Origin of the sequence: Corynebacterium sp. HMSC30G07 (genome assembly GCF_001806945.1) — a bacterium.
GTDB lineage: Bacteria > Actinomycetota > Actinomycetes > Mycobacteriales > Mycobacteriaceae > Corynebacterium > Corynebacterium riegelii.
In genome coordinates this window covers 1-57,671 of sequence record NZ_KV786461.1, presented here as the reverse complement: position 1 = coordinate 57,671, position 57,671 = coordinate 1, and the positions used below count along the sequence as shown (strand labels likewise).

The 57,671-nt window shown below is 59.6% G+C and carries 51 protein-coding genes and 1 tRNA gene (1 of these 52 running past the window's edge); 38 read left to right on the top strand and 14 right to left on the bottom strand.

Annotated features, from left to right (window positions below):
• The 5 genes in view from HMPREF3104_RS05475 to HMPREF3104_RS05455 are tightly spaced (at most 21 nt apart) and all read left to right on the top strand, a layout consistent with a single transcriptional unit that may run on beyond the window.
• Positions 1-1,053: the 3' portion of a DAK2 domain-containing protein gene (locus HMPREF3104_RS05475; protein ID WP_070494721.1), read on the top strand. It extends 516 nt beyond the left edge of the window; the window shows 1,053 of its 1,569 coding nt (coding positions 517-1,569); its start codon lies off the left edge, out of view; it ends in the stop codon at positions 1,051-1,053.
• A gap of 5 nt (positions 1,054-1,058) precedes the next feature.
• Positions 1,059-3,161, top strand: coding sequence for an ATP-dependent DNA helicase RecG (locus HMPREF3104_RS05470; RefSeq protein WP_070494720.1), 2,103 nt, complete (start codon positions 1,059-1,061; stop codon positions 3,159-3,161).
• A gap of 21 nt (positions 3,162-3,182) precedes the next feature.
• Positions 3,183-3,788 (top strand): 16S rRNA (guanine(966)-N(2))-methyltransferase RsmD, encoded by a 606-nt coding sequence (rsmD, locus tag HMPREF3104_RS05465; protein WP_052204507.1) that lies wholly within the window; start codon positions 3,183-3,185, stop codon positions 3,786-3,788.
• 1 nt (position 3,789) lies between these two features.
• Positions 3,790-4,293, top strand: coding sequence for a pantetheine-phosphate adenylyltransferase (gene coaD, locus HMPREF3104_RS05460; protein WP_070494719.1), 504 nt, complete (start codon positions 3,790-3,792; stop codon positions 4,291-4,293).
• Positions 4,290-5,042 carry a sulfite exporter TauE/SafE family protein gene (locus tag HMPREF3104_RS05455; protein WP_070494718.1) on the top strand — a complete coding sequence of 251 codons (753 nt, stop codon included), beginning with the start codon at positions 4,290-4,292 and terminating at the stop codon, positions 5,040-5,042. Before coaD ends, HMPREF3104_RS05455 begins: the two co-directional genes overlap by 4 nt.
• Here HMPREF3104_RS05455 and HMPREF3104_RS05450 read toward each other — a convergent pair.
• From HMPREF3104_RS05450 to HMPREF3104_RS05430, 5 genes are all read right to left on the bottom strand, one after another.
• Positions 5,039-5,812: an amino acid ABC transporter ATP-binding protein gene (locus HMPREF3104_RS05450; RefSeq protein ID WP_070494717.1), complete on the bottom strand. Its 774-nt coding sequence runs from the start codon at positions 5,810-5,812 to the stop codon at positions 5,039-5,041. The two genes, HMPREF3104_RS05455 and HMPREF3104_RS05450, sit on opposite strands and share 4 nt — an antisense overlap.
• A 6-nt stretch (positions 5,813-5,818) precedes the next feature.
• Positions 5,819-6,796 carry an amino acid ABC transporter permease gene (locus tag HMPREF3104_RS05445; protein WP_070494716.1) on the bottom strand — a complete coding sequence of 326 codons (978 nt, stop codon included), beginning with the start codon at positions 6,794-6,796 and terminating at the stop codon, positions 5,819-5,821.
• 37 nt (positions 6,797-6,833) lie between these two features.
• The gene (locus HMPREF3104_RS05440; RefSeq protein WP_070494715.1) at positions 6,834-7,742 is read right to left on the bottom strand and encodes an ABC transporter substrate-binding protein; all 909 of its coding nucleotides are present in this window, start codon (positions 7,740-7,742) and stop codon (positions 6,834-6,836) included.
• 90 nt (positions 7,743-7,832) lie between these two features.
• On the bottom strand, positions 7,833-8,453 hold the full coding sequence (locus HMPREF3104_RS05435) for a hypothetical protein (protein ID WP_070494714.1): 621 nt from the start codon (positions 8,451-8,453) through the stop codon (positions 7,833-7,835).
• A 50-nt stretch (positions 8,454-8,503) separates the two neighbouring features.
• Positions 8,504-10,594 carry a metallophosphoesterase family protein gene (locus HMPREF3104_RS05430; protein ID WP_070494713.1) on the bottom strand — a complete coding sequence of 697 codons (2,091 nt, stop codon included), beginning with the start codon at positions 10,592-10,594 and terminating at the stop codon, positions 8,504-8,506.
• Positions 10,595-10,798: 204 nt separating this feature from the next.
• On the opposite strand from HMPREF3104_RS05430, the gene HMPREF3104_RS05425 reads away from it, so the two are divergent.
• On the top strand, positions 10,799-11,134 hold the full coding sequence (locus HMPREF3104_RS05425) for a DUF2314 domain-containing protein (protein WP_201820435.1): 336 nt from the start codon (positions 10,799-10,801) through the stop codon (positions 11,132-11,134).
• 101 nt (positions 11,135-11,235) lie between these two features.
• A complete protein-coding gene (locus HMPREF3104_RS05420) occupies positions 11,236-11,667 on the top strand; it encodes a hypothetical protein (protein WP_070494738.1) in 432 nt (143 codons plus the stop codon).
• Between the two features lie 144 nt (positions 11,668-11,811).
• Here HMPREF3104_RS05420 and HMPREF3104_RS12040 read toward each other — a convergent pair whose 3' ends face one another.
• The 3 genes from HMPREF3104_RS12040 to dcuC all read right to left on the bottom strand — a co-directional run bounded on the left by HMPREF3104_RS12040 (position 11,812) and on the right by dcuC (position 14,490).
• On the bottom strand, positions 11,812-12,387 hold the full coding sequence (locus tag HMPREF3104_RS12040) for a hypothetical protein (protein WP_083278947.1): 576 nt from the start codon (positions 12,385-12,387) through the stop codon (positions 11,812-11,814).
• Positions 12,388-12,863: 476 nt separating this feature from the next.
• Positions 12,864-12,940: transfer RNA gene (locus HMPREF3104_RS05415), tRNA-Leu, on the bottom strand.
• A 92-nt stretch (positions 12,941-13,032) separates the two neighbouring features.
• Entirely contained in the window at positions 13,033-14,490 is a 1,458-nt protein-coding gene (gene dcuC / locus HMPREF3104_RS05410; RefSeq protein WP_070494712.1) for a C4-dicarboxylate transporter DcuC, read from the bottom strand.
• Between the two features lie 270 nt (positions 14,491-14,760).
• Here dcuC and HMPREF3104_RS05405 point away from each other — a divergent pair, with 270 nt between their 5' ends.
• The 3 genes from HMPREF3104_RS05405 (at position 14,761) to polA (ending at position 19,309) form a co-directional block, all read left to right on the top strand.
• Positions 14,761-15,852 (top strand): single stranded DNA-binding domain-containing protein, encoded by a 1,092-nt coding sequence (locus HMPREF3104_RS05405; RefSeq protein WP_070494711.1) that lies wholly within the window; start codon positions 14,761-14,763, stop codon positions 15,850-15,852.
• 63 nt (positions 15,853-15,915) lie between these two features.
• Complete coding sequence (locus HMPREF3104_RS05400) at positions 15,916-16,653, top strand: PAQR family membrane homeostasis protein TrhA (RefSeq protein WP_070494710.1); 738 nt, start codon at positions 15,916-15,918, stop codon at positions 16,651-16,653.
• Positions 16,654-16,663: 10 nt separating this feature from the next.
• Entirely contained in the window at positions 16,664-19,309 is a 2,646-nt protein-coding gene (polA, locus tag HMPREF3104_RS05395; protein ID WP_371441040.1) for a DNA polymerase I, read from the top strand.
• A 276-nt stretch (positions 19,310-19,585) separates the two neighbouring features.
• Here polA and HMPREF3104_RS05390 read toward each other — a convergent pair whose 3' ends face one another.
• Positions 19,586-20,320 carry a class I SAM-dependent methyltransferase gene (locus HMPREF3104_RS05390; RefSeq protein ID WP_070494737.1) on the bottom strand — a complete coding sequence of 245 codons (735 nt, stop codon included), beginning with the start codon at positions 20,318-20,320 and terminating at the stop codon, positions 19,586-19,588.
• A gap of 196 nt (positions 20,321-20,516) precedes the next feature.
• On the opposite strand from HMPREF3104_RS05390, the gene rpsA reads away from it, so the two are divergent.
• The 6 genes from rpsA to HMPREF3104_RS05360 all read left to right on the top strand — a co-directional run bounded on the left by rpsA (position 20,517) and on the right by HMPREF3104_RS05360 (position 26,199).
• Positions 20,517-21,986 carry a 30S ribosomal protein S1 gene (rpsA, locus tag HMPREF3104_RS05385; RefSeq protein ID WP_052204477.1) on the top strand — a complete coding sequence of 490 codons (1,470 nt, stop codon included), beginning with the start codon at positions 20,517-20,519 and terminating at the stop codon, positions 21,984-21,986.
• A 67-nt stretch (positions 21,987-22,053) separates the two neighbouring features.
• On the top strand, positions 22,054-22,647 hold the full coding sequence (gene coaE / locus HMPREF3104_RS05380; RefSeq protein WP_052204475.1) for a dephospho-CoA kinase: 594 nt from the start codon (positions 22,054-22,056) through the stop codon (positions 22,645-22,647).
• Between the two features lie 124 nt (positions 22,648-22,771).
• Complete coding sequence (locus HMPREF3104_RS05375) at positions 22,772-23,125, top strand: DUF4259 domain-containing protein (RefSeq protein ID WP_070494708.1); 354 nt, start codon at positions 22,772-22,774, stop codon at positions 23,123-23,125.
• 18 nt (positions 23,126-23,143) lie between these two features.
• The gene (uvrB, locus tag HMPREF3104_RS05370) at positions 23,144-25,234 is read left to right on the top strand and encodes an excinuclease ABC subunit UvrB (protein WP_070494707.1); all 2,091 of its coding nucleotides are present in this window, start codon (positions 23,144-23,146) and stop codon (positions 25,232-25,234) included.
• 34 nt (positions 25,235-25,268) lie between these two features.
• Complete coding sequence (locus tag HMPREF3104_RS05365; RefSeq protein ID WP_070494706.1) at positions 25,269-25,727, top strand: universal stress protein; 459 nt, start codon at positions 25,269-25,271, stop codon at positions 25,725-25,727.
• Positions 25,728-25,752: 25 nt separating this feature from the next.
• Positions 25,753-26,199 (top strand): universal stress protein, encoded by a 447-nt coding sequence (locus HMPREF3104_RS05360; protein WP_052206366.1) that lies wholly within the window; start codon positions 25,753-25,755, stop codon positions 26,197-26,199.
• Between the two features lie 20 nt (positions 26,200-26,219).
• On the opposite strand, the gene HMPREF3104_RS05355 is transcribed toward HMPREF3104_RS05360, so the two are convergent.
• The 3 genes from HMPREF3104_RS05355 to HMPREF3104_RS05345 all read right to left on the bottom strand — a co-directional run bounded on the left by HMPREF3104_RS05355 (position 26,220) and on the right by HMPREF3104_RS05345 (position 30,278).
• A complete protein-coding gene (locus tag HMPREF3104_RS05355) occupies positions 26,220-28,418 on the bottom strand; it encodes a HelD family protein (protein WP_070494705.1) in 2,199 nt (732 codons plus the stop codon).
• A gap of 78 nt (positions 28,419-28,496) precedes the next feature.
• Positions 28,497-29,621, bottom strand: a complete 1,125-nt coding sequence (locus tag HMPREF3104_RS05350; RefSeq protein ID WP_052204467.1) for a DoxX family membrane protein — start codon at positions 29,619-29,621, stop codon at positions 28,497-28,499.
• A 66-nt stretch (positions 29,622-29,687) separates the two neighbouring features.
• Positions 29,688-30,278, bottom strand: coding sequence for an MBL fold metallo-hydrolase (locus HMPREF3104_RS05345; RefSeq protein WP_052204465.1), 591 nt, complete (start codon positions 30,276-30,278; stop codon positions 29,688-29,690).
• Positions 30,279-30,367: 89 nt separating this feature from the next.
• Here HMPREF3104_RS05345 and uvrA point away from each other — a divergent pair, with 89 nt between their 5' ends.
• On the top strand, positions 30,368-33,217 hold the full coding sequence (uvrA, locus tag HMPREF3104_RS05340; RefSeq protein ID WP_070494704.1) for an excinuclease ABC subunit UvrA: 2,850 nt from the start codon (positions 30,368-30,370) through the stop codon (positions 33,215-33,217).
• Here uvrA and HMPREF3104_RS05335 read toward each other — a convergent pair.
• On the bottom strand, positions 33,182-35,212 hold the full coding sequence (locus HMPREF3104_RS05335) for a DUF2339 domain-containing protein (protein ID WP_070494703.1): 2,031 nt from the start codon (positions 35,210-35,212) through the stop codon (positions 33,182-33,184). The genes uvrA and HMPREF3104_RS05335 overlap by 36 nt on opposite strands.
• 343 nt (positions 35,213-35,555) lie before the next feature.
• Between HMPREF3104_RS05335 and infC the strand changes: the two genes are divergently transcribed.
• Genes infC through rplT form a run of 3 tightly spaced genes read left to right on the top strand, consistent with a single transcriptional unit; the run spans position 35,556 to position 36,780 of the window.
• Entirely contained in the window at positions 35,556-36,119 is a 564-nt protein-coding gene (infC, locus tag HMPREF3104_RS05330; RefSeq protein ID WP_083278946.1) for a translation initiation factor IF-3, read from the top strand.
• Positions 36,120-36,147: 28 nt separating this feature from the next.
• On the top strand, positions 36,148-36,342 hold the full coding sequence (rpmI, locus tag HMPREF3104_RS05325) for a 50S ribosomal protein L35 (protein WP_052204458.1): 195 nt from the start codon (positions 36,148-36,150) through the stop codon (positions 36,340-36,342).
• A gap of 51 nt (positions 36,343-36,393) precedes the next feature.
• Positions 36,394-36,780 (top strand): 50S ribosomal protein L20, encoded by a 387-nt coding sequence (gene rplT / locus HMPREF3104_RS05320; RefSeq protein WP_052204456.1) that lies wholly within the window; start codon positions 36,394-36,396, stop codon positions 36,778-36,780.
• A 265-nt stretch (positions 36,781-37,045) separates the two neighbouring features.
• Here the strand turns inward: rplT and HMPREF3104_RS05315 are convergent, their stop codons facing one another.
• On the bottom strand, positions 37,046-38,014 hold the full coding sequence (locus tag HMPREF3104_RS05315; protein WP_141738142.1) for a hypothetical protein: 969 nt from the start codon (positions 38,012-38,014) through the stop codon (positions 37,046-37,048).
• A 78-nt stretch (positions 38,015-38,092) separates the two neighbouring features.
• Here HMPREF3104_RS05315 and HMPREF3104_RS05310 point away from each other — a divergent pair, with 78 nt between their 5' ends.
• The 18 genes from HMPREF3104_RS05310 to tyrS all read left to right on the top strand — a co-directional run bounded on the left by HMPREF3104_RS05310 (position 38,093) and on the right by tyrS (position 57,491).
• Positions 38,093-38,905 carry a TrmH family RNA methyltransferase gene (locus tag HMPREF3104_RS05310; protein ID WP_070494701.1) on the top strand — a complete coding sequence of 271 codons (813 nt, stop codon included), beginning with the start codon at positions 38,093-38,095 and terminating at the stop codon, positions 38,903-38,905.
• A 59-nt stretch (positions 38,906-38,964) separates the two neighbouring features.
• On the top strand, positions 38,965-39,780 hold the full coding sequence (locus tag HMPREF3104_RS05305; RefSeq protein WP_070494700.1) for a class I SAM-dependent methyltransferase: 816 nt from the start codon (positions 38,965-38,967) through the stop codon (positions 39,778-39,780).
• Positions 39,781-39,798: 18 nt separating this feature from the next.
• Complete coding sequence (locus HMPREF3104_RS05300; RefSeq protein ID WP_070494699.1) at positions 39,799-40,152, top strand: cupin domain-containing protein; 354 nt, start codon at positions 39,799-39,801, stop codon at positions 40,150-40,152.
• Positions 40,153-40,326: 174 nt separating this feature from the next.
• Positions 40,327-41,376 carry a phenylalanine--tRNA ligase subunit alpha gene (gene pheS, locus HMPREF3104_RS05295; protein WP_198147782.1) on the top strand — a complete coding sequence of 350 codons (1,050 nt, stop codon included), beginning with the start codon at positions 40,327-40,329 and terminating at the stop codon, positions 41,374-41,376.
• A gap of 33 nt (positions 41,377-41,409) precedes the next feature.
• Positions 41,410-43,926, top strand: a complete 2,517-nt coding sequence (gene pheT / locus HMPREF3104_RS05290; RefSeq protein ID WP_070494698.1) for a phenylalanine--tRNA ligase subunit beta — start codon at positions 41,410-41,412, stop codon at positions 43,924-43,926.
• A gap of 76 nt (positions 43,927-44,002) precedes the next feature.
• Positions 44,003-45,046, top strand: coding sequence for an N-acetyl-gamma-glutamyl-phosphate reductase (gene argC, locus HMPREF3104_RS05285; protein ID WP_070494697.1), 1,044 nt, complete (start codon positions 44,003-44,005; stop codon positions 45,044-45,046).
• 31 nt (positions 45,047-45,077) lie between these two features.
• Positions 45,078-46,238, top strand: coding sequence for a bifunctional glutamate N-acetyltransferase/amino-acid acetyltransferase ArgJ (gene argJ / locus HMPREF3104_RS05280; RefSeq protein ID WP_070494696.1), 1,161 nt, complete (start codon positions 45,078-45,080; stop codon positions 46,236-46,238).
• Positions 46,239-46,250: 12 nt separating this feature from the next.
• Positions 46,251-47,195 carry an acetylglutamate kinase gene (gene argB, locus HMPREF3104_RS05275; protein ID WP_070494736.1) on the top strand — a complete coding sequence of 315 codons (945 nt, stop codon included), beginning with the start codon at positions 46,251-46,253 and terminating at the stop codon, positions 47,193-47,195.
• Positions 47,196-48,410 (top strand): acetylornithine transaminase, encoded by a 1,215-nt coding sequence (locus tag HMPREF3104_RS05270; protein ID WP_083278945.1) that lies wholly within the window; start codon positions 47,196-47,198, stop codon positions 48,408-48,410.
• A gap of 4 nt (positions 48,411-48,414) precedes the next feature.
• A complete protein-coding gene (gene argF / locus HMPREF3104_RS05265; protein ID WP_236587290.1) occupies positions 48,415-49,356 on the top strand; it encodes an ornithine carbamoyltransferase in 942 nt (313 codons plus the stop codon).
• A complete protein-coding gene (locus HMPREF3104_RS05260) occupies positions 49,353-49,853 on the top strand; it encodes an arginine repressor (RefSeq protein WP_070494694.1) in 501 nt (166 codons plus the stop codon). The genes argF and HMPREF3104_RS05260 overlap by 4 nt, the downstream gene beginning before the upstream one ends.
• A gap of 65 nt (positions 49,854-49,918) precedes the next feature.
• Positions 49,919-51,130 carry an argininosuccinate synthase gene (locus HMPREF3104_RS05255; RefSeq protein WP_052204434.1) on the top strand — a complete coding sequence of 404 codons (1,212 nt, stop codon included), beginning with the start codon at positions 49,919-49,921 and terminating at the stop codon, positions 51,128-51,130.
• Between the two features lie 9 nt (positions 51,131-51,139).
• On the top strand, positions 51,140-52,579 hold the full coding sequence (argH, locus tag HMPREF3104_RS05250) for an argininosuccinate lyase (RefSeq protein ID WP_070494693.1): 1,440 nt from the start codon (positions 51,140-51,142) through the stop codon (positions 52,577-52,579).
• Between the two features lie 33 nt (positions 52,580-52,612).
• Entirely contained in the window at positions 52,613-53,815 is a 1,203-nt protein-coding gene (locus HMPREF3104_RS05245; RefSeq protein ID WP_070494692.1) for a hypothetical protein, read from the top strand.
• The gene (locus tag HMPREF3104_RS05240; protein WP_070494691.1) at positions 53,815-55,404 is read left to right on the top strand and encodes a VWA domain-containing protein; all 1,590 of its coding nucleotides are present in this window, start codon (positions 53,815-53,817) and stop codon (positions 55,402-55,404) included. Before HMPREF3104_RS05245 ends, HMPREF3104_RS05240 begins: the two co-directional genes overlap by 1 nt.
• Complete coding sequence (locus tag HMPREF3104_RS05235) at positions 55,391-56,014, top strand: hypothetical protein (RefSeq protein WP_052204427.1); 624 nt, start codon at positions 55,391-55,393, stop codon at positions 56,012-56,014. Before HMPREF3104_RS05240 ends, HMPREF3104_RS05235 begins: the two co-directional genes overlap by 14 nt.
• A complete protein-coding gene (locus tag HMPREF3104_RS05230) occupies positions 56,011-56,193 on the top strand; it encodes a Trm112 family protein (protein WP_052204425.1) in 183 nt (60 codons plus the stop codon). The genes HMPREF3104_RS05235 and HMPREF3104_RS05230 overlap by 4 nt, the downstream gene beginning before the upstream one ends.
• 20 nt (positions 56,194-56,213) lie before the next feature.
• Positions 56,214-57,491 carry a tyrosine--tRNA ligase gene (tyrS, locus tag HMPREF3104_RS05225; RefSeq protein WP_052204423.1) on the top strand — a complete coding sequence of 426 codons (1,278 nt, stop codon included), beginning with the start codon at positions 56,214-56,216 and terminating at the stop codon, positions 57,489-57,491.
• Positions 57,492-57,671: the final 180 nt, after the last annotated feature.

Here is a 57,671-nt window from a genome sequence, read left to right as displayed (position 1 = left end):
GTTGCCCTGGCTAACACGCCGTCCCAGCTGGAGGTGCTGCGCGAGGCTGGTGTGGTGGACGCTGGCGGTACCGGGCTTGTGGTGCTTTTAGAGGCATTGGATGAGGAGTTGGGGGATGGGGTTGACGTTGGCGTCTATAAGCAAAAGCCCCAGCCTGTGACTGAGGGAGTACACCACGGTGCGGTGAGCAACCTGGAGGTCATGTTCCAGTTTGCGGGTGACGTGGACGCACTTGAGGCAGCGATTGGGCCTATGGGGGATAGCTTGGTCACCGCGCGGTTGAGCGAAACCCAAGCCAAGGTGCATATTCACTCTCGGCGCGCAGGTGACGTGATCCAGGAGGCCTTCGCCCGCGGCGAGGTGAGCGATCTACGCCTCGAGGTGTTGCCCGCGGAGCCGACCACGGCGGCGCCGGAGCGCATGATCTTGGCGGTGACCCCGCCGGGCTCTTTGACGCAGCTGTATCGCGAGGCCGGTGCGGTAACAGTAGCGCCCGGCAAGGACGTGGTTGCAGATATTTTGGGCGAGATTCGCCGGGGTGATGCCAGCGAGGTGCTGCTTTTGCCCAACGGCCTGTTGGGCGGGCGTGAGATGGCGTCTGTGGAGAAGGCTGCGCGTGCCTTTGAGCAGCAGGTGACGTTGCTGCCTACGGTGCGTTTGGTCTCCGGCATTGCTGCGCTTAGTGTGCACGACCCGAACCAGCCGCTTGCCACGGCCGCTTTCGCCATGTCAGAGGCCGCAGGCGAGATGCGCACGGCGGTCGCGTACCGGGCGCCACGGGCGGGTCTGTTGCAAGGCGGCGCCGTTGCCAAGGGGGACGTGGTGGTTACCGCGCACGGTGAGACCGTGTTTATTGCAGATAACCCCAGGGAAGCCATTGAGGGCGTGTGCTCGCGCTTTTTGGAGCACGGCGGTGAGCAGGTCACGGTGTTCTACGAGCCGGGGGCGTTGGATGAGGATTCGCTTGCGTCGATAGAAGCAAAGCTTGCGGTAAGCGTCTTTGCCTACCCGGCTGACGGGTTGGGTGTTGTTGCTGAAATTGGTGTGGAGTAGCCGAAATGCTTGGCTTCGATGACACGCGTCCGCTGAACCTGATCATTCCGTTGAAGCAGGCCCGCGCGATTTCGAAGCATTTGGGGATTGACACCTGCGGGGAGCTGTTGCGCCACTACCCGCGTAGGTACGTCCACTATGGCTCTGGGGAGAGCCTTTTCGGGATGCAGCCAGGGGATACGGTGACGTTGATTGGTGAGGTGGTCAACACCCGCGTCTTTCCCAACCGTAAACAGCCAAGTCGCAAGATCTTCAAGGTGGAGATCCATGATGGTGATCAGATGTTTGACGCCACCTTCTTCGGCTCAGAATACGCAATGCGGGTGCTCTGGCCAGGTACGCGGGCGATGTTCACGGGCAAGTACTCGCTGTTTCAAGAGCGTCCCCAGCTGCAGCATCCGGACTTCGTGCTTTTAGACGGCCCGACGCAGGCAACCGGCTCACTTCGCCAGCTTTCCTACTTCGGCGATTTGGACGAGATTTTAGGCGGCCGCAAGTGGCTGCCGCTGTACCCGGCTACCAAGAATGTGAGCACGTGGACGATCATGGGGGCGGTCCACATGGTGTTGAAAAACTTGCCGAAGATTGAGGAACCGCTGGGATTTACGCCCATTGGGTACCTGCCGTTGAATGCTGCGATACGCCAGATCCATGATCCGGGGATTAAGGGGCCGAAAGCCGCGATTGAGCGGTTGAAGTATGACGAGGCGCTCTCCGTTGCCCTTGCCATGGGGGTGCGCCGCGCCGATACCGAAAACCGCAGTGCCAAGCCGCTACGTCCCAGGGCTGAGGGCCACCAGGCGACGCTTCTGGAGCGCTTGCCTTACTCGCTGACGGACGGCCAGGACCTCGTGCTGCGTGACATCAGCGCGGATATGGCTCGCTCGATCCCCATGAGTCGCTTACTGCAGGGCGAGGTCGGCTCCGGCAAGACTATTGTTTCTTTGCTGGCCATGCTGCAGGCAGTCGACGGCGGGGCACAGGCGGCGCTGCTTGCACCCACAGAGGTGTTGGTGATGCAGCACGCGCGCTCGCTGACCACCACGTTGATGAACGCCGGGGTGCCGGCCACGGTGGTGGCGCTGACCGGGTCCATGCCTGCTGCGGCAAAACAGGAGGCGCTGCTGAAGATTGTCACCGGTGAGGCGGACATTGTGGTGGGTACCCACGCGCTGATTCAAGAGGGCGTGGAGTTTTTCAACCTTGGCCTTGTTGTGGTGGATGAGCAGCACCGCTTCGGCGTGGAGCAGCGCGACAAGCTGCGCGCCAAGGCCGGCCAGTACACCCCGCACCTGTTGGTGATGACGGCAACGCCGATCCCGCGCACCATCGCCATTACCGTCTTTGGCGATCTGTCTGTGTCCACGCTCAAGGAGCTGCCGGGTGGGCGCAAACCCATCCAGTCTTCCGTGGTGCCGGAGTTCAAACCCGCCTGGGTGGCGCGCGCCTGGGAGAAGATGCGCGAGGAGATCGCCATCGGCCACCAGGTGTACATCGTCTGCCCGCGTATCGACGGTGAAGGCGGCGTCACCGAGACCGCCGCCTGGCTATCGGCCACAGAATTCCCGGGCTTGAACGTGGACGTACTGCACGGCCGCATGAAGGGCGCGGAAAAAGACGAGGTGATGAGCGCGTTTGCCGCGGGCAAGATCGACGTGCTGGTGTCCACCACGGTTATTGAGGTTGGCGTGGACGTGCCCAATGCCACGGTGATGATGGTGCGCGAGTCCGAACATTTCGGCATCTCCCAGCTGCACCAGCTGCGTGGGCGCATTGGGCGCGGTGGCAATGCCTCGCTGTGTCTCTTCCACACCACAGCAGCTGAGGACAGCCCCTCGTTTGAGCGTGTGCGCCAAGTGGCAGCCAACATTGACGGCTTTGCGTTGGCAGAGCTTGACCTGCTGCTACGCCGCGAAGGTGACGTCTTAGGCACTGAGCAGTCCGGTATTGCTCGCACGTTGAAGCTGGTGAACCTGGTGGATGATTTTGCCGTGGTGCAGCGCGCGTATAACGACGCGGCGGGGATTGTTGCAAACAACATTGAGTTTGCCCGTGCCGCAACGGCACGGTTTGTCCCTGAGGACTTTGAATACTTGGATAAGAGCTAGGTTAGGGTAAATACCATGTCAATGACCCGAATCATTTCTGGTGAGGCCCGCGGCCGCAAGATTAAAGTGCCGCCGGAGGGCACCCGTCCAACTTCGGATCGCGCACGTGAGGGCCTGTTCTCTTCGCTCCAGGTGCGCTTCGGGTTTATCGGTGAGCGAGTGCTTGACCTTTTCGCTGGCTCCGGCGCGCTCGGCTTGGAGGCAGCCTCGCGTGGTGCGGAGTCTGTGGTCTTGGTGGAGCAAGACGCCAAGGCCGTGGAGATTATCAAGCACAACGCTGGTGTGGTAGGGCATCCGAATGTGACCATTGAGCAGGCCAAGGTGTCTGACTACGTGGCGCGTGCCCCGCGCAAGCACTTCTCCATGGTGCTGGCGGACCCGCCCTATGACCTGGCTGATGAGGCGGTGGCGGAAATGGTTGAGGCGCTTAAGCCTTTGCTGGTCGACGGCGCCGTGGTAGTCATCGAACGCCACCGCGAAAGCCCTGAGACCGACTGGCCTGCGGAATTTACCCCAACTGGGCAGAAGCTGAAGAAACGTCTCTACGGCATTGCGCGTATGGATATGGCTGTCTACACCGACCCTGATGCACCCGAAGCACCTGACACGTCTGAAGGAGAAGCCTAGGATGACCACCGCGGTTTGCCCCGGCTCGTTTGACCCAATCACCAACGGACACTTGGACATTGTTACTCGCGCCGCGCGCCACTTTGACAAGGTCATCGTGCTTGTTACTGGTAATCCCACCAAAAAATCGGGGCTTTTTAGCATTGAAGAGCGTGTAAACCTCATCCGCGAAGTTACCCAGCATCTGCCTAACGTCGAGGTGGATAACTGGGGCGGGCTGCTGGTGGATTACACCACGGCCCACGGTGTGACGGCGTTGGTGAAGGGGCTTCGCACGGCGCTTGATTATGAGTACGAGCTGCCCATGGCGCAGATGAACCGCAGGCTCACCGGCGTGGATACGTACTTTTTGCTCACGGATGAAAAGTACGGCTACATTTCGTCTTCTTTGACCAAGGAAGTGGCCAAGTACGGCGGCGACATCACGGGTCTTGTCCCTGATCACGTGCGCGAGGCGATGGTGGAGAAGCTGCGTCCGAGTGAGGCGCCGGGTGAGGCGCAGTGACGGCAATCCTTGTCGGTATTTTCTTTGCCATCTTCGGTGGCGCCGCACTGCAACGAATCTCAGGCATGGGTTTGGGACTTATCGCAGCGCCTGCGCTGTCGGTGTTGCTAGGCCCGGTCTCTGGCGTGCTGATGGTCAACGTGTTGGCCACCATGAACGCCGTGGCCAACACGTATTCCATGCGGGAGCGTGTGGATTGGAAGCGGTTTGCGCCAATTGCCGCTGCGCTTGTGTTGGGGGCGGTGCCGGGTGCTTTTTTGATCCGTGCGATTTCCACAGACCTGCTGCTGATCATTGTGGGCGTGTTGCTCTTGATCGCGCTGAGTACCGTAACCCTGGGCAAGCGCTACATCCCGAATATTGAGGGCACGGTGCCCTCAGTAATTGCCGGCACTGTCGGCGGGTTTATGAACACACTTGCCGGTGTAGCGGGGCCTTCGATTACCGTCTACGCACACGCGGCGCGGTGGCCGAAGGAGATCTACGCGGCAACGCTGCAGCCGATCTTTTTGGTTGGCGGGGCAGTGTCCTTTGCCATCAAGGAAGCGACGGGTGCCGCCAATCTCGCCGCTGTTACCCCAGAGACGTGGGTGGTTGGCATCATTGCGATGGTGCTGGGCATCATCGTTGGCACCCGTGTGGCGCCGCGCGTGCCGGTGAACCTGGCGTACCGCATTGCGTTGTCGCTTGCTATCTTCGGCGGGTTCACCGCGCTTGTGCGCGGCCTGGTTGGGATGCTCAGCGCTTAGAACAGGGTGGACAGGAACGCCTTGGTGCGTTCCTCCTTCGGGTTATCCAGCACCTCATCGGCTGTGCCCTGCTCAACAATCACGCCATCGGCCATGAAGACGATGTTGTCTGCAACCTCGCGGGCAAAGGCCAACTCGTGGGTAACTACCAGCATGGTCATGCCATCATCTGCAAGCTGGCGCATGACGCGCAGGACTTCGCCGACGAGTTCGGGGTCGAGGGCGGACGTTGGCTCGTCGAAAAGCATGAGCTTTGGATCCATGGCAACCGCACGCGCGATAGCCACACGCTGCTGCTGACCACCTGAGAGTTGGATGGGGTAGGCATCCGCCTTGGACTCCAAACCGACCATCCTGAGCAGTTCCATCGCGCGGGCCTTTGCCTGTGCTGCGGGCATGCCCTTGACGTGGACTGGGGCCTCAATGATGTTGTCCAGCACCGTGCGGTGGCCAAACAAGTTGAAGTTTTGGAACACCATGCCAATCTCACGGCGCTGCTTGGCGGCGTCCTTTTCGCTCATCTCATGCAGCACGCCGTTGCGCTCGCGGTAACCAATCAGCTCAGCATCCACATACAGGCGGCCGGCCGTGACCTTCTCCAAGTGATTTACGCAGCGAAGCAGCGTGGACTTACCGGAACCAGACGGGCCGATGATGCAGGTGACAGTACCCGGCATAACCTCCAGATCAATGCCCTTGAGCACATCCAGATTGCCGAACGACTTCCAGACATCCACCGCCTGGACCATGGGTGTGTGTTTAACGGTCATGGTGTGTTAGCGACCTTTCTTCTCGGGAGCTTCGATGATCTGGACATTGTTCGGGATCGTGCCCTCAGCGTCAGCAAGGCTAGCCAGCTGACGAGCGGTGAGCTGGCGAGTCACACCACGGTCAAAGTAGCGCTCCAAGTAGTGCTGGCCAACCATCAAAATCGAGGTGATGACCAGGTACCAGGTCGCCGCAACCAAAAGCAGCGGCACCGGCTCAAAGAGTGCTGCAGCAATGTCCATCGAGCGGCCGTAAAGCTCATAGGAGTAAGGCACCGCAACCACAAGAGAGGAGGTCTTGAGCAGGGAGATGAACTCATTGCCGGTTGGCGGGATAATGATGCGCATAGCTTGGGGTAACACGGTGCGTCGCATAGTTTGAGACCAGCCCATACCCAGCGCCTTAGATGCCTCAATCTGGCCCTCTGGCACTGAGGAGACACCGGAGCGGACAATCTCGGCCATGTACGCCGCTTCATTCAGACCAAGGCCGACTACCGCCAGCATGAACGCCGAAGAGGTAAACGGATCAAGGGAGATCTGGGCGAAGCCAACATTGATGGAATCATAGATCGCGCCGATCAGACCCCAGAACATCAACTGCACATACACCGGGGTGCCACGGAAGATCCAGAGGAACAGCCACGCGATGGACTTAAACACCGGGTTCGGGCTCATACGCATCACGGCCAGCACCACGCCGCCTACCACACCGATCAGCATGGCCAGCACCGTAATGGCGATGGTGTGCAGCGCCGCCGTAGCAATGCGGGTATCCAGCAGGTAGGCGAAGTAAGTGGACCAGCCGTAGGCCTCGTTGCGTGCCGCGCCGATAACAAACCAGATAGCAAGCGCCAAAAGCACCGCGGCTAATACCCAACGGCCCGGGTGGCGAAGCGGCTTTGCCTCAATGCGCTGCGGACGCTGCTTTGTTCCTGGCTGTTGTGATCCGTCCCCGCCGGTGGGCAGTGTTACTTGATTACTCATTGTCTAAAAATCCCTGTCTTTACCGTTGTCTTTACGGCTACTGCCTAATCGGCTCTTCATTAATCAACGCTTCTTCAAGGTGCCCGTTGTCCACACCCCACTGCGCAAGAATCCGGTCATAATCGCCAGTGTCAATGAGATGCTGCATAGCTGCCGCAAGCGCAGGTGCGAGCTCCGAGCCCTTTGGCACCGCAATGCCGTACGGGGCTGCATCAAACATCTCACCGGTCAGCACAAGCTTGCCGTCAGAACGCTGGACCGCCCACGCTGTCACGGGGGAGTCAGCGCTGACCGCATCAGCACGCCCAACAAGTGCTGCAAGTGAGGCGTTATCCGCGGTATCAAAAGACAGCACCGTGATCGGTTCCTCGCCAGCTTCTTCGCAGGCCTCGCTCTTCGGGCGTACGTCGTCTGTCTCAGAGACTGTCGTGCGCTGTACCGCGACCGTCAAGCCGCATGGGTTGCTCGGGTCAATATCCGTACCGGGCTGCGTTGCCCACTGGATGCCGGCGTAGAGGAAGTTGACAAAGTCAAAGGTCTTGCGGCGTTCCTCATTATCGGTAAACCCGGACATACCAGCATCAAGGCTGCCGGCTTGAACTGCGGGCAAGATGAGTGAGAAGTCCATCTCCTGCGGGTCAAACTCAAGCCCCATGATGCTGGCTAGTGCGCGTCCAAGGTCAAGCTCTAGGCCAATGAGCTTGCCTTCAGAGTCTTTGAACTCAAATGGTGCAAATGGGGGATTGGCGCCGATGGAAAACTTGCCGTCCGCACTGACCTCTGGCGGCACCATGGCTGCGATCTCCGGAACGGTGTCGGGCTCAATAGCCTCCCAGCCCTCCGGGTTGCCGCCCTCATGGTTGGTCACGCAACCTGCAAGGCTCACCGTTGCTGCAAGGGCGACAACGGCGGCCGAGGCGCGTTTGATGTGTTGTGAAATGTGCATAGGTCTTTCGGGTTAAAAATTACGCTCCACTGCATAATAAACCTTGCGCCCATGCATGCGGGAATCCTCCCGGCGCGCCCTGCGGGCGGATTAGAAAGTAAGCGTCGGGATTTCCACACCTGCGTAGCGAAGCCCACGCATCACCAACTCAGTCACCTGACCGATGACCAGCAAGCCGAGCAGAACCGGGATGATGACAGACGTTGCCTGGCTGGAGCCGCGGGAGCTTTGCGCCCAATCGCCGGTGAACATGCCGGAAGACATCATGGAAGAACCCTGCAGCTCCTGCTTGAACAGCTCAACAGGGTTTGCCGTATCAGGGATGGCGGAGCCGACCGCCCATGCCTGGACGAAGTCCTTGCCTTCACCCTCTGGCATGTCCTTGGTCCAGTCCAGGAACATGTCGGAACTGGAGACCTTCTTCAGCGGGTTCTTGTCTGGGTCGATGTACATCGGGTCGGTGTACGGATCCGGGTTCAGCTTCTCCAGGGCCGGGGAAGGTGCGCCCAGGGTTGGCCGCGGCGGAACATTCTTCGACTCATCACGAGTGGAGCCGGCCTTCTCGGCAGAGGATTCAGCGTCCTGGTTGTCCGTCTTATCCGTCTTATCCGAGCTCGAAGTGGTGTCACCCTCAACCGCCACTGCGGATACAGCGGTAGAGCCGGTGAAGATGACAGCAGCAGCAAGCGAGGAGGCAAGAATTTTACGCATGACGGAGATAATAACGGTTTACGCAGGCTACGACCAACGCTTGCGGTTTACTAGATGTTGAATGCGCTGCGCGCTTGCTCGATTGCAGCCTTTACTGCGGGTGGCAGCGGCAGTGCGTCAGCGTTGAGAGCGACGAAGCCCAGTGCTCCCAAGAGTGCTGCGAGCACGCCAACAGCGATTCCAACGCCTGCCAGTGCAGATGAGGAGCTCGAATCTTGCTGCGAGCTGCCCGATGCCGGATCACACTTCACGTCACGCTTCGTGGGGCGGCCGTCCTTGTCCAACAGGATTTCCTGGACGTCGTTGTAGACGCGGCGCTCCACACGAACAAGGTCGTAGTTGGAGTCCAAGACGGGGAACAGGTACACCGGCGTGGTTGTTAGCTTCGCTGCGACGTTGTTGGAGCACTTGAGCGGCTCCAGATCCATCTGCAGGTGGCCATAGTGCTTGCCGCCGTCCTTGAGCTGGCGCACACCGTTTTCGTCGTCGATCCACATTTCCGGCTCATCGGACTGTGCCATCCACTCGCGGTAGGTGTTGAAGTCAATAGGCGAGTAGGTCCCGTCCTCATTCTTGACCCGGTAGTCGCCGCGCAGCCCGTCGGCGGCCACACCCACGTCGAAGTTGTGGAAGCCGATGCCGTCGCCGTCATCATCAATGAAGGACCGCTCGAACATCTCGTCGTGGCCGCTGATTACCGCGGTGACACCGTACTTCTCAAAGAGCGGGGTGTACACACGCATCGGGGTACCTGGTTGTGCATCCGGGGTAGCGGACGCGGTTGCCGTGCCATGCACGCCCGAGGAGTACGGGGTGTGGTGGAACTGGACAATGATGTACTGGCCTTTTTCGCGAGCATCTGCAAGCTGCTTTTCTGCCCACTTCCACTGCTCGGAGCCTTCGCTGAAGTCTGGCTGGCTGGTGCCGCCTGCAGCATGCATGCCTTCCATGGTGAAGGAGGTGTTGGTGTCTTTGCCCCAATCGCCTTTCTCAGCAAAGAACTCCTTGTCATTGCCAGGAATGGCCTTTTCCTTCTCCTCCTTGGCATTCTCATCCGGCAGCCCCTTGGTGGAGTCCAGCGTGATCACGGTGACTGGACCGTGATCAACGCGGTAGTAGGAGTCTTCGTGCTCTGGGGTGTCAGAGCCAAACGTGTCGAAGTACGTCATGTAAGCGTTTCGGCCCTTGGCGGCACCCCAAGCAATACCATCTGCATCCTGGTAGGAACCGTTGGCTGCACCAAACGTCTCCCAGTTGCCCAGCGCAGTCAGCATTGGAGTGGAGCCTGCCAGATCACCGTGCTCACCGGCGACATAGCCGAAGTACTCATCCCAGCCAGGCTGGTAGCCGCCACCTTGGCCCAAGTCACCCGCAACGAGAAGCAGGTCTGGCTTCTGCTTGGAAATCTCGCCAATGTTGTACTTCATCGCTTCATCCTGGGTGAGCGGGTAGCGCGGCTCGGGTACACCAAGGCGAGTGTTGCTGCCGAACTTTTCAAACCAAGCGGAGCCTTCACCAGGGCGGTCCAGGGAACCTTCTGCGAAGGAACGGTTGCGCTCCCACTCGCGAGCACCGTCGATCTTCGGGCGGCCAGCGGGCTCCGTTTCGGTGTCAGAGAACGCCACGATACGAATGTTGTCCCAAGTATCTGCAGTTGGTGCCGTAGTAAACGAGTTCGTCTTGGAAACACCGTCGAGAGTAACCGTGTACTCATAGGTGGTTGCCGGCTTCAGTTCGGTGAAGGTCACCGAGTACTTGTAGTTGTTGTTGGACTTCAGCCAGGAGCCCTTCTCAAGGCCCTTGATCTCCTGGTCACGCTCCTTGACGGTGTAACGCAAGTGCTCCTGCAGCTCGCCCTTGATGGTCTCAGACTTGACCTCCTTGCCAGCTTCCTTGAGTACTACGGTCGCGTCGGTACCAAGTTCGCCGAAGAAGTTCAGCGTCATTTCGTCAGCGGCAGGCTTCTGCAGGTAGGGCAGGACACGGAAACCCGGCTGGGGCGCACGCGGATGCTCATTGATATCGAGGTAGGTGTAGTTCGGAGCCTCTGCAGCGTTAGTTACCGGTGCGGCAATAGCGGAGGTGAAGGCAGCTGCAGCGATGACGGTGGCTGGGATTAGGCGGTGAGAGCGACGAGACATGGGAAAACCTTTCCTGGAGACTGGCTGGGGTTTCTCTGATTAGAGCCCAGCGAAGTAAACGAAAGGTGAGGAGTAGCGAAAGAGTGGGTGAACCTTCTCAAGGTGCAGTGCGTGTACCGACGGTAGCTTCCTAGGCGGTTCCGCAGACTGAATTAAAGGCAAAGTTGATGGGCTGCAGTGTGAGAAAAGTGTAAGAATATCTGCATGACTTTTGACGATTTCGAAATGCCCAAGCCCGTTGACTACCACCTTGAAAACGGCGAGGAACTTCATGCTCAATACCCGGATACGTTCGGCCTCCCGAAACGATCCGCACGTGAGAACCTCAAGGTGGGGGACATAGTCAAGCTGATCTTCGTGCTGAATGATCCTGACCCCAGCATGCCAGGCGCTGAACGCATGTGGGTTACCGTTTCGGCAGGGCGAGGGAGTAACTACGTCGGCGAGCTGAATAACGAGCCCGCTCTGGTGCAAGGCGCAAAGGTCGGGGACTTCATCGAATTCGGGCCGGAGCACGTCATCGATATTTACGAGGAGTGACGTAGTGGCGGCACGGGATGCTTCGCCCCGACGAAAGAATCGAGATCGTCGGTAGCATTTACGACATACAGCGAGAAGCATCCACGAGGAGGTCGAACTCCATGAACGGAAATATTGAAGCTTTACTGTTCTTCGGCGGGGCGATTCTATTTATGGTTCTCTGTTGGACCTTCTACCTCCGGGTCGTTCGGAAAGTACCTCAAGATGAGGAATGGTATGACGCATCCGAACCAGAGGGTGCAGACAGTGATGGCGCGCTCTTCATCTTTCCTTACGGCTCGCTAATTCTGGGTGCTCGCGGTATCGAGGGCCTGGTAAGAATGGCCAACTTTCCCGATCCCGTCCAGACCGTGCTGCTTGTTCCGCCCGTTGTACTTCTGATCATCGGATTCATTGGATTTACGGGTGCGGTTGGCATTCCGCTGCCGTGGCCTTTTGTCCCGCGCTGGGTCGTGGACATCCGTAAAGCCAAACGCGCGAGAAGGCGGGAACGCTGGCAAGGCGGGAAAACGAACAAAAGCCCCGAGACATAACTGGAAGCGTTGTCTCGAGACTTCACCTGGGTCCTTGAGGGAGAGTCGCAGTAGTTATTGCCGAACCTTGAAATGGCTACTCGGGTGCCTCTCTCTCCGATACTTAGGTGCTGTTGGGCGCGAGGACGATGCCGCTTTGATTTGCTATTGAGATTTTGAAACAAAATCCAAAACATCTTTCCAACCATCGTCTTCTGTCCCATAACCCCAAAGTTTTTCCGAAATATCCTCCAATTTTCCTATTTCAGTCTTATATTTTTTGCTAACTATTTTTCTATCTTCCAAACTGATAGAATTTAATTTTTCATCTTCAACTTTAAATCTAGGGTTACTTAAAACGTTTATTACATCGTAGTGAGTCTTTTCATTCGTTTCCTTTTCAAAATTAAGAAACTCAACTCCTACATTTCCAAAATATTCATTTAGCCAGGCGATAGTATTGTCGAATTGATTTTTTAATTCTATCAATCCTAACTCATTCAATGTGCCTGTTACATGCGGCAATATGGCGTAACCTTCTGTAAAAATATAATTCCAGCCATCAGATTTCCAGCCCCCTATCAGATTGACAATTATATGAAACGTGAAAGTTTCATATCCAACTTCTTTTTTGATTTCCTCTAATGAGCCAAGTCTCCAAATGTCATCTGAGATACTTGCAAATTTTGATTCATAATCCAGATCATCATATTTCGCCAATAATGGTGTTAAATCATTCATAGTTATAAACCTCTATTCCCATTCTTTTATCTGCCACGATTCTTTATCTACATAGTGGCTTCTTTTATCTTTGTAATGCTTTTCTGTCTTGACGTTGACTGCATCGCCACAAGGGCCTGACCCCTGAGAGTAGCCACCATGAGATGGTGAACTTATGGTGTGTACTTTAGGGCAACGTTATGCTGTGCGCGCTTTGAGCTTTGTGTGTGCTTCGTACTCTGCAGGGGTGGGGTACTTGCGCTGGGAGTGTATTCAGTCTTCGGCTGGTGTTGTAGCGCACGCACCACGAGAAGACTTCCCTCCGACAGACCAGATGAACGAAGAGATCGTATTGTCGAATTGGCTTGGCGTTCCTTTGCCCCCAAATCCACACGAAATGTCCCTTAACCCTTTTAGGAATTGCTGCACTGTGAAAGTGGGGGTGCGGAGGTCGTTGTAAAGCGGAAGGCCTCGGAAAATTCCGAGGCCTTAGTTAGTGGTGCCCCAGGTGAGACTCGAACTCACACTGGACGGGTTTTGAATCCGTTGCCTCTGCCAATTGGGCTACTGGGGCAACGTCAGGAGAGTATATAGCAGGGATACTCCCCGACGTGAATCGCGTGGTCACCGCACTAGAACAAGACGATGAACCAAGCGTTGACAGACCTACGCGATAAACAGGAACGCGAAGATCACAGAAGCGATGGTGCCAGCAAGCATCGGCACCATGGTGCGACGCACCAGGTCGATTGGGTTGACGTTGAGCGCACCCGCCACAATGATCACCGCGGCGTTGACCGGGGATCCTTGGCGCATCAGGTTGGATGCGGACCAAATGGAGGTCAGCATCTGCGGTGCGTGGATAGAAGTCTCGGCTGCCAGTCCCGGAACCATCTCAGAAAACGCGAAGTAAGGGGCCACACCAGAGCCGGTAACCAGCGCCATAAGTGCGGTGGCCGCAACGAACACGATCACCATAAGTACCGCGGCACCGGAGGACTTCTGTGCCAAGTTGGTCAGGCCCTCAATCACGCCCATCTGGGTGATGCCCTCAACCAGAACAGCTGCAGCAACAATCAGGGCGACAACGCCTGCGGCAGCTTCACCAAGTCCAGCGAAGAACTCTTTCAGAGAATCCACGGCGTAGTTGATGTTCTTTAGGCGGATTGCCTCAATGATCATGGTCAGCATCAAAGACACCACGGTTACCGGCAGAATGTCAGCCTCAAAGCTGATTAAGTCCATGCGGTTGAGGATCGCGGAAACAATGATCAGCACCAGCGGCAACAGGGGCAGCACTGCGTAGAAACCAGGCAGGCCCTCGGCGCGCTCCACGGCCTCGCGCACACGGCGATCAGACTCGGACTCTTGGAGTTCGGCGGCGGTGTGGGGGGCGTCGTCAAGCGAGGGTGCCCCTACCTTGGCTGTAAGCTCTGCCTGTTTCTTGGCTGCATCCTTGATATCGCACCGACGCTGCCACCACATGTGTGTAAACGCAATCACGATCAGGGCGGGGATGGTGGACTTGGCCACGTTGTCAAAGACAAACTCCGTGACAGTCATGTCTGTGAGTGCCGCACCCTGGATCAGACCTGCCTCCAGAGGAGACGGCGCGATGGTCGACGAGGTCACGATAATCGCGCCCACCGTCAGCGGGGACAGGCCCGCGGCAATAAGTGCCGGCATGAGCGTTGCCACCAACAGCAATGACAGTGCAGACGCGGACGGCACGACCAATGAGAGCAACGTGCCAACGAGGAAGCCGAGTGGTACGAGCCAGTAGGAGCCGTGGAACCTGCGCAGCGGCTTGGACAGTGCAACCACCGTCTTCGCATCGGCGCCGATGTGACGCATGTATCCCACGAAACCGAACAGGACCATAATCGCCATGCCGGTGCCGGCGTAGCGGGACTTGAACAAAGACTCAATGATCAACAACTCGTCATAAAACGCGTTGCCGGACGGATCAAACTTTGCACTGGAGTACTCAATGCGGCCAGTGGCAGCCGCGATCATGAGAAGCAGCACACCAACCGCGAAGATTGCGGACGCGGCATGCACCTTCTTAAAAATGAAATAGCCGACAGCCGCAATCGCGGCCACGGCAAGCAGGATGTAAAACATCTACAGTTTCCCTACGCTTAGTCTGGTAATGCGCTGTTAAACCTATAACGGCATGCACCTGATCGCGGAACTCAAAGCGACGAAAACTATAAATGTGTGAAGGAACTCACCGTGTCCAATAATGCATGGGGACAACACCCTCGGCAGCCATATGTAGCCCAGTTCGCACAAGGTCCACAGTCTGGTGGTCAGCCTGGTGTACCGGGCGGGAGTACGCAGAGGAAGCGCGGAGCGAACCCGGAGACGTTACAGAAGGTTTTCCCGGTTGGCATGCTCACGCTGTTCCTGCTGACTATCGCTTCGGGCTTCCTGCGCTACCACACACTGACCGGATCGCTGTTGGGTGATGAGTTCTTCGCAGTTCGAAACCTGTACGGGTATGAAAAATATTTTGACTCAGATGGCCTCACCGAGACAGGCTTTGACTTCAAGATGACAATGCAGGGGGAGACGTTCAACCACTGGACAGCGATCCCTCTCGCGGCAGCAGGCGTGCTCGGCTTGTACCTGACTGCGGTAATCCTTACTCGGAGCGCTCGCTCATGGTGGGCCACACCAGTCTTTGGGTTGGTCGCCTCGCTTACTCAGTTCTTCTGGGTGATGCATCTGGCTAACTTCAAAGTGAAGTGGATATTTGATGATGCAGACGTCGAGCGGAAGTTCGACCTGTTTGGTGAAACTGGGTTCACCATTGGGCTCGGCGTCTGGTGCTGGATGGCGTTGGGCCTTATCGGGGCCGCTATCAGCGTGTTCGAGCTGATACGGATGCGGCGCAATGGCCAAGCGCAGGCGCTTTTCGGCCCTGTTGCTCCGGCTTCCAAACACTGGATCATGATGGCTGCAGTAGCCGCAGCTACCTTGCTGTTTGCCCTGCTTGCTCAGGATGCGGCGCGAGCAACAGCAAGCAGGTGGAACCCAACGTGGTTTTACGGCTTTGCCTACTGGGCGTTCATTGTCTCGATTGGTGTTGCGGTTCTGGTGGGGTTGCTGAAGCGCTGGACGCTGGCGTGGGTAATCACCGCAATTGTTTCCTGGTGGTTGTTCGCATGGTTCTTCATCAGTGACATTCAGACGGAAAACGCACTGTGGCAGAACAACCCAGGGGGCGTTGCGGTGTGGATCATCTGCGCTCTGGTTGGCATTATCGCCTCCGCGCGCGGATTGCGTTTGGCAACGCGTTCGCCGCAGTCGCCGGCTCAACCTAAGAAACCAGCCCAGCAGCAGCAAACCTGGGGATCACCGCAGCCACAGCAAACCTGGGGTTCGCTGCAACCGCAGCAACCACAGCCGTGGGGCTCACCGCAGCAGCCGTACCAGCAGCGTCCTTCCCAGCGCCCTTCACAAGGGCCGTTTAGCCGCTAAGATCTCGTCTACACTGCAACAAACACTGCAACAAACCTCGGGCCCACACGAGAGGCGGAACGCATGGCAGTAATCACTGAAGGCACAGTAGAGACCGTTGAGCTGCAAGACGGTCAGATCCGGCGTACCTGGATCGTCGCGGACCGCGGCGAGCGCCCGGCCACGCGCGGCTGGTTCCACGTCGGCGCGGCCTTCGGCTTTGCCATTGCTGCAGCGGTGCTGATCACGTTTGCGTGGATGACCTTGCCGTGGCTGCCCGCACTCGGGGTGACGGTCTACGGTGCGGGCCTGATTACGCTGTTCGGCGTTTCCGCGATGTATCACCGCTGGCCGTGGCGCTCTGCAAGCGCGGTCCAGTGGTGGCGCCGTGCTGATCACGCCACGATTGCCGTCTTCATCGCCGCTACCTATACGCCTTTGTGCCTGATCCTGTTTCCGCCGCGTACGGCCGGCATCATGCTGGCCGTGGCATGGGTGGGCGCGATCGCCAGCGCAATCCTCAACCTGGTGTGGATTGACCACCCACGCTGGCTGGACGTGGTGGTTTACGTTGCGTTGGGCTGGATTATCGTGCCGTTGGCGCCCGCGCTGTGGGCAATGGGCGGCATCATTCAAGCGGTGTTCATCCTGCTGCTGATCGGCGGCATTATCTACACCCTCGGCGCGGTGGTGTACGGCTTCAAGTGGCCGGGACGTTCAGCGCGAATCTACGGCTACCACGAGCACTTCCATACTGCGACGATCGTGGCGGCCATCCTGCATTTGGTGGCTATCTGGCTAGTGGTGGTCTACGCCGGGTAGCTTGGAGGCCGTGAGACGCCTTTTGCTTATCGACGGCCACTCGATGGCCTTCCGTGCCTTCTACGCGCTGCCCGTGGAGAATTTCTCCACGACTGGCGGCCAACACACCAACGCGGTCTACGGGTTCCTATCCATGCTCGCCAACATCGTGGCCGAGGAAAAACCCAGCCACATGGCGGTGGCGTTTGACGTGGGCCGCAAGACGTTCCGCACGGAGCGTTTCCCGGAGTACAAGGCACAGCGTGAATCCGCGCCGCCGGAGTTCAAGGGCCAGGTGCCGATTATTGAGGACGTGCTGGAAACACTTGGCATTGTCACCTTGAGCAAGGAGAACTTCGAGGCCGACGACATTGTGGCCACGCTGGTGACTGAGGCCCGCGCCGAGGGGGATTTTGAGATCGTCTTGGTCAGTGGTGACCGTGATTACATCCAGCTTGTGGACGATTCGACGACGCTTCTGTATCCCACCCGCGGCGTGTCCACCCTGACGCGCTTTACCCCTGATGAGGTGGTGAACAAGTATGGGCTGACGCCTGCGCAGTACCCGGATTACGCGGCCTTGCGTGGAGACCCGAGCGATAACCTGCCGGGCATTCCGAAGGTAGGGGAGAAGACCGCGCTGAAGTGGATCACGCAGTACGAAACCCTTGATGGCTTGATTGCCAATGCCGAGGAGATCGGCGGCGTTGTCGGTCAAAACTTCCGCGAGCGCATTGACCAGGTGCGCCTTAACCGCGAGCTGACTCAGATGGTCACCGACGTGGAGCTTCCCGTAGGCCCGGAGAATCTGGAGCTTCAGCCTGTCGACGTTGGCGATGTCGCCCAAAAATTCGACGATCTCGAATTTGGCGCGAACCTGCGCGAGCGCGTGCTCGCCGTCGTAGCAACCACCGGCGACGCTTCGGCAGATGCTGCTGATCGGGTGGTGGAGTTGGATGACGTGGTCGTCGATAAGGATGCCCTGGATGCGTGGCTGCAAGCGCGCGAGGGTGAGGGCCTGGCGCTGTACCTGACTGGTACTGCGACACCTGCAGGTGGTGACTGTGGTGGGTTGGCGATTGTGGATAAGCAGCGCCACGCCGTAACCCGCGAAACCAGCGAGCTGACCCCGGCTGAGGACGCGGCGCTGAAGGCGTGGATTGAGTCCGATTCGCCGAAGTACCTGCACGAGGCGAAGGCCGCCTTCCACATGCTCAAGGGCCGCGGCATGACGCTGCGTGGCATTGCGCATGACACGGCCATTGCCGCCTACCTGCTGCGTCCCGGTCAGCGTACCTATGCGCTGGAGGACGTCTACCAGCGCCACTTGAAGAAGCAGCTCACGCTTGGTGGGGACCAGTTGAGCCTGCTGGGAGATACCTCGCTGACCGATGCTGCGGCAGCAATCATGGAGCTTGCGGCGGCCCTGTCGGTGCAGCTGACAGAGATTGACTCCTATGAGCTGTACACCGACCTTGAGCTGCCGCTGGTTACTGTGCTGGCGGAGATGGAGCACGCTGGCATCGCCGTTGACTTGGACGTGCTTGAGGGGCTACGCAAGGACTACACCCACAAGGTGGCCCAGGTGGAGGAGGAGGCGCGGCAGCTTGTAGACGAGCCGACGCTGAACCTTTCCAGCCCCAAGCAGCTGTCCGTGGTGCTGTTTGAAAAGCTACAGCTGCCGAAGACGAAGAAGACCAAGACCGGCTACTCCACGGCAGCTGGTGAGATTGAGGCACTGGCGGAGAAGAACCCGCACCCGTTCCTGGACCACCTGCTGGCACACCGCGAGTACCAGAAGATGAAGACCACTATTGAGGGTCTGATTAAAACGGTGCAGCCGGATGGGCGTATCCACACCACGTTTAACCAGACGGTGACGTCAACTGGTCGTTTGAGCTCCGCGGAGCCGAACTTGCAGAACATTCCGGTGCGTACGGATGCGGGCCGAGTCATCCGTTCAGCCTTTGTGGTGGGTGAGGGCTATGAGTGCCTGCTGACCGCGGACTACAGCCAGATCGAGATGCGTGTGATGGCGCACTTAAGTCAGGACGCTGGCCTGATTGAGGCGTACAAGGCAGGCGAAGACCTGCACAACTTTGTGGGCTCACGCGTGTTTGAGGTGCCTATTGATCAGGTCACACCTGAACTGCGCCGTCGTGTCAAGGCGATGAGCTACGGCCTGGTCTACGGGTTGTCCGCCTATGGCCTGTCCAACCAGCTGGGGATTCCTGCGGGTGAGGCGAAGCAGATTATGGAGAGCTACTTCGTGCGCTTCGGCGGCGTCAAGCGCTACTTGGATGAGGTGGTGGAGCAGGCGCGGCGTGACGGCTACACGTCTACCATCTTCGGTCGCCGCCGTTACCTGCCAGAGCTGAACTCCGATAACCGCGTCGCCCGAGAAAACGCTGAGCGTGCTGCGTTGAACGCGCCGATCCAGGGCACGGCCGCCGACATTATTAAGGTGGCCATGCTGCGTGTGGACGCTGCGCTTGCCACCAAGCGCTCCCGCGTCCTGCTTCAGGTCCACGATGAACTGGTTGTGGAGGTAGCGCCCGGGGAGTTGGACGAGGTACGCGAGATTGTGGAGCGTGAGATGGACGACGCAATCGAACTGCTGGTGCCGCTTGAGGTTTCCGCTGGTACGGGCAAAAACTGGGACGAAGCAGCGCACTAGCCCGCCTATCGCTGTTCCTTCTCCTTCTTTGCAAAGCTTGCCTTTGCAAAGGGAGCGGGTGGCTGGAATTAGTTTCGTTGGTGACCAGCCACCCGCTCCGGAAACGGCATCCCCGTCTGCCGCGACCCCGCCCGTTTTCTGTTGAGTTGGTATTAAGTTATTCCTCTTCCCCCTAGAGGGTGCTTTCCCTAAGTGGAGGGATAGCCGTGAATTAACTTAACAGAGGCTAAGGGGTGAGCGGGGATTAAATTCATGGGGGTGTAAAAATGGGGGTAGTTAGCTAGCCAAAAATGCTACGAAAATGGCGGTGCCTGGGAAGATTGCGCCGCGCTTGGGGGACCATTGGCCCCAGGTGATGTTCAGGTTGGCAGGCCATTCGGGCTCGACGACGTCCGCGAGCCAAAAGCCAGCTTGCCCAAGAGCGCGAACCCAGTCGCCGAAGGTGCGGTGGTATTCCGCGTATGTCAGTTCCCCCTGGTCGTTGTGTTCAAGGTATTCGCGTTCAAAGTAGCTAATCTCCGCAGTTAGCTCGTCCGGGTCGTCTGGGAAGACCCAGCGCATCGGATGGTTGACGGAAAACACGAAGCGTCCACCCGGGGCGAGTACGCGCGCGATCTCCTCGAAGGCTGTATTGATGTCGGCGACAAACGGCAGCGCACCAAATGCGGAGAAGGCAACGTCAAAGCTGTGATCGCGGTAGGGAAGTGCCAGAACATCGGCCTGTGTAAGTGGCGCGGGGCCGCTCGCTCGGGAAAGCATGCCTGACGAAATGTCAAAGCCTGTCACCAGGCGGGCGCCCGCATTCTGCGCCAACCAATTGGCGCACGGGGCACTGCCGCAACCGATTTCTAGGATGGTGGCGCCGGAGACGTCGCCAAGCAAACGGCCCTCTTGCTCCGAGAGCATTTCTGGGCACCAATAGAAGCCGTTGAGGTACTCGGGGTGGGCGTCGTGATAGCGCTGGGCGTCACTGTCCCAATGGTGTCTGTTTGCTTGCGATGGAGTGGTCATAATCATTTGCTTTAGCTGGGTAAAGGCAGTATTGTTGGGCGAGCGTGTCGCAGCGTCGGGGCGAGTGGTGCCGTAAATAGGAGGGCCTGCCCGTCAACGCCGTGAGATCAAAACCCAACTTAAGCACGTGCTTCCGGTTTTTGAAAGACATGCCCATGTACATTTCGACCTCCTATTTTTCGGAGCACATACACATATGCGCACTTCCAACGCACCCCAGGTAGCCATCAATGACATCGGTGGCCCTGAGGAATTTCTCGCCGCAGTGGACGAGACCATCAAGTACTTCAACGATGGCGATATCGTCACCGGCACCGTTGTTAAGGTTGACCACGATGAGGTCCTCCTCGACATCGGCTACAAGACTGAGGGCATCATCCTCACCCGCGAGCTGTCCATCAAGCACGACGTTGACCCGGAAGACGTGGTCGAGGTCGGCGATGAGATCGACGCACTTGTCCTGACCAAGGAGGACAAGGAAGGCCGCCTGATGCTGTCCAAGAAGCGCGCTCAGTACGAGCGTGCTTGGGGCACCATCGAGGAGCTGCAGGCCAACGACCAGCCGGTTACCGGTACGGTCATCGAGGTTGTCAAGGGCGGCCTCATCCTGGACATCGGCCTGCGCGGCTTCCTGCCGGCATCGCTGGTGGAGATGCGCCGCGTGCGCGACCTGGATCCGTACATCGGCCAGGAGCTCGAGGCAAAGATCATCGAGCTGGACAAGCACCGCAACAACGTGGTGCTGTCCCGCCGCGCTTACCTGGAGGAGACCCAGTCTGCGGTCCGCTCCGACTTCCTGCACCAGCTGCAGAAGGGCCAGGTGCGCAAGGGTGTCGTTTCCTCCATCGTCAACTTCGGCGCATTCGTCGACCTTGGCGGTGTTGACGGCCTGGTTCACGTTTCCGAGCTGTCCTGGAAGCACATCGACCACCCGTCTGAGGTTGTCACCGTGGGCGACGAGGTCACCGTTGAGGTGCTCGACGTTGACCTGGACCGCGAGCGCGTGTCCCTGTCCCTGAAGGCAACCCAGGAAGATCCGTGGCGCGTCTTCGCCCGCACCCACGCTGTGGGCCAGATCGTTCCGGGCAAGGTTACCAAGCTCGTTCCGTTCGGCGCCTTCGTTCGCGTCGAGGAGGGCATCGAGGGCCTGGTACACATCTCCGAGCTGGCTCAGCGCCACGTGGAGGTCCCGGACCAGGTTGTTACCGTTGGCCAGGAAGTTATGGTCAAGGTCATCGACATCGACCTCGAGCGTCGTCGTATCTCCCTGTCGCTTAAGCAGGCTGATGAGGACTACGCAGAAGAGTTCGATCCGTCCCGCTACGGCATGGCCGACTCCTACGACGAGCAGGGCAACTACATCTTCCCGGAGGGCTTCGACCCGGAGACCAACGAGTGGATGGAAGGCTTCGAGGAAGCTCGCCAGGAGTGGGAGGCACGCTACGCAGAGGCAGAGCGTCGCTTCCAGGCTCACACCGCTCAGATCGAGCGTCACCGCGCTGCAGCTGCAGAGGCAGCAGAGCAGGGTGGCTCCGACTACTCCTCTGAGTCCAACTACTCCTCCGAGTCTGGTGCTGACGCTCCGGCAGCATCCGAGTCCGAGGGTGGTTCCCTGGCTTCCGACGAGCAGCTCGCTGCTCTGCGCGAGAAGCTTGCTGGCAACTAAGAGCTAGAACAACGACGGCCCGCCTGCCCCAACCGGGGTGCGGGCCGTTTTGTTATGTTCGGAAACTATGAAACGCATTGGACTCACCGGCGGTATCGGCAGCGGCAAATCCACGGTTGCCGGCTTGCTGCAGGATGCAGGGCTTCCGCTTGTCGACGCTGACGCTATCGCCCGCACCATCATGGAACCAGGTTCCCCCGTACTCGCCGAGGTAGCGCAAGAGTTCGGCGACGATCTCATTGGCCCAGACGGCACACTCAACCGCGCGGAGCTGGCCCGTCGGGCGTTTGCCACCGAGGAAGCCACGCAGCGTTTGAACGCGATTACCCACCCGGCGATCCGGGCAGAAGCCGAGCGCCAATTCACCGAACACGAGGCCGCGGGCGCGCAGGCTGCGGTCTATGACATGCCATTACTCGTAGACCTTGGCCTGCACAACGATATGGACCTCACCGTGGTGGTCAACGTGGACGTAGATGAGCGGGTGCGCCGCCTCGTGTCCTCGCGCGGGCTCGATGAGGCCGATGCCCGGGCGCGCATCGCCCGCCAGATTGACGACGCCACACGTCTTGCCGCCGCCGACGTTGTCATTGACAACAACGGCCCGGTCGAAGCACTCGCGCCGCAGGTGGAAAAGGTACTTGCACGAATTCGTTCGTAGCTGACAGTTCCTAACCGACCAGGCGCGTGACCTAAGAGCGTGACCTAAGAGTTCTCGTGTTAGCCCGATGACGTTCACCAAAGGTATAGGGGTTGTTAACCTTAGCCCTTTAGTGTGACACGGCATGGGTACCTGGGATACAGGGCCGTTTGATAATGACTCGGCCGCAGACGTCGTGGCAGCACTTGCCAACGGCACGTTTCGCATGGACCAGTTCCGCTTCAACTGCTCCAACAGCCCGCTCAACGCCGAGGAAGCCGAGCTGATCATTGCGCTTGCCGCTGTGCTCAACGGGCACGTGCCGGAAGAGCATGCTGAGGCGGTCGCGCGTTTCCCGTTTAGTGCGGATGACCGGAGATGGATCCGTCGTAACGCAGCTGAAGTGCTCAAACCTGGCAGCTCTGAACTCTATGCCCTGTGGCAGGAAACCGGCGAGCTCGACGAGTGGTTGGCTGCTGCGCGCAAGTTTGCGTCGTAGGGCCGTAGACTGGCCTGCATGGCTTTTGCTGCTGAACATCCTGTCCTTGCGCAGTCTGAGTTTCGCCCGGTGGGTGAAATTGAGCGTCGTGAAAAACCGTTCGAGGTTATCTCTGAGTATGAGCCCTCGGGCGATCAGCCTTCGGCGATCAAGGAGTTGGACGAGCGCCTGCGGCGTGGCGAGGAAGACGTGGTGCTCATGGGTGCCACGGGTACCGGTAAGTCCGCTACCGCTGCGTGGCTGATTGAGAAGCAACAGCGCCCAACGTTGGTGATGGCCCCGAACAAGACGCTGGCCGCACAGTTGGCCAATGAGCTTCGCCAGCTACTACCCAATAACGCCGTGGAGTATTTCGTCTCGTACTACGACTACTACCAGCCAGAGGCCTACATAGCGCAGACGGATACCTACATTGAGAAAGACTCTTCGATTAATGATGACGTGGAGCGTCTGCGCCACTCGGCCACCTCGGCGCTGTTGAGCCGCCGTGACGTTGTGGTGGTTGCCTCCGTCTCCTGCATCTACGGTCTGGGTACGCCGCAGTCCTACCTGGATCGTTCGATTGTGCTGCAGGTAGGCGAGGAGGTGGAGCGCGACCGCTTCCTGCGCTTGCTTGTAGACGTGCAGTATGAGCGCAATGACGTGGACTTCAAACGCGGCACCTTCCGTGTCAAGGGCGACACCGTGGACATCATTCCCGCCTACGAAGAGGTGGCGGTGCGTGTGGAGTTCTTCGGCGATGAGATTGACACGCTCTACTACATCCACCCGCTCACGGGTGATGTGATCAGCCAGGAAGAAGAGGTGCGTATCTTCCCGGCCACGCACTACGTGGCTACGGATGAGCGCATGGAGAAAGCTATCGAGGCGATCAAGGAGGAGCTAGCGGACCGGCTTGAAGAGCTGGAGAGCAAGGGCAAACTGCTCGAAGCCCAACGCCTTCGCATGCGCACCGAGTATGACCTGGAGATGATCCAGCAGGTGGGCTTCTGCTCCGGCATTGAGAACTATTCGCGCCACATGGACGGTCGGCCCGCGGGCTCTGCGCCGGCGACGCTGATTGACTATTTCCCGGAAGACTTCCTGACCATCATCGATGAGTCTCACGTGACCGTGCCCCAGATCGGCGGCATGTTTGAGGGCGACATGTCACGCAAGCGCAACCTGGTGGAGTTCGGTTTCCGTTTGCCGTCGGCAGTAGACAACCGCCCCCTGACGTTTGATGAGTTTGAGGCCCGCGTGGGCCAGACTGTCTACATGTCCGCAACGCCGGGGGACTACGAGCTTGAAGCCTCCGGTGGCGAGTTTGTGGAGCAAGTCATTCGCCCAACTGGCCTGGTGGATCCGAAGGTGAGCGTGCGCCCAACCAAGGGCCAGATCGATGACCTGATCCATGAGATCCGCCTGCGCGTGGAGAAGAACGAGCGCGTGTTGGTGACCACGCTGACCAAGCGCATGGCCGAGGATCTGACGGATTACTTCTTAGATAACGGCATTAAGGTGCGCTACCTGCACTCGGACATTGACACCCTGCAGCGCGTGGAGCTGCTGCGCCAGCTGCGCCTTGGTGAGTTCGACGTGCTGGTGGGTATCAACCTCCTGCGCGAGGGCCTCGACCTGCCGGAGGTCTCGCTCGTGGCAATCCTGGACGCGGACAAGGAGGGCTTCCTGCGCTCCACCAAGTCCCTGATCCAGACCATCGGCCGCGCCGCACGTAACGTCTCTGGCGAGGTCATCATGTATGCCGACAACATTACCGACTCCATGCAGGCGGCGATTGAAGAGACGGAGCGTCGCCGCGAAAAGCAGATCGCCTACAACAAGGAGCACGGCATCGACCCGCAGCCGCTGCGTAAGGCCATCGCCGACATTCTGGACCAGGTCTACGAGAACACCGATGCAGACACCCGCGGTGGGGAAGCAGCCATTGTGGAGCGACCCGATGTGTCCACCATGGCTTCCGATGAGCTTCAGCAGCTTATCGACGATCTGACGAACCAAATGGGTGAAGCCGCCCGCGAGCTGAAGTTCGAACTTGCCGGACGCTTGCGTGATGAGATCGCGGATCTGCGCAAGGAGCTGCGTGGTATGAAAGAGTCAGGAAATTAACGTTGCACGTTTCAAAGGTTTAGGAAGGCCCACAATGTTTTCGTACTCTTCAATTGCCGTTGGCACCGATGGCTCCGCTACGTCCATGGCGGCAGTGCGTGCCGCGGCAAGCCTCGCGCGGGTGTATGACGCGAGCCTGACCATTATCTGCGCGCACTACTCGGCGTCCGGCTCGGTGCTTGACTCCACAAACCGCGAGTTGACGGGCGCGGACGTCGTGACAGAGACCGGCGCCCAGGAGATTCTGCAACGCGCACGCGAGATTGCAGAAGCGGAGCAGGCCAAGGACACCCGCACGGTCTCGCGTGGCGGCCAGCCGGCGGCGGTGCTGATTGAATCCGTTAGCGAATACGATGTCGATCTTTTGGTTGTTGGAAACAAGGGGATGCGTTCGCTCGCGGGCAGGGTGTTTGGCAATGTGCCAGGTAGCGTCGCAAAGAAAGCTCCTGTGGACGTGATGCTGGTGGATACTCAGGCTGAGCTACGCAGCTAGGGACAAACGCGTTACACTTATGCGCATGGCCAACTACTACAACACCATTGTCGTCGGTTCGGACGGCTCGAAGTCTTCCCTCCTTGCTGTTGAGCGTGCAGCCAAGATGGCGGTGGCGTTTGACGCAACGCTGGTTATTGGTACCGCGTACTACCAGTCCGAGGCTGACGCCTCGAAGGCACTGCGCCAGGATTCTGTGACCATTCTTGGTGACGATCAGGCGTTGAAGAACCTGGAAGCCGCAGCTGAACACGCACGCTCGGTTGGTGCCAAGGACGTGCAGACCGCAACGCGCCCGGGCACCCCGGTTGAGGCGCTGATGGCGATTGTGAACGACAACAAGGCAGAACTGCTGGTTGTGGGTAACCGCGGCATCAACTCCCTGACCGGCCGACTGCTGGGCTCGGTTCCGGCGGACGTTGCACGTCAGTCTGACTGTGACGTGATGATCGTCCACACCGTCACCGAGTAGTTCTTTTTCCCGCTGGGGAGCTAGAGCTCCCCGATAACCGTCAGGGTCTGTGTCGCCCTGGTCACTGCAACGTAGAGGTCTTGCCACCCCTGTGGCGAGGCCTCAACTATTTTCTGTGGCTCCACCACAATCACGTGGTCAAACTCCAGGCCCTTCATGAAGGCCACGTTGCTGCTGTCGATCACGGCCACGGAGCGGCCCTCATCATCGGCAAAACCCGCGGCAACTGAATCCGGGTTCGTGCCGGTGGGCATGAAGCGCACCGGCTCTCCCTGGCGGATACTGGTTTGCTCACGCGGGGTGCCGCCGCCGTGCTCAAGCACTGTGTCGGCGTACGCGATGATCTCCGCAGGGGTGCGGTAGTTCACCGTCAGCTCATGCAGCCTGAAACGGGTGTTCACGAACGGCTCCAGGGCGCTGGCCCAATCGTCAACACCTGCCGGCGCAGATGTCTGCGCCGTGTCACCAACCAACGTCATCCAACGGCTCGGGCAGCGGCGAAACACCATCCGCCATTCCATGGGGGAGAGCTCCTGGGCTTCGTCCACAATTACGTGCCCGTACGCCCAGGCCTGGTCCGCGGCGGCGCGCTCCGCGGTAGAACGCGTATCCGTGGCGCGCTGGCGGCTGGCCAGCGTTTCGGCGTCAATGACGTCGGTGGCAGAGAGGATCTCGGCCTCAAACTGGTCGTCATCATTATCCGTGGCTTCAGAGGAGGCAAGTACATCCAAGGCCTCCTCCGCCTCAGCCACCTGCCTGCGCCAGGCCTCTTCCTCCGCGCGGCGCTCTTCCTCCGGGTCCACCGTGCCAACGATTACAGACAGCTCATCTATCAAGGCCGTATCGGACGGCGTGAACGGGCTGCCGGCTGGGCGGTAGAAGGCTTCGCGCGTGTAGTCGTCATAATCAAACGCCACCTCAGCAATACGCTCGTGGCTAGAAAGCAGCTCGCCGAGCACCTGAGTGGGACTCAGAATAGGGAAGGTGTCCTGGATCAAACCAAGCACCTGCGGGTGCTCTGCAAGATCATCGTGCAGCTGGTCCACATCGGCAGCGGAAAGCAGGTTCGCACCACCCAGCGGGTCCTCACCGATGCGTGTGGCCAACGCCTGCGCCAACCGCTGCGTTAAGTCCTCCTGGTAGACGGCGCGGGCCGCGTTGTGGGGCTTGCGGCTGCGCCGCGCACGGGTTCGCGATGCCTTGATCATGGCCGGGGTGGCGTGGATACGCACACCGTCGATATTCAGCTCAACCGGCTCATCAGGCACGACCTGATAGGCCTGCACCGCACGGCGCAGGATGGTCACCATCTCCTCGGAGCCCTTCACCTCGCGGGCACTAAACGGCTCCTCGTGGGTACCCGGCGCGAACCCCGGGACCAAGTTTTCCAGGGTGCTTAAGACCACGCCGGTCTCACCCAGCTCCGGAAGCACGCGAGAGATGTAGTCCAAAAACGTATCGTTCGGACCAATAATGAGCACGCCCGTGCGGCTGAGTTGCTCGCGCCAGGTGTAGAGCAGGTAGGCCACGCGGTGCAGCGCAACGGCAGTCTTGCCGGTGCCGGGGCCACCCTGGACAACCATCACACCGCGCGTTGGGTCACGGATAATGTCGTCTTGCTCGCGCTGGATGGTCTCCACGATGGATTGCATGTGTCCGGTACGTGCGGCGTCCATCGCTCGGCGCAACGCAGCTTCAGACCCGACGTTGGCCGCCTGAGTCTCAAGCGCAACGTCGTCGCCAGAAAGCACCTCATCATCCACAGCCGTGACCGTGCGCCCGCGCATGCGGATATTGCGACGCATACGCACACCCTCCGGGTGCGCAGTGGTTGCCAGATAGAACGGCCTGGCCTGTGGTGCGCGCCAATCTAGCAGCAGCGTGCGGTAGTTATCCTCACGATCCACCAGGCCCAAACGGCCGACGTACCTGCGATCAACGCCTGCCACACCCGGTACCGGATTATCCGGGTCCTCATCGGCAACATCCACGCGGCCAAACACCAAGCCAACCTCTGCTACGCCAAGCTGATCCAGCTTGGCATTTAGCGCGTGGTACTCGGTTTCCCGTCGCACCAGCGCATCCGAGTCCGGGTTGTCCGGGTCAACGTCCGCCTGCACCGCAGCGAGTTTTGCGCGCGCGGCATCCACCTCCGCACCCAGATGGGAAAAGAGGACGTCGGCGTGGGCTTGTTCCTCAACAATCTTCTCTGGGCTCATACACAGCAAAACGACCCCGCAGCCCGGAATATTCCGGGGCGGGGCCGCTCGTTGCGTCAGGCCAAGGGAAGCGGGGAACTAGCCCAGCTTCTTCTGTGCCTTCTTCACAAGCTTCTTCGCCTGCTTTTCAGCCTTGTTGGCACGCTTCTTCCACTTGCGCTTCTGGCGCCAGGACGGAGCAACATCCAAGTTGTCCCATGCGTCCTGCAGGCTATCTACGGCCTCCTGCGCCTTGTCCTGCAGCTTGGCAGCAGACTTCTTTACCTTGCGCTTAGCACGGAACTTATCCAGGGTGGACGGCCCCAAGTCATCCAGGGAAGCCTGCAGGTCGCTCACCACGGAGTTGACCTTGCGCTTTGCTTTGAACTTCTCCAGCTTGGACGGGGTCAGCTCATCGAATGCGTCCTCGGCCCAGCCCTTCGCGTCATCCACAAGGTTGTTCACCTTGCGCTTTGCCTTGAACTGATCCAGCTTGCTCGGCTTCAGGTCCTTGTAGTTGTCCTGCAGCTCATCGGTTGCGTCCTCCAACCAGTCACTGGCGTTGGACAGGAAGTGGGAGGTCTGCTTGCGAGCATCGCCGAAGAGGTCCTGAGCAGCACTACCGGCGCGGTTTGCGGCCTTGGCCCAGTCGCCCTTGTTGTCCTCAATGTAATCGCCGACCTGCTCGGTAGCGTCACTAAACCAGTTGCTTGCCTTGTGCAGCGCCTTCTCAGTCTCAGACTGGGTGGGCAGTGCCTGCTGGACATTCTTCTTAGCCACGCGAGCAGCGTTCTGCGCACGCCACTTGATGTCCGGCTTGCCAGCGGTGTCCACCGATGCCAGCAGCACGCCGCCGGTCAGTGCCAGATCAGTCAGGGCACCTGCGCGGCGACGCAGCTTCTCATCCTCATCATCGGTGTTCCAAAAAGCGTTGCGGCCCACCAGGGAAGCCGCAGACGTTGCGGTGAGCAGTGCAGCGGCGGTGCGCGGCAGCTTGCCAATGGCAAACAGGGAACCAGCGCCGGCCTTCACGCCGCCAACGATCTGTGCTGCGGTCTCCGGATCCTGCGGCAGGAAGGAGCGGTACTGGCGCGGCACTGCGGCACGCACCTGCTCAAGCACGCTTGCAGCGCTCTCCTTGTTGCTGGACGGGTTCATGACGGTCTTAGCACCATCAATGATGAACACCGACGCGAGCATTGGGCGCGCGATCTTGCGGATCATCTTCTCATCATTCCTTTTCGTTCAAAATTGGATCAAAGTTGAAAGTGTGCCTCCCACTGTAGACAGCTACCAGCGGCGCTGCCACCATTCATCCAAGCTGCCACGCTCAGCGCCAACGGTGGTGGAGGTGCCGTGGCCTGGGTGGATAATCGCGTCGTCCTCAAACCGGTCAAAGATCTTGGCCTTGACGTCATTGAACAGTCGCACAAAGTCACCCTCGGAGGCGGTCTTGCCCAGGCCACCTGGGAAGACGGAGTCACCCACAAAGAGGTGCATCTCACCGTCAATCTCCACTGCAATGGCAACCCCACCCGGGGTGTGTCCGCGCAAAATGGCTACCGGGATGCGGTGGCCAGCGAACTCGATGTAGTCGCCGTCATCCAACTCCTTATCCACGGGCGCTGGCAGTGCTGGGGCGTCCAAGTGCGACGCCCAGTGGGTTGCCCCCGTCTCCGCCAGCACCGCCTCTAAAGCGCGGACGTGATCGTGGTGACGGTGCGTAGTCAACACATCCGTAATACGCACACCTGCGTCTTGGGCCATGGTGAGCAGGGCTTGGGGGTTATCGGCAGCGTCGATAAGCAAACCCTGCCCCTCGGAAGCCAAGAGGTAGCAGTTGTTATCCATGCTGGAAACAGAAATCTGGTGGAGTTGCATAGCTGCCAGCGTAGCTGCTCGGAATAGTTTCTAGCCGGGAGAAGTTGGTAGGTTCAGGGGGTACGGACTCTGAAAGATAAAGGACACACGTGGCTGAAAAGCTGACAGTGCGCGGCGCGCGCCAACACAACCTCAAGGGCATTGACATTGAGCTGCCCCGAGACAAGATGACGGTCTTTACTGGACTGTCCGGCTCGGGAAAGTCCTCGCTAGCGTTTGACACGATCTTCGCGGAAGGTCAGCGGCGCTACGTGGAGTCACTGTCCTCATACGCGCGCATGTTCCTCGGCCAGATGGACAAACCTGATGTGGATTACATCGACGGTTTGAGCCCGGCTGTGTCTATTGACCAGAAATCCACCAACCGCAACCCGCGCTCCACCGTGGGCACGATCACCGAGATCTATGACTATTTGCGTCTGCTCTACGCGCGCGCCGGCACCCCGCACTGCCCGGTGTGTGACGCGGTGATTGAGCGGCAAACGCCGCAGCAGATCGTGGACCAGATCCTTGCTCTGGAGGAGCGCACCAAGTTCCAGGTGCTCGCCCCGGTAGTGCGCAAGCGCAAGGGTGAGTTCCAGGACCTGTTCGCGGACCTAGCTGCGCAGGGTTACTCGCGCGTGAACGTGGACGGTGAGACCTACCAGCTGTCGGACCCGCCGAAGCTGGAAAAGCAGATCAAGCACACTATTGACGTAGTGGTGGACCGCCTCACCGTCAAAGCCAGCCAGAAGCAGCGCCTGACTGATTCTGTGGAAACAGCGCTGAAGCTGGCAGAAGGGCTTGTAGGCTTCGACTTTGTTGACCTGGATGCGGACGATCCGGACCGCGTGCAGATCTTCTCGGAGAAGATGGCCTGCCCGAACGGCCACAAGCTGCACGTGGAGGAATATGAGCCGCGCGCGTTCTCCTTCAACTCACCTTTCGGTGCCTGCCCGGTGTGCGACGGTCTTGGCGTGCGTAAGGAAGTGGACATTGACCTGGTGATTCCGGACCCGGATGCGCCGGCGGTGGATGCGTTCCAGATCTGGAACTCCAGCCCGAACAAAGGGTACTTCACCAAACTGATTGAGGCATTGGCGAAGGAAGAGGGCTTTGATGCGCACGCGCCGCTGAGCTCGTTGACCAAGACGCAGCAGAAACACCTAGTGCATGGCTCTCCAACCAAGGTGAACGTTCGCTACAAGAACCGTTACGGCCGCCAGCGTTCCTACACCGCTGCCTACGAGGGTGTGGTGGGCTACATCGAGCGCAAGATGGAGCAGGCCGAGACAGACACGCAGAAGGACCGCTTGCTGGCCTACACCCGTGAGGTGCCGTGCCCAACCTGTGAAGGCACCCGTCTGAAGCCGGAGATCCTGGCGGTGCGGCTTGCCTCCACCACGCATGGCGAGAAATCCATCGCGGGCTTGACCGAGCTTTCGATTGAGGACGCCTCGCAGTACCTGGACAACCTCGTCCTGGGCTACCGCGAGGAAATGATTGCAGGTGCCGTGCTGCGCGAGATTCAGGCGCGTTTGCACTTTCTTATCGACGTTGGCCTGAACTACCTCACCCTGTCCCGCTCCGCCGGAACGCTTTCCGGTGGTGAGGCGCAGCGCATTCGCCTTGCCACGCAGATCGGCTCCGGCCTGGCTGGTGTGCTCTACGTGCTGGATGAGCCCTCCATTGGCCTGCACCAGCGCGACAACCAGCGCCTGATTAAGACGCTGAAGAAGCTGCGCGACTTAGGCAACACGCTTGTTGTGGTCGAGCACGATGAGGACACGATCCGCGAGGCCGACTGGCTCATCGACATCGGCCCGCGCGCCGGCGAGTACGGCGGCGAAGTGGTCTACCAAGGCGCGCCGGAAGGCATTAAGAAGGCGAAGGACTCGATTACAGGTGACTACCTGAGCGGTCGCAAGAAAATTGAGGTGCCTGCTCAGCGGCGCGCCGTGGATAAGCAAAGAATGCTCAAGGTCATCGGTGCGCGCGAGAACAACCTGGACAACGTGACTGTGGATCTTCCGCTAGGTGTGCTGGTGGCGGTGACCGGCGTGTCCGGCTCCGGCAAGTCAACCCTGGTCAACCAGATTCTGGCGAAGACGCTGCAGAACCAGCTCAACGGCGCACGCCAGGTGCCGGGGCGCGTGAAGAAGGTCGAAGGCCTTGAACACCTGGACAAGCTAGTGCAGGTGGACCAGAGCCCGATCGGGCGCACGCCGCGCTCAAACCCGGCAACCTACACGGGCGTGTTTGACAAGATCCGTACCCTGTTTGCGGAAACGCAGGAGTCCAAGGTGCGCGGCTACAAGCCGGGGCGCTTCTCCTTCAACGTCAAGGGCGGGCGCTGTGAGGCGTGTCGTGGTGACGGCACCATCAAAATCGAGATGAACTTCCTGCCCGATGTTTACGTGCCTTGCGAGGTCTGCGGCGGCGCACGCTACAACCGCGAAACCCTTGAGGTGCGCTACAAGGGCAAGAACATCGCAGAAGTGCTGGACATGCCGATCTCTGAGGCGACCGAGTTCTTCGAGCCGATCACGTCCATTCACCGCTATTTGCAGACGCTTGTAGACGTCGGCTTGGGCTACGTCCGCCTCGGCCAAAGCGCCACCACGCTCTCCGGCGGCGAGGCCCAGCGCGTGAAGCTGGCCGCCGAGCTGCAGAAGCGCTCCAACGGCCGTACGATTTACATCCTCGACGAGCCGACCACTGGCCTCCACTTCGAAGACATCCGCAAACTCATGCTGGTGCTCAACGGCCTTGTGGATAAGGGCAACACGGTGCTTGTGATTGAGCACAACCTTGACGTAATCAAGTCCGCAGACTGGATTGTGGACATGGGTCCTGAAGGTGGCTCCGGCGGCGGCACCGTGGTTGCCCAGGGCACGCCGGAGGACGTGGCTCAGGTGGAAGGGTCATTTACCGGCGAATTCCTCCGGCCTCTGGTGTAGCTGCGGCTGTAGTTGTAGCTGCGGCTGTTGCTCACCGGGCTCTTGCTCCCCGGGCTCTTGCTTGCGCTGCGCGCCCTTCGCCGCGACGGCGATAAGCAGGAGGCCAGACACGATAAACGTGAGCACGCGTGGAATGCCGTCGAGTGCCGCCATGTCGAAGAGGACCAGTTTCGCCGTAGCCACAATCGCAATGATCAGGCCAGCGGTGCGCTCGCTCTTAGCATCCATGTTGTGGGCGCGGTTGCTGGCGCGTTTGACCAAAAGCCACGCCGCGAGCGCCATCCACGAGATGGACACGATCATGTGGCCGACGTAGAAGGCGCCCTCGTGGCCTTCGTAGTTGTGCGTTGTCGAGTTGTAGGTACTCGGGCTGATGAGCTCTCCAATTGACTGAGTGATGGTCACTACAGCCACCATCTCCAGGAGTAGGCCGTAAGCTGCAAATGCTTTGCGTGCTGTGCCCGAAAGGCCCTGCCGGAGCCCCGGTAGTGCAATGCAAACGACGAGCAGGACTGCCAGCGCGACACCCATCGCCAAATACTGCGGTGCCGCCAACAGTGGAAGCAGTGGATTGAGTGCTGTAAACAACGCGTCCCACACGCCAGCCAACACCATGATTGCCCAAGCGGCGAGCACTGGGACTGTGCGCACCGGCAGCCTCGTGGTGAGGAACACCACGGCACTGGCCATTACAAGGAGGGTGAGCCTAGGAACCCACGATGTCCAGGGGCTGAGGTTGTACGCGTCGTGGTAGATGAGAAACAGCGGCAGGAATGTAAAGGGCAGCACCATGAACCAGCCGGTAATCAGCCAAGAGTTGGCTGGTTGGTTGGCTGCGTGGTTGGCCTGTTGAGTGCCTGGTCTGCCGCGGCCGACGACCGTGACCAGACACGTGACGGCAATTGCGACGGCTACGAGGATCCACCGGGCGACGTCTTCAAGCATCATGTGCGACAGCAACAACACGAGTGCGGGTGCCACAACGCCCGCGGCAACTGTCATGCGTGGAGTTGCCGGATACGGCCTAAGGAACAGCTCGCCCACGACCAGCAGAACGACCCCGACGAGCGGGATGACAACCGCAGCGTTGATGAGCTCTGCCTCTGTGTAAGGGCCGGAGATGAAGTCTCCAAGCACCATGACCAGCCACGTCTGCCACGCAAGCAGCAGCCCAGCCACCGTGCGCACGATAGTGAGCATGCGTGGCGACGCCTGCCTGCACATCCACCACGTCATCAAGACCACCAAAACCGGTGGCACGAGGACAAGAGCATTGGCGAAGGCGTACTTCGTAATCAGCGTGCCTGAGTAGAAAACAAGGATGATGCACATGGCAACAACCAGGCGCAGGTTGTTGCGCCACTTAGCCAGGGCGAGATACCCAGTCCACAACAGGATGAACGCGAGGACGACCGCATCAGGCAACACCCAGTTCTGCACCATGCCGACATAGAAAAGATCCAGCGCAAGGATCAAAAACGACGTCACGTACAGCGCCATCACGCCAGCATTGGTGCCTTTGCGCACATCGAGCCAGATGCCGATACCAAGTAGGATCACGGCAAGAAGCGCAGCACCCACCGCACGGCCGACCGGGCCCAAAAGTCCGGACTGGATCGCCAGCGCAATGCCGAGGCATGCGCCAACAAAGGTGATAACTGACCCGATAATCGCCGCCCAGCGCATAATCCGCTGCTCCGTAGAAAGCTGCGGCCGTTCGTGCACGGACGCCGAAACACGCTGCAGCAAGGAGGGCTTCTGCGGCGGCTGTTGTTGAACTATCGGTGCCGGTTGTGGCGGAGCTGGCGTCATCTGCGGCACCGGTTGCGGCATTGGCTGCGCTGCCGGTTGCGGCGCGGCAGCGGGGGATGAGGTCAGTTGGTTGAGGTTGGACGTGATGGCGTCGATAAGCATCTGCGAATGTGCGGTGCTTTGGCGAAGCTCATTGAGTTGACGCCGAACGTCGTCAATGATCTGCTCTCGGGGGTGCGACATGATGGGGCCTCCTAAATAGCTGTCTATATTCTTAGACTGGTTTTGGGGCCAAAAGGTTTCCCCGACGCGCAAATTTATCCGATTGTGACAATGACGGCGTGTGGTGATTTGGTGATGGGGCAGGGAAGTGTTAGTGTCTATGGCACTACCGCCCAAAGCGCCTCCTCCAGGTGCCTGGGCTGCAAGTGGAGTTACTCCCACCCCAAGCCGCCAGCATTACATGCCGGAAGGATACGGGTCTCGGTAGGGCACTACACCTTGGGGTGACGTGTCTGATGAGGAGAACTCCCGCCGTGCACCAGCACGAGCGGGGATTTTTTGTGGGAACACACCACCTGTAGCAGTGGTAGCGACAACGTTAAACCTTTTAATAAGGAGTGTTCTCATCAGCGCTGAAGCTCGTATTAATGAACGGATCCGGGTCCCCGAGGTTCGTCTCGTCGGCCCGTCCGGCGAGCAGGTAGGCATCGTCCGCACGGATGACGCCCGCAAGTTGGCCTACGAAGCCGACCTCGACCTGGTTGAGGTTGCACCGAACGCCAAGCCGCCCGTGTGCAAGATCATGGACTACGGCAAATTCAAGTACGAGCAGGATCAGAAGGCTCGCGAGGCCCGCAAGAACCAGCAGCAGACCGTGGTCAAGGAACAGAAGTTCCGCCCCAAGATCGATGAGCACGACTACCAGACCAAAAAGGCCAACGTTGAACGCTTCCTGGAGAAGGGCAACAAGGTCAAGGTGACCATCATGTTCCGTGGCCGCGAGCAGTCGCGTCCGGAGCTGGGGTACCGCCTCCTTGAGCGTCTCGCCGACGACATCGGAGAACTTGGCGTGGTGGAGTCCCGCCCCAAGCAGGACGGCCGCAACATGACCATGGTCTTCGGGCCGGCTCGCAAGGGCAAGAAGTAGCACGATCACAATCTGAAGGGCTTTTACCATGAAGCAGAAGACCCACAAGGGCACCGCAAAGCGCATCAAGGTTAATGGCAAAGGCAAGCTGCGCCGTGAGCAGGCTGGTAAGCGCCACCTCAACGAGAAGCTGTCCTCGAAGCGTCGCCGCAAGCTGTCCGGCACCACGGACGTTGCACCGGCTGACGTTAAGCGCATGAAGCGCCTCCTCGGCATGTCCTAAGCACTGCCTGTTTCCATCTACCCCACGAATTAAGACAAGGAAGTATGACTCATGGCACGTGTTAAGCGTTCAGTCAATGCTAAGAAGAAGCGCCGCGCGATTCTGAAGTCCGCGAAGGGCTACCGTGGCCAGCGCTCCCGCCTGTACCGCAAGGCGAAGGAGCAGTGGCTGCACTCCCAGACCTACGCGTACCGCGATCGCCGCAAGCGCAAGAGCGAGTTCCGCAAGCTGTGGATCCAGCGCATCAACGCTGCAGCTCGTATGAACGACATTACCTACAACCGTCTCATCCACGGCCTGAAGTTGGCCGAGGTTGAGGTGGACCGCAAGATCCTCGCCGAGCTGGCTGTGAATGACTTCGCAGCGTTCTCCGCTCTTTGCGAGGTTGCGAAGAACGCTCTCCCGGAGGACGTCAACGCTCCGGTTGAGGCTGCCTAGGAGCCTTCCGCTTAACGACGCGCCGCGCGCCATTCTTCGGCCGGCGCGTCTTTTGCGTTTTCCAGGGGTGTTTTCGTGGCCGCCGTTGGCTTTCGGCGGAGTCTCCGCTCGCAGCCAGCCCGTGTGTCCTTGCGCAACCCCCTGACCGGCGCATTCACGCCAGTCACACCAGCCTCATTGCAAACATTTTGATTTGTTACGGATGTGACTAAGAAACCGCAGGACGCTGAAAGATTTCGCATTTGTTTTCAGTCGCCGTCACTGCCTACATCTTGGCAGCGACTATCTGCGTGAGTTTTTCCACGAGAACCCAGAGAGTTGCCGACGAAAACCTCAACACCTGCCAACCCAAGGCTGCAGACTCTAAGTTGATCGCGGTGTCTTTGTGACGCCGCTCGTGTTCCCAGTGATGTGCGCCGTCATACATGAGGCCAATCTTGAGTTGGGGCAGGGCTAGGTCGAAGCGGGTGATTGGCTTGCCGTGGGCGTCGGTAAGCAAAAGTTGCTCTCGAAGATCTAGATGAAACCTGCTGGCAACATCGAGCGCGAGAAGGCGCATTTCGGTTTCCTTCGGAGATTCTGCGAGCGGGGAAGAGGCAGTAAGGACATCCACGAGCCACGGCAGGCTAATGCGTTGGCGGCTTGCGCGCAGAAGATCGATGGGGTCGACCTTGATGAAGTGTCGTGCGGCGTCTACAAGCTGGACAGCACGAACGAACTCTGCAGACAATCCAGGCACCTCGACGATGGGCCAGCGAACCTCCCCAGAACGCACCTGCGTCAGCGCCTGACACAATGCCACCGCGGGTGGAGCTGCCTGCAAAACCAAGCCAAGGTAACTGAGTTGCCAGATTCCCTTTGGTTCGCTACGGAATAGCGCAGGCGTCAGACTCGTGGCGGATTTCTTTTTCGATATCGCCGGTCCAGTCAGGTACGTGTCGGCATAATCCGTGAGGTATTTCATCCCGTAAAGCGCCAAGGCTGCAAACCCAGTTGCACTCAACGATGGGTTAGCAAGTAGGTGGGCGATCGCTCGGTGTAAGCCAGGCACTTGGTAGTGCACCTGCCTGGGATGATGCCGTTGGGCCAGGCTCGCTACCGCTGCAGGTACCGCGTCGCTGGTATGAATCAGATACTGGTCATTCGCATATAAGTACTCGCTTTCTGATAGTGATTGGGAAGCGGGATAGAGCTTCGGCGGCGGGTTTAGCGTCATGCCATTAGAAACCTTCATGCATCTTTAGACTGCGCAGACCTGCCCGCGGTTCCCAGATGAACCGAAGCCAGCACCAACGCAGTATCCTTTACAGCCATGTCCCTTGACTTTGATCAGCCTTTTACTGAACGCACCCCGCGGGTAGTTAACGCCGCGAAGTTGAAGCGCGCTGCCGGCAGGAAGAAGGCGAAGAGGTTTTTGGTGGAGGGGGAGAATGCCGTGGAGGCGGCGGTGGCGACGGGTGCGGCGACGGATCTGTTTGTCACTCAGGCGGCCGCCGAACGTTTCGCCGAGATTGTCACGACGGCCGGCTACATGGATGTGTTCACCCACACGATTAATGACAAGGCCGCAGATCACCTCGCCGACGCGGTGACCAACACTGGCATCTTCGCGGTGTGTAAGCCGGTGTTGTGGACCATTCCGCAGATTCTCAAGGGCAGGCCTCGCCTTGTTGCGGTGTGTGTGGAAACCAATGACCCGGGCAACGCGGGCACGATCATCCGCCTGGTGGATGCGCTCGGCGCGGATGCAGTGATTTTTGCTGGTGACACGGTTGATCCGGAGTCGCCGAAGGTGGTGCGTTCCACCGCTGGCTCGCTCTTCCATGTCCCTGTCGCCCGCGACCGTGACATTCACCGTGTCCTCGGGCAACTCAGGGCTTCAGGCTTATCGACGCTCGCGACAACCCCCACCGGCGCCCTCAACCTCGCCGAACCCGGGGAAGCTTTGAACACGCCCACCGCGTGGCTGTTTGGCAACGAGGCCCACGGACTGCCGGAAGACGTCCTGGCTGCCGCTGACGACACTGTCACCATTCCCATTGCGGGGTCCGCTGAGTCTTTGAACCTTTCGACGGCGGCGTCCATTTGCCTGTGGGAGTCAGCAAAGGCGTTGCGCGAGAAGTGATTACTATCGCATAGACGTAAGGGTAGGCAAACCTAACCTACTACTGTAGGGTTTGCCTCATGGGAACGAATACAAGTCAACCGCCACTACCGCAGAGCGACAGATCGACCAACGTTGCTGCAGGCCATTGGGTGCTCGCTCGAGCTGGGAAGCGCGTTTTGCGTCCTGGTGGTTTGAAGCTGACGAATCGTTTGTTGGATGCAGCAGAACTGCAGGACAAAAGGGTGGTGGAATTCGCGCCTGGGTTGGGGCGAACTGCCGCCATCATGCTTGAACGAGACATCGCATCCTATGTCGGTGTAGACCAAGATGTGGATGCAGTGACACGTGTGCAGTCCGTGGTGGGATCGCGTGGCACAGTGGTCAACGCTAGTGCCGAATCCACCGGGCTTGAAAGCGATTCTGCCCAGGTGGTGGTTGGTGAGGCGATGCTGACAATGCAAGGTGAGAAAGGCAAGCGCGCAATTATTGCTGAAGCGTTCCGTTTGTTGGAGCCGGGTGGTGTGTATGCGATCCATGAGCTGGGACTTACCCCCGACACAATTGATGCAGAACTTGCTGATCAGTTGCGCAAGCGCCTAGCGAAAACGATCCGCGTGAATGCTCGCCCACTTACGCGCCGAGAATGGTGTGGGTTGTTGGAGGAGGCGGGTTTTGACCTTGAATGGGTTGGAACTGAGCCGATGGCCCTACTGTCATTGCGTCGCAATCTTGCAGATGAAGGTTTTGGCGGAGTTTTGCGGATTTTGCGTAACGTAGCGAGGGACAGGGATTTGCGTCACCGTGTACTGGAGATGCGTAGAACCTTTAATGAATATCGAGACAATCTCACCGGTATCGCTATCATCGCTCGAAAACCCGATGTCAGCGTGTAGAAGAAGGGAATTGGATTCATGAGCGGACACGACCACGTGCCAGAAGCCATGCTTGGTTACATAGAAAATATGGCGGAGCATGTTGAGTACTCCCCAAACTCGACCACATCGACCACGATCCTGCGTGCCGAGGGGGTCAACGTGGTGCTGTTCTCGTTTGATCAAGGGGAGGAACTTTCAGAACACACCGCTGCGATGCCAGTGATTGTGCAGGCCTTAGAGGGTGAACTGGAAATTGCGGCCGACGGTAAAACGGTGATACTGCGTCCTGGCGGTTTGGTACATTTCACCACGCGCCTACCGCACGCAGTTAAAGCACTGAGCCCGGCAAAAATGGTGCTGTATATGTTGAACCGTCCTACGGCGGTTTAAAAAGGGATTGTTGTCACGCCCATGAACACAAGCAGCATGAGATTCGGCGTGCGCCCAGAGTCCGCACCGTACGGGGTGGGGCACAACTTATCCTCCTAAGAGACAGCGGCATGCCCGCGGGTATGCTTGTGAACGTTTTGTGATGCCGCCGAAGTGGAAAGGTGCGGGTGTGCAGTGAGCATTGGCAATCCCGAAATTGAACTGACCGAGGAGAACCTGAATCGGGCCGCGGACGAGGCTATTGCGGCGTTCGAACAGGCCGCGGATCTGGCGGCGCTTGAAGAGGCCAAGCGTGAGCACTTGGGCGAGCAGTCGACAATTATGCAGGCGCGGAAGTCGCTGGGTTCTATTCCGAAGGACCAGCGTAAGGACGCCGGCCGGTTTGTAAACATGGCACGCGGCCGCGCTGAGAAGGTGTACTCCCAGCTCCACCAGCTGCGTGAGGCTGAGTATCGCGAGCAGCAGCTGCGCGAAGAGACTGTGGACGTCACGCTGCCTACCGCGCGTTCCCAGGCTGGCGCGATGCACCCAATTACTACGCTCAGTGAGCAGATCGCGGACATCTTCATCGGCATGGGCTGGGAGGTTGCGGAAGGCCCTGAGGTGGAGGCGGAGTACTTCAACTTCGACGCGTTGAACTTCATCCCGGATCACCCGGCGCGTACCCTGCAGGACACCTTCTACATCGGTGAGGAGGGTTCCAAGCAGGTCATGCGTACGCACACGTCTCCGGTGCAGGTGCGCACGATGCTTGAGCGTGATGTGCCGATCTACATCGCGTGTCCGGGCCGCGTGTTCCGTACCGATGAGCTGGATGCCACCCACACGCCGGTGTTCCACCAGGTTGAGGGCTTGGCGGTGGATAAGGGCCTGACCATGGCTCACCTGAAGGGCACGCTGGATCACCTGGCGAAAACACTGTTCGGTCCGGAGACCAAGACGCGCATGCGTACCAATTACTTCCCGTTCACGGAGCCTTCCGCTGAGGTTGACGTGTGGTTCCCTAACAAGAAGGGCGGCGCCGGCTGGATTGAGTGGGGTGGCTGCGGCATGGTCAATCCGAACGTCTTGCGTGCTGTGGGTGTGGATCCGGAGGAGTACACGGGTTTTGCGTTTGGCATGGGTTTGGAGCGCACGCTGCAGTTCCGCAATGGTCTGACGGATATGCGCGACATGGTTGAGGGTGACGTGCGTTTCACCATCCCGTTCGGCGTTCAGGCATAACAGGCGTAGCAGGCACAAGGAGAGAGACAACAAATGCTGATTTCCAAAAATTGGATCACCCGCCTGCTTGCAAACGCGGGCAATGAGGGTTTCAACCCCACTGATGAGGAGCTGGACGCAGGTTTCGTGTGCGTCGGTTTTGAAACTGAGGGCTATGAGCCGCTGCCGGAGGTTACAGGCCCGCTGGTTCTGGGGCGCGTCGCTGAGATTGAAGAGCTGACGGGTTTCAAGAAGCCGATTCGTTACTGCCAGGTGGACGTTGGCCAGGCCAATGGCACTGGTGAGCTGCAGGGCATTATCTGTGGCGCCCGCAACTTCAAAGAAGGCGACGTTGTCATCGTGTCGCTGCCGGGTGCGGTGCTGCCGGGTGGTTTTGAGATCGCGGCACGCAAGACCTATGACCACATCTCCAACGGCATGATGGCATCTGCCGCGGAGCTTGGTCTCACGGCAAAGAGCGAGGGCATCATTGCGCTGGATAGTCTGCCTGAGGGCTTCCAGCTTGGCGACGACGCACGCGCCTTCCTCAATTCCACCGACACCGTCTTTGATGTCAATGTCACTCCGGATCGCGGTTACGCGCTATCTGCTCGCGGATTGACGCGCGAGATCGCTTCGGCTTTTGATCTGAAGTACGGCGATGTAGCCAAGGATCCTGCGGTAGCTGGCATTGATGTCTCTGTAGTACCTGCGCCGGAAGGGGAGCTGATCCCGATCACGCTGGAGCCCGATACGAAGGCGAAGCGTTTCGGCCTGCGCAAGGTTGAGGGCATTGACCCGAAGGCCCAGGCGCCGTTCTGGATGCAGCGTGAGCTGATGCTTTCCGGCATCCGCTCGGTCAACGCGGCGACGGACGTGACCAACTACGTCATGTTGCTGACCGGCCAGCCGATGCACGCGTTTGACGCCGACAAGATCGCCGGCGGCCTGCGCGTGCACACCGCGGCCGAGGGGCAGGAATTCGAGACACTGGACCACACCAAGCGCACACTGCGCGCAACGGACGTGGTGATCAGCGATGATAACGGCATTCAGTCGCTGGCGGGTGTGATGGGTGGCACCACCTCCGAGATTTCGGATGACACCACCAACGTCTACTTCGAGGCTGCCACCTGGGATGAGCTGACGGTGGCGAAGACTGCGCGTCACCACAAGTTGAGCTCCGAGGCTTCTCGACGTTTCGAGCGCGGCGTCGACCCCGCCATCGTCGAAGCAAGCCTGGACATTGCGTGTGCGCTGCTGGTGCAGTGCGCTGGCGGCCAAGTAACTGCAAGCCGCACCCTAGTCGGCGAGGTTCCCGCACGTGAGGCGATCGAGATGCGCGTGAGCCGCCCGTCCGAGTTGATTGGTGTGGACTACTCGCGCGACACCGTAGTGAAGCGTCTGGAGGAAGTCGGCTGCCAGATCGCAGGCGATGAGGAGCACCTCCAGGTCACCCCACCGACGTGGCGCGGCGATCTCACCGTGCCAGTGGAGCTGGTTGAGGAGATCGTGCGTTTGGAGGGCCTGGATGCGATCCCGTCCGTGCTGCCGACTCCGGTTGGTGGCCGCGGCCTGAGCCCGCAGCAGCGCCGTCGTCGTGCGGTGACGCACGCGTTGGCGTACTCAGGGTACGCGGAGATTATTCCTACGCCGTTTATGTCCAACACCGTGTTAGACACGTGGGGCCTGGAAGCGGACGACCCGCGACGCAATGTGGTGAAGGTGCAAAACCCGCTAGATGCGGACTACGCCGTGTTGGCCACCACGCTGCTTCCGGCCATGCTTGAGGCAGTTGGCCGCAACGTTGCCCGCGGTCGCCATGACCTCGCGCTGTACTCCGTGGTACAGACTGCGGTGAAGCGTGCAGATGCATCCCCGATGCCAAGCGTTGAGCAGCGTCCGGATGAGGCGACGATTGCGGAGCTGATCGGTTCGCTCCCGGAGCAGCGGTTGCATGTGGCCACGGTGGCCGTGGGCAAACAAGAGCTCGATGGTCCGTTGGGGCAGGGCAGGGCCTTTACCTGGGCTGATGCACTGCAGGCTGCGCAGGTTGTGGCTTCTGCTGCGGGTGTGGCGCTTGAGGTGGAGCAGGCACAGCACTTGCCGTGGCACCCAGGTCGCTGTGCGGCGCTGAAGGCTGGTGGCGAGGTCGTGGGCTATGCCGGTGAGCTGCACCCGCAGGTGCTTGAGGCACTGGAGCTGCCGGAGCGCACCGTGGCGATGGAGCTGGACCTTTCCGCTTTGCCGTTTGACTACGAACTTCCGGCGCCGGTGCTTTCTGCGTTCCCGGCGGTGAACCAGGACATTGCGTTGGTTGTGGATGCTGATGTGCCGGCAGAAGCGGTGCGCCAGGTGGTCGAGGAGGCTGCAGGTGAGCTGTTGGAGCGCGTCACGCTTTTCGACGTCTACGTGTCCGACCAACTCGGCGAGAACAAGAAGTCCTTGGCGTTTGGCCTGGTGTTCCGCGCGGGCGATCGCACGTTGACGGAGGACGAGGCGTCCGAGGCTCGCCTGAAGGCTGCGAAGGCCGCGGAGGAGCGCTTCGGGGCGACGATGCGCGGAGTGTAGCGCTTGACGCAACACGGATGCGAATAAATTACGCTGCGGCGCATAATTTGTTGCATAAAGTGATACACTGCAGTGCATGACACTCTCTGTAGCCGTTGCCGGTGCAACCGGGTATGCAGGCGGAGAAATTCTCCGCCTGCTTTTGCGTCACCCCGCATATCTTTCGGGCGAGCTGCGAATTGGCGCGCTGACCGGAAACTCCAACGCAGGGACAACTGTCGGCGAGCTTATGCCGCACCTGCCGGAGCTGGCGCAGCGCGTGATTGAACCCACTGACGTGGAAACTCTGGCTGGTCACGACGTTGTGTTCCTTGGCCTTCCGCACGGACACTCCGCGCAGATTGGTGCGAACCTGCCAGAGAGCACCGTGGTTATTGACTGTGCTGCGGATTTCCGCCTGAAGGACGCGGACGCATGGAAGCGCTTCTATGGCACGGAGCACGCAGGGCATTGGCCGTACGGCATCCCGGAAATGCCGGGCCACCGTGAGAAGCTCCGCGGTGCCACCCGCATCGCTGTGCCGGGCTGTTTCCCAACTGGTGCAACACTTGCCGCGTACCCCGCGCTGAAAGCTGGACTGTGTGGGCCGGACGTGCGCGTTGTCAGCATTACGGGTGTTTCGGGCGCGGGTAAGAAGGCGTCGGTGGGCATGCTGGGTGCGGAGACGATGGGTTCGCTGAAGGCCTATAACACCGCCGGTAAGCACCGCCACACCCCGGAGATGGCGCAGAACTTTGAAGAAGCCGCAGGCCAATCCGTTAACGTGAGCTTCACGCCGGTACTCGCGCCGCTGCCGCGAGGCATCCTCACCACGGTAACCGCACCTCTTACACCTGGCGCCACCCAGAAGCAGGCGCACGAGGCGTTCGAAGCGTTCTACGCGGACGAGCCCTTCGTCTGGGTTCTGCCCGAGGGCGCGCAGCCGCAGACGCAGCATGTGGTTGGCTCCAACATGTGCCACGTGCAGGTTGAGGTGGATGAAGATGCGAACGTGCTGGTGATTACCTCCGCTATCGACAACCTGACCAAGGGCACCGCAGGTGCCGCTGTACAGTGCATGAACCTCGCGCTGGGCTGGGATGAAACCGCAGGGCTACCGCAGCAGGGTGTAGCGCCCTAATTACGACGAAGATTTAAAGGAACGAAAAGACATGACACAAGGAACCGTCACCACGCCGAAGGGCTTTGTCGCTGCAGCGACAACTGCTGGCATTAAGCCCTCCGGTAACTCGGATATGGCGCTCGTGGTCAACGAGGGCCCGGAGTTTAACGCGGCTGCCGTATATACGCGCAACCGTGTGAAGGCCTCGCCGGTGAAGGTAAGCCGCGAAGCTACTAGCAACGGTCAGCTCAAGGCGGTGCTGTTTAACTCTGGCAACGCGAATGCTTGCAACGGCGCCCAGGGTGATGCGGATGCGCGCGAGGCACAGGCACGCGCGGCAGAGCACCTCGGCGTTGCAGCTGATGACGTTGCGGTTTGCTCCACGGGTTTGATTGGTGAGCTGCTGCCGATGGACAAGGTCCGTGCAGGCGTAGACGTGCTTGTAGGTGCCCTGGGTGATAACGGCCAGGCAGCCGCAGAGGCGATTATGACCACGGACACCGTGAGCAAGCAGGCGTTTGTGCAGCGTGACGGCTGGTCTGTTGGTTCCATGGGTAAAGGCGTGGGCATGATGGCGCCCTCGCTTGCGACGATGCTGGTGTTGGTGGTCACGGATGCGTCGATAAGCAATGAGGCCCTGCAACAAGCTCTGGAGAAGGCGTCCGAGGTCACCTTTAACACCCTGGACATTGACGGCTCTACCTCCACCAATGACACCGTGATCGTGATGGCCAACGGCGCAAGCGGCATCACACCGAGCCAGGACGAGGTGGATGCGGCGATCATGGAGGTGTGCCAGTCCCTGGCTGACCAGATGCAGGGCGATGCTGAGGGCGTGACCAAGCGCGTCAGCATTACCGTGCGGGGTACTGCCAACAATGAGCAGGCGCTGAACGCCGCCCGCACCATTGGGCGCGACAACCTGTTTAAGTGCGCGATGTTCGGCTCTGACCCGAACTGGGGCCGCACTCTTGCGGCTGTGGGCATGGCGGATGCGGAGATGGATCCGGACAACATCAGCGTGATGTTCAACGGCCAGCCCGTGTGCGTGGCGTCCACGGGTGCGCCGGGGGCTCGCGATGTGGATCTTAGCGGCATGGACATTGCGGTTGAGGTTGATCTGGGCACAGGGGGCCCAGGCGTTGCGACGGTACGCACAACCGACCTCTCGCACTCATACGTTGAAATCAACTCGGCTTACAGCAGCTAAGGAGGCCACGTGTTGGAACCATTGGGCACTCACCTGAGTAATGAGGCACGCGCACACGTGCTTGCCGAGGCACTGCCGTGGCTGCAGCACTACCGCGACAAGATCGTGGTGGTCAAATACGGCGGCAACGCCATGATTGATGAGGATCTGAAGGCCGCATTCGCCGCTGACATGGTGTTTTTGCGCACCGTTGGCGCTAAGCCGGTTGTGGTGCACGGCGGTGGGCCGCAGATCTCTGCGATGATGAAGCGCCTGAACCTGGAAGGCGGCGAGTTTGTCGGCGGCTTCCGCGTGACCACGCCGGAGATCCTGGACGTGGTGCGCATGGTGCTCTTCGGCCAGGTGGGGCGTGATCTTCTTGGCAAGATCAACTCGCACGGGCCGTACGCCGTGGGTACCTCTGGCGAAGACGCTGGGCTGTTTACCGCCGAGAAGCGCTACGTGGACGTTGACGGTGAGCAGCACGATATCGGCCTTGTGGGCACGATTACGGATGTGAATCCGGAGGCCGTGATGGACATCATTGAGGCCGGCCGTATCCCGGTGGTCTCCGGCATTGCGCCGGGTGTGGACGGGGACGTCTACAACATCAACGCCGATGAGGCAGCCGGTGCGCTTGCGGCGGCAATCGGCGCTGAACGCCTGGTGGTGCTGACCAACGTTGAGGGCCTCTACACTGATTGGCCAGATAAGGACTCGCTGCTGAGCAAGATCACGGTCGGGGAGTTGGACAAGATGATGCCCACGCTGGACTCGGGGATGATCCCGAAGATGGAGGCCTGCCTGACCGCGGTGCGCGGTGGGGTGAAGGCTGCGCACGTGATTGATGGCCGCATTGCCCACTCGGTGTTGCTGGAGCTGTTGACCATGGGCGGCATTGGCACGATGGTGCTGCCGGATGCCTACGACGCGGCGCAGTACCCGGAGGGCACTGTGTTTAGGAAGGATGACGCGTAGATGACACAAGCAGAACAGGCGCAAAACCCCAGCGCAATGCTCAGCGGGTGGCAGGCCGGGCTGATGAACAACTACGGCACCCCGCCGGTGGCGCTGGTTTCTGGCCGTGGGGTGTATGTCACTGATGACCAGGGCAATGAGTACCTGGACATGCTCGCTGGCATTGCCGTAAACGCACTTGGTTACGGCCACCGGAAGATCGTTCAGGCAGTGTCTACGCAGATCCAGACTCTGGCGCATGTCTCGAACCTATTCGCCTCCCAACCAGCGGTGGACGCAGCAGGGGAGTTGGTGCGCCGCTTCGGCGATGACAGCGCGCGCGTGTTCTTTTGCAACTCCGGCGCCGAAGCGAACGAAGCCGCATTCAAGCTTGCTCGCTTGACCGGCAAGCGCCGCATCCTAGCTGCGCAGCACGGTTTCCACGGTCGCACGATGGGTTCGCTGGCGCTGACCGGCCAGCCCTCAAAGCGCGCGCCGTTCGAACCTGTGGCGCCCGGGGTGGAGTTCTACCCCTACGGCGACATTGATTACGTGCGAAAACTCGTAGCCATCAACCCGACCGATGTCGCCGCGATCTTCCTGGAGCCCATCCAGGGCGAAACCGGAGTCATCCCGGCACCAGCAGGGTTTATGCAGGAGCTTCGGAAGCTTTGCGACGCCCACGGGATCCTCCTCGTCTGCGACGAAGTACAAGCCGGCGTTGGACGTACCGGCACGTTCTTCGCCTTCGAGCACGACCTTGCCGCAGGTGTTCGCCCGGATGTGGTGACCATGGCCAAGGGGATTGGCGGTGGCCTGCCTTTGGGCGCAGTTATTGCTACTGGCGAGGTGGCGAAGATGTTCACCCCGGGATCCCACGGCACGACGTTTGGCGGCAACCCAGTGGCATGTGCTGCGGCCAACGCCGTGCTTGACGTGATTGACCAGGAGTTTGTTGCAGAGGTTGCGCGCAAGGGCGATGCCTTTGCCGAGCGTCTGCGCGGAATCGACGGTGTGAAGGCCGTGCGCGGGCGTGGGCTGATGGTGGGTGCGGTGCTTGAGCGTGGCGTCGCGAAGCAAACGTATGCTCTGGCGCTGAAAAATGGCCTCATTGTCAATGCGCCGGCAGACGACGTGATCCGGTTCACCCCACCGCTTGTGATCACGGATGAAGAGTTGGACGAGGCAGCGACGCGCTTTGCGGCCGCGCTGCGCGAAGCGATGGAAAAGGAGTAGCAAGGTGCCACGACACTTTCTGGCAGACGATGATCTGACACCCGCCGAGCAGGCTGAAGTGCTTGCCCTGGCCGCGGAGATGAAACGCGAGCCGTACAAGCACCGACCGCTGGAGGGGCCGCAGTCCGTAGCGGTGCTGTTTGATAAGACCAGCACACGCACCCGTTTCTCCTTTGACACGGGCATTGCGCAGCTCGGCGGGCACGCAATCGTGACCGAAACCGGCAACTCCCAGATGGGTAAAGGGGAGAGCTACCAGGACACCGCAGCGGTGCTCAGCCGCTACGTCTCCGCAATCGTGTGGCGTACCTATGCTCACGACAACCTGCTGGCCATGGCGGAAACCGCCACCGTGCCCATAGTGAACGCGCTTTCGGATGACCTGCACCCCTGCCAGATTCTGGCAGACCTGCAAACCATGGTGGAAAACCTCTGCCCGCAGGAAGGTCCAGCCGGCCTGCGCGGCAAGAAGGCTGTCTATCTTGGCGACGGCGACAACAACATGGCAAACAGCTACATGATTGGCTTTGCCAACGCCGGGGTGGACATTGCCATCATCGGGCCTGAAGACTTCCTTCCGCGCGAGGAGTTTGTCACCCGCGCACGCCGCCGTGCGGAAGAAACCGGCGCAACTGTCACCGTGACCAGCTCGCTGGACGCGGTTGCCGGCGCCGATGTTGTCATCACCGACACCTGGGTGTCTATGGGCATGGAGGAAGACGGCAAGGATCGCCGCACCCCGTTTATGCCGTACCAGGTCACACCTGAAGTGATGGCACGCGCAGGCGAAGACGCCATCTTCCTGCACTGCCTGCCGGCATACCGCGGCAGCGAAGTGGCTGCCGAGGTTATCGACGGTCCAGCCTCGCGCGTATTCGACGAGGCAGAGAACCGTCTCCACGCACAAAAGGCCCTCCTCACTTGGCTTCTGGAGCACCAGTCATGACACAACCCGTATCGCGTACCGCACGTCAAGCCCGCATCCTGGAAACTCTGGCAAACACCCGCGTGACCTCGCAGGTGCAGCTCTCCCAGCTGTTGCTTGCAGAAGGCATCGACATCACCCAGGCCACCCTCTCACGCGACCTGGATGAGTTAGGGGCACGTAAGGTTCGCCCGCTCGACGGCGGCCGCTCCTTCTACATTGTCGGATCCGACACCGGCGCAATCGACGCCGTGCAGACCGGACCGCGCGAAAAACTCAACCGGATGATTGAGGAGCTGGTGGTCTCGGTGGACTACTCGCACTCCATTGCCGTGCTGCGCACACCCCCGGGGGCGGCACAGTACCTGGCCAGCTATATCGACCGAGTGGGCCTTGACCAAGTAGTAGGCAGCATTGCGGGTGATGACACCATCTTCGTACTTGCCCGTGAACCCCTCTCAGGCCAGAATTTGGCAGAGCAGCTTTTCAGTGGTGCCCCGCGCAAAGCCGAGAGCTAACCACAGGTAACCTAACGTTTCGTATAACCAATTTTCTTTAGTTTTTCTTCAAGGAGAGATCTTCTATGACCAACCGCGTCGTCCTCGCGTACTCCGGCGGACTGGACACCTCCGTAGCCATCCCGTACCTCGCTGAGATGACGGGTGGTGAAGTGATTGCCGTCTCCCTGGATTTGGGCCAGGGAGGTGAAGATATGGAATCCGTGCGCCAGCGTGCGCTGGACTGTGGCGCTGTGGAGTCCATCGTGGTGGACGCCAAGGATGAATTCGCCGAAGAGTACTGCCTGCCAACCATCAAGGCCAACGGCATGTACCAGGGGGAGTACCCGCTGGTTTCTGCAATCTCTCGTCCGCTGATTGTCAAGCACCTTGTTGAGGCTGGCCACCAGTTTGGCGGTACCCACGTTGCTCACGGCTGCACCGGCAAGGGCAACGACCAGGTGCGTTTTGAGGTTGGTTTCCTGAACCAGGATCCGGACCTGGAGATCATCGCCCCAGCGCGTGACTACGCGTGGACCCGTGACAAGGCCATTGAGTACGCCGAGGGCAAGGATCTGCCGATTGAGCAGTCTGCAGCATCTCCGTTCTCCATCGACCAGAACGTGTGGGGCCGTGCCGTTGAGACCGGCTTCCTGGAGGACCTGTGGAACCCGCCGACCAAGGACCTGTACTCCTACACCGAGGACCCGTCGCTGGGTAACGCCCCGGATGAGGTCATCATCTCCTTCGAGTCTGGTAAGCCGGTTGCTATCGATGGCCGCCAGGTTACGGTGCTTGAGGCTATTGAAGAAATGAACCGTCGCGCAGGTGCACAGGGCATCGGCCGCCTGGACATGGTGGAGGACCGCCTGGTGGGTATTAAGTCCCGCGAGGTCTACGAAGCACCGGGTGCGGTTGCGCTGATCACCGCGCACAAGGCGCTCGAGGACGTCACGGTGGAGCGCGAGCTGGCACGCTACAAGCGCCTGATCGACGCTCGCTGGGCGGAAGAGGTGTACGACGGCCTGTGGTTCGGCCCGCTGAAGCGTTCCCTCGATGCGTTCATTGACTCCACCCAGGAGCACGTCACCGGCGATATCCGCATGGTGCTGCACGCAGGTAAGGCGACGGTTAACGGCCGTCGTTCCAACCACTCCCTGTACGACTTCAACCTGGCAACCTACGACACGGGCGATACCTTCGACCAGACCTTGGCTAAGGGCTTTGTGCGCCTGCACGGCCTGTCGTCCCAGATTGCTAACAAGCGTGACCGTGAGGCCAACGCCTCGAAGAAGTAGGGGATGACAATGGAGCAGCACGGCACTAATGAAGGTGCGCTGTGGGGAGGCCGCTTTTCCGGCGGCCCTTCCGAGGCCATGTTCGCGCTTTCCGTGTCCACGCACTTTGACTGGGTGCTCGCGCCTTATGACGTGCTTGCCTCCAAGGCACACGCCAAGGTGCTCAACCGGGCAGGCTTGCTGAGCGACGCTGACTTGGCAACCATGCTGGCTGGTCTTGACCAGCTGGGCAAGGATGTCGCCGACGGTTCCTTTGGGCCGCTGCCTACGGACGAAGACGTCCACGGCGCCATGGAACGCGGCTTGATTGACCGTGTCGGACCGGAAGTGGGCGGGCGACTTCGCGCGGGCCGTTCCCGTAACGACCAGGTTGCAGCGATGTTTCGCATGTGGCTTCGTGACGCGGTGCGTGGCATCTCGCAGGACGTTGCGGACCTGATCGACGCGATTGTCGCCCAAGCGAAGGCTCACCCGGATGCGATCATGCCGGGCAAGACCCACTTCCAGGCGGCGCAGCCGATTCTGCTCGCGCACTCGTTGCTTGCGCATGCGCAGCCGTTGCTGCGTGACCTTGAGCGTATCCAGGACTTGGATAAGCGCCTTGCGGTCTCGCCGTATGGTTCCGGAGCGCTTGCTGGCTCCTCGCTGCAGTTGGATCCGGAGGCGATTGCTGAGGAGCTCGGGTTCGATTCCTCGGCGGACAACTCGCTCGACGGTACCGCTTCGCGCGACTTCGCGGCGGAAACCGCCTACGTGTTGGCGCAGATCGCGGTGGATTTGTCTCGCTTTGCTGAGGAGATCATTGCGTGGTCCACGCCGGAGTTTGGCTACATCACGTTGCATGATGCTTGGTCGACCGGATCGTCCATCATGCCGCAGAAGAAGAACCCGGATGTGGCAGAGCTTGCCCGCGGTAAGTCAGGCAGGTTGATCGGTAACCTCGCAGGTCTTTTGGCAACGCTGAAGGCGCAGCCCTTGGCGTACAACCGTGACCTGCAGGAGGACAAGGAACCGTTGGTGGATTCGGTGACGCAGCTCAGCATTGTGCTGCCGGCGTTTACTGGGCTTGTATCCACGCTGGTGTTCCATGAGGATCGCATGCTGGAACTGGCGCCTGCCGGCTACACGCTTGCCACCGACTTGGCGGAATGGATGGTGCGCCAGGGCGTGCCATTCCGCGAGGCTCACGAGGCTTCTGGTGCATGCGTGCGCATCGCGGAAAGCCGCGGCGTTGACCTTGTAGAGCTGACCGATGAGGAACTGGCCAGCGTTGATGCGCGCCTGACCCCTGAGGTGCGTGACGTACTTACGGTGCAGGGTGCTGTAGCATCCCGCGCCACCCGCGGCGGTACCGCAAAGGTACGCGTCGAGGAGCAGCTTGAACGTGTGGCCCAAGCTAACGCCGCGTTCCGGACGTGGGCGGAGACACCCGTGCGCCCCGGTCAGTGAGCGAAGTCACGTTTTACGCTTTACCATGAGTGTATGAATGTGCCGAGTAGCAATACAGACGCCAAGCGCGGTGGACGCGGATTGTCCATCGTGCTTGGCGTTGTTCTATTAGCGGTAGTCGCAGCAGCAATCGCCATGGGTCGCGGGGTCATTCCTGGACTTGGGGGAATTGGCGGAGCTTCTGACTCCGATGATGGGACGAGTCACGTTGCCCAAAAGCCTGGTCTAACCCAGGTGCGCGGTGTGATCGGCTCCGAGAAGCGCGGGTATTTCGAAGACCCGGACGTGGTGGCGCGTCTTGAGGAGCTCGGTTTCCAGGTGTCGTTTAGCACAGCCGGCTCCCGCGAGATTGCCACAGGCATAGACATCGAAGCCCAGGACTTTGTGTTCCCTTCATCAGCACCAGCTGCGCAAAAGGTGCGTGAGCAGCGTTCTGGCTACTCGGTGGACTTCCCGTTCTTCTCACCTATGGCGGTGGCCAGCTGGCAACCGATCGCCGAGATCCTCGAAGGTCAGGGGGCGGTGACTAAAGACGGTGACAGTTACGTATTAGACATGGCCAAGTTTGTGGACATCGCGAGCTCTGGTGCGAGGTGGCGTGATTTTGGGGACACGTTTGCGTCGCCAAGAACTGTCCAGATCCGTTCAACTGACATCCGTACCTCCAACTCAGCGGCGATGTACCTGTCCATCCTGAACTATGAGTTCCAGCAGCGCGACCCCGCGCGGGGAGATGACGTGAGCTACCTAGTGGAATCGATCGCACCGTTTTTCACTGGTCAAGGCTATTCGGAGTCATCCTCTTCGGGCCCGTTCGCGGAGTACCTGGCGCAGGGAATGGGGGCGGCGCCGATGGTGATGGTGTACGAAGCTCAGTATCTGGGCGAGCAGATGAGTCCTAACTCGCGTATTCGGGACGACATGGTACTGCTCCAGCTGCACCCAACCGTGCTTGCAAACCACGGCATTGTGGGCGTGACCGCGGAAGGCAAAGAACTTGGCAAGCTGCTGACCAATGATCCGCAGCTGCAACAACTTGCGGCACGCCACGGCTTCAGGCCGGCGACCTCCGGCTCGCTTGCCCAAGAGATGGAAAGCCAAGGGCTTGAACCGCCGCGCGACTACGTCAACTCCATCGACCCACCAAACTACGACCGCCTAGAACAGCTCATTGACGGTGTGGGTACCCGCTACGGCAAAATAGCGCCCCCGCCGCGGCATGGGGAGGAAGAGTAATGAAACGTTTCTGGCTAGCGTTTATCACCTTTGTCAGTGCCATTGCACTTGCCGCGTGCGGCACAGACTCAGGCGAAACTGGCGGAGTGGATTCCGCACCCAAACGAAACCAAGGGGCGGCAGATCTGACAATCGTTGCCGCCACAGAGTTGAAGGACTTGGAGGGGCTTGTCCAGGAGGCTGCTGACGACCTGGGTTTCAGCATTGAGCTGCTCTTCCCGGGTGGCACGTTGGATAACTCCCAGGCACTGAAGCGTGGAGATTTTGACGGCAACGTGGACGCCACATGGTTTGCCACCAACCGCTACGTCAACCTCATTGGGGCGTCCAACAAGCTTGCGGACGAGACGAAGACTGCGACCAGCCCAGTAGCCTTTGGCGTCTGGGACGACGCGGCTGCGCGCTTGGGCTGGGATACGCAGCAGCCCACGTGGGCGGAGTTCGCCCAGGCCGCGGAGCAAGGAGAGTTCACCTTTGGCATGACTACTCCGTCCTCCTCCAACTCGGGCTTCTCCGCGCTGGTATCGGTGGCGACGGCGGTTGCAGACACCGGCCAGGCAATCAACCCCGGGGATCTGGAGCTGGTAGGCCCCACACTTAAGGCGCTGTTCCAAGCGCAATCTCTGGTGTCCGGTTCTTCCGGCTGGCTGGCGGAAGCGTTTGTTGCAGACCCGGAGCGTGCCGATGCGATTGTGAACTACGAGTCGACGCTTCTGCAGATGCAGCAGCAAGGCCAGCCGATCCAGGTGGTTGTGCCGAAGGACGGCGTGATTTCTGCAGACTACCCGCTATCCACCCTTGCGCAGCCGTCGAATCCGCAGGCTGGCGACCAGGTTCGGGCGTTGGCAGATTGGATGCTTGAGCACCAGGAAGACATTGCGAAGACGTTCCGCCGCCCGGTGCGCCAGGTGGATAACCTGCCGGTGCAGCTGCAAAACCAGCAGGTTATTGAGCTGCCGTTCCCGGCGAACCAGTCGGTGGCAGATGAGCTGCTCTATGCCTACAACAACCAGTACCGCCAGCCTGGCACCACTACGTTTGTGCTGGATGTGTCGGGTTCGATGGAAGGTGCGCGCCTTGAGTCATTGAAGGCGATTATGCATTCGCTTATCGACGGCTCAGCGTCCACCCTCACCGGCGACGTCTCCCTGCGCGACCGCGAGGACGTCACCCTGTGGTCGTTCAGCTTCGACCCGAATGAGCCTATTACCGTCACGTTTGACCGTGAAGATCCGGCTGTCGCCGCAGAACTCGGTGCGTACGTTGATGGTCTGGTTGCACATGGTGGCACTGCGATCTACCCAACGTTGATCCGTGCTTTGGAGGCGGCGGACACCTCGACGGGTATTCCGTCCATAGTCTTGCTCAGTGACGGTGAAGCCACCTTCGGCGAAAGCTTCCATGAGTTCAGGGAGATCTATGCCCAGATGTCGCCGGAGAAGCGCTCGATTCCGGTGTTCGTAATTCTCTACGGCGATGCCAACAAAGCTGAGATGACGGAGCTTGCGAAACTGACGGGCGGAGAAGTCTTTGACGCGCTCAACGGCGATTTGGAGTCTGCATTTAAGGAGATCCGTGGGTTCCAGTAATTACTTCCTTTCCCGCAAAAACCAGGTTGGCCTGCTGCTGGCCATTCTGGTCGTGGCGTTGCACCTAGTCATCGGCTTCGGCGTGTTCTGGCCGGTGGCAGCCCTAGCGGCGTACGGGGCAGGTGCTGTCCTCACACCGGCGCCGCGGCAGCAGGCGCTACAGGCACCTATGACGCCCACTCCGCAATTGCTTTCTGGGGTGCTGCGCGAGACGTCTTCCAAGCTGTTTCGCGCGAAGCCCCCAGCGGTCGTAGTAGCCAAAGCTAAAGAGTTGGAGAGCAACGTTCGTTTTGTCTTGTCGGAGTGGGACCATTTGGATTCCACGCCGGAGCACCGTCAGACCATGTGGAATGTGGTCAAGGTGTACTACCCGGAAATCACCACGACGTTCCTTGATAGCCCGCAGCACAGCGACGGTAGGGCAGCGGCAGTCATGGCGGATTCATTGACCACGCTCGCTAGCGCCGTAGACAGAATTAAAACTGGCATTCTTGACGATAACCTGCGTGCTATGGACTCCCAGGCGCAGTTCCTGCGCACTGAACTTGGCGCGCTGCCAGGACTCAACGACGGTTTCGAAGAGGCCGAGGGGTACGATCGACGCTCATGAGCCTTGATCCAGAACTGCTTGAGATTCTTGTTTGTCCTCAAGACAAAGGGCCATTGGTCTATAACGAGGAAGAACAGTTGCTGATCAATGAGCGCCTTGGCGTTGCCTATCGCATTGAGCAGGGCATTCCAGTCTTGCTTATCGACGAAGCGCAGACCCACCCAACCACCTCCCAGTAACGAAAGCGTGAGATGTTTTAATGACTTCTTCTGTAAACACCAACATCGTTGATGAACTTGAGTGGCGTGGCCTGGTAAATCAGTCCACTGACCTTGAAGCCCTTCGGGAGGCTACGAAGACACCGATCACGTTGTACTGCGGGTTTGACCCGACCGGCCCGTCGCTGCATGCTGGCCACCTTGTGCCTCTTTTGATGTTGCGTCGCTTCCAGATGGCGGGTCACCGTCCGCTGGTACTCGCAGGTGGCGCAACGGGCATGATTGGTGACCCACGTGATGTGGGCGAGCGCACCCTGAACTCGGAGGACACGGTGCGTGACTGGGCGGATCGTATTTCCGGCCAGCTGTCGCGCTTTGTGTCTTTCGATGGAGATAACCCTGCACAGCTGGTCAACAACAACGACTGGATTAAGGACCTCAGCGTGATTGAGTTCCTGCGTGACGTGGGCAAACACTTCTCGCTTTCCACCATGCTCAGCCGAGACACGGTGAAGCGCCGTTTGGAATCCGACGGCATTTCCTACACTGAGTTTTCCTACATGCTGCTGCAGGCTAACGACTACGTGCAGCTGCGTCGCAATTACGACTGTGTGCTGCAGGTAGGCGGCGGCGACCAGTGGGGCAACCTCGTTGCGGGCGTTGACCTGAATCGTCGTATGGACGGCGCATCCGTTCATGCACTGACCGTGCCGTTGGTGACGGACTCTGAAGGCAAGAAGTTTGGCAAGTCCACCGGCGGCGGTTCCCTGTGGCTGGATCCGGAGATGACCAGCCCGTACACCTGGTACCAGTACTTCCTGAACACCGCTGATGCGGACGTGATCCGTTACCTGCGCTGGTTCACCTTCCTGGACAAGGAAGAGTTGGACCGTCTTGAGGTTGAAGTTGCGGAGCGTCCGTTCAAGCGTGAAGCGCAGCGACGCCTGGCGCAGGAGATGACTGACCTGGTTCACGGCGAAGAGGCCCGCAAGGGCGCTGAACTTGCTGCCGAAGCCCTGTTTGGCAAGGCCGAGCTTTCGGATCTTGATGAGCGCACCTTGGCTGCTGCGGTTAGTGAGACCACGGTGCATGAGATCGAGCCTGGCACATCCACCAACATCGTTGATCTGTTGGTTGGCGCGGGTCTTGCAGATTCCAAGGGAGCCGCACGCCGTTCCATTAAGGAAGGTGGCGTGTACGTAAACAACCAGCGCGTTGAAAGCGAGGAGTGGGAACCTTCGGAGTCTGACTTCCTCCACGGAGCTTGGTTGGTACTGCGCCGCGGTAAGAAGAATTTTGCCGGAGCAAAGCGCGTCTAGCTGCGGAGTTTGCATTTTGTTAACCGGCGTGGCTATGGTTTAGCCACGCTGTTACGGCAGCAACCGAATCAGAGAAATTCAACGAATTGACTTGATTCAAACCGACATGTAATGTCGTACAAGCCGCTTTTACCGGAGCCGCGAGAGGTTCTGGTGGGGTGTGCGTGTGTTGTTTGAGAA

Coding starts and splice junctions, on each gene's coding strand:
- HMPREF3104_RS05470 (WP_070494720.1), top strand. CDS start 1,059: ATGCTTGGCTTCGATGACACGCGTCCGCTGAACCTGATCATTCCGTTG.
- rsmD (WP_052204507.1), top strand. CDS start 3,183: ATGACCCGAATCATTTCTGGTGAGGCCCGCGGCCGCAAGATTAAAGTG.
- coaD (WP_070494719.1), top strand. CDS start 3,790: ATGACCACCGCGGTTTGCCCCGGCTCGTTTGACCCAATCACCAACGGA.
- HMPREF3104_RS05450 (WP_070494717.1), bottom strand. CDS start 5,812: ATGACCGTTAAACACACACCCATGGTCCAGGCGGTGGATGTCTGGAAG.
- HMPREF3104_RS05445 (WP_070494716.1), bottom strand. CDS start 6,796: ATGAGTAATCAAGTAACACTGCCCACCGGCGGGGACGGATCACAACAG.
- HMPREF3104_RS05440 (WP_070494715.1), bottom strand. CDS start 7,742: ATGCACATTTCACAACACATCAAACGCGCCTCGGCCGCCGTTGTCGCC.
- HMPREF3104_RS05435 (WP_070494714.1), bottom strand. CDS start 8,453: ATGCGTAAAATTCTTGCCTCCTCGCTTGCTGCTGCTGTCATCTTCACC.
- HMPREF3104_RS05430 (WP_070494713.1), bottom strand. CDS start 10,594: ATGTCTCGTCGCTCTCACCGCCTAATCCCAGCCACCGTCATCGCTGCA.
- HMPREF3104_RS05425 (WP_201820435.1), top strand. CDS start 10,799: ATGACTTTTGACGATTTCGAAATGCCCAAGCCCGTTGACTACCACCTT.
- HMPREF3104_RS05420 (WP_070494738.1), top strand. CDS start 11,236: ATGAACGGAAATATTGAAGCTTTACTGTTCTTCGGCGGGGCGATTCTA.
- HMPREF3104_RS12040 (WP_083278947.1), bottom strand. CDS start 12,387: ATGAATGATTTAACACCATTATTGGCGAAATATGATGATCTGGATTAT.
- dcuC (WP_070494712.1), bottom strand. CDS start 14,490: ATGTTTTACATCCTGCTTGCCGTGGCCGCGATTGCGGCTGTCGGCTAT.
- HMPREF3104_RS05405 (WP_070494711.1), top strand. CDS start 14,761: ATGCTCACGCTGTTCCTGCTGACTATCGCTTCGGGCTTCCTGCGCTAC.
- HMPREF3104_RS05400 (WP_070494710.1), top strand. CDS start 15,916: ATGGCAGTAATCACTGAAGGCACAGTAGAGACCGTTGAGCTGCAAGAC.
- HMPREF3104_RS05390 (WP_070494737.1), bottom strand. CDS start 20,320: ATGACCACTCCATCGCAAGCAAACAGACACCATTGGGACAGTGACGCC.
- rpsA (WP_052204477.1), top strand. CDS start 20,517: ATGCGCACTTCCAACGCACCCCAGGTAGCCATCAATGACATCGGTGGC.
- coaE (WP_052204475.1), top strand. CDS start 22,054: ATGAAACGCATTGGACTCACCGGCGGTATCGGCAGCGGCAAATCCACG.
- HMPREF3104_RS05375 (WP_070494708.1), top strand. CDS start 22,772: ATGGGTACCTGGGATACAGGGCCGTTTGATAATGACTCGGCCGCAGAC.
- uvrB (WP_070494707.1), top strand. CDS start 23,144: ATGGCTTTTGCTGCTGAACATCCTGTCCTTGCGCAGTCTGAGTTTCGC.
- HMPREF3104_RS05365 (WP_070494706.1), top strand. CDS start 25,269: ATGTTTTCGTACTCTTCAATTGCCGTTGGCACCGATGGCTCCGCTACG.
- HMPREF3104_RS05360 (WP_052206366.1), top strand. CDS start 25,753: ATGGCCAACTACTACAACACCATTGTCGTCGGTTCGGACGGCTCGAAG.
- HMPREF3104_RS05355 (WP_070494705.1), bottom strand. CDS start 28,418: ATGAGCCCAGAGAAGATTGTTGAGGAACAAGCCCACGCCGACGTCCTC.
- HMPREF3104_RS05350 (WP_052204467.1), bottom strand. CDS start 29,621: ATGATCCGCAAGATCGCGCGCCCAATGCTCGCGTCGGTGTTCATCATT.
- HMPREF3104_RS05345 (WP_052204465.1), bottom strand. CDS start 30,278: ATGCAACTCCACCAGATTTCTGTTTCCAGCATGGATAACAACTGCTAC.
- HMPREF3104_RS05335 (WP_070494703.1), bottom strand. CDS start 35,212: ATGTCGCACCCCCGAGAGCAGATCATTGACGACGTTCGGCGTCAACTC.
- rpmI (WP_052204458.1), top strand. CDS start 36,148: ATGAAGCAGAAGACCCACAAGGGCACCGCAAAGCGCATCAAGGTTAAT.
- rplT (WP_052204456.1), top strand. CDS start 36,394: ATGGCACGTGTTAAGCGTTCAGTCAATGCTAAGAAGAAGCGCCGCGCG.
- HMPREF3104_RS05315 (WP_141738142.1), bottom strand. CDS start 38,014: ATGAAGGTTTCTAATGGCATGACGCTAAACCCGCCGCCGAAGCTCTAT.
- HMPREF3104_RS05310 (WP_070494701.1), top strand. CDS start 38,093: ATGTCCCTTGACTTTGATCAGCCTTTTACTGAACGCACCCCGCGGGTA.
- HMPREF3104_RS05305 (WP_070494700.1), top strand. CDS start 38,965: ATGGGAACGAATACAAGTCAACCGCCACTACCGCAGAGCGACAGATCG.
- HMPREF3104_RS05300 (WP_070494699.1), top strand. CDS start 39,799: ATGAGCGGACACGACCACGTGCCAGAAGCCATGCTTGGTTACATAGAA.
- pheT (WP_070494698.1), top strand. CDS start 41,410: ATGCTGATTTCCAAAAATTGGATCACCCGCCTGCTTGCAAACGCGGGC.
- argC (WP_070494697.1), top strand. CDS start 44,003: ATGACACTCTCTGTAGCCGTTGCCGGTGCAACCGGGTATGCAGGCGGA.
- argJ (WP_070494696.1), top strand. CDS start 45,078: ATGACACAAGGAACCGTCACCACGCCGAAGGGCTTTGTCGCTGCAGCG.
- HMPREF3104_RS05270 (WP_083278945.1), top strand. CDS start 47,196: ATGACACAAGCAGAACAGGCGCAAAACCCCAGCGCAATGCTCAGCGGG.
- HMPREF3104_RS05260 (WP_070494694.1), top strand. CDS start 49,353: ATGACACAACCCGTATCGCGTACCGCACGTCAAGCCCGCATCCTGGAA.
- HMPREF3104_RS05255 (WP_052204434.1), top strand. CDS start 49,919: ATGACCAACCGCGTCGTCCTCGCGTACTCCGGCGGACTGGACACCTCC.
- argH (WP_070494693.1), top strand. CDS start 51,140: ATGGAGCAGCACGGCACTAATGAAGGTGCGCTGTGGGGAGGCCGCTTT.
- HMPREF3104_RS05245 (WP_070494692.1), top strand. CDS start 52,613: ATGAATGTGCCGAGTAGCAATACAGACGCCAAGCGCGGTGGACGCGGA.
- HMPREF3104_RS05240 (WP_070494691.1), top strand. CDS start 53,815: ATGAAACGTTTCTGGCTAGCGTTTATCACCTTTGTCAGTGCCATTGCA.
- HMPREF3104_RS05230 (WP_052204425.1), top strand. CDS start 56,011: ATGAGCCTTGATCCAGAACTGCTTGAGATTCTTGTTTGTCCTCAAGAC.
- tyrS (WP_052204423.1), top strand. CDS start 56,214: ATGACTTCTTCTGTAAACACCAACATCGTTGATGAACTTGAGTGGCGT.